Annotated in this window: 56 protein-coding genes and 1 pseudogene (2 of these 57 cut by a window edge); 33 read left to right on the top strand and 24 right to left on the bottom strand. The window is 53.7% G+C overall.

The annotated features are described in order from the left end of the window. The 7 genes from citF (ACE3MN_RS16955) to ACE3MN_RS16985 form a co-directional block, all read right to left on the bottom strand. Positions 1-1,003 carry the 5' portion of a citrate lyase subunit alpha gene (gene citF, locus ACE3MN_RS16955; protein ID WP_102650293.1) on the bottom strand. It extends 518 nt beyond the left edge of the window, so 1,003 of the gene's 1,521 nt are visible here — the first part of the coding sequence; the start codon lies at positions 1,001-1,003; its stop codon lies beyond the left edge, outside the window. A 33-nt stretch (positions 1,004-1,036) separates the two neighbouring features. Next, positions 1,037-1,912 (bottom strand): citrate (pro-3S)-lyase subunit beta, encoded by an 876-nt coding sequence (gene citE, locus ACE3MN_RS16960; RefSeq protein ID WP_024359623.1) that lies wholly within the window; start codon positions 1,910-1,912, stop codon positions 1,037-1,039. Then, positions 1,912-2,202, bottom strand: a complete 291-nt coding sequence (gene citD / locus ACE3MN_RS16965) for a citrate lyase acyl carrier protein (protein ID WP_004131130.1) — start codon at positions 2,200-2,202, stop codon at positions 1,912-1,914. Before citD (ACE3MN_RS16965) ends, citE (ACE3MN_RS16960) begins: the two co-directional genes overlap by 1 nt. 24 nt (positions 2,203-2,226) lie before the next feature. Then, a complete protein-coding gene (gene citC / locus ACE3MN_RS16970) occupies positions 2,227-3,300 on the bottom strand; it encodes a [citrate (pro-3S)-lyase] ligase (protein ID WP_098066734.1) in 1,074 nt (357 codons plus the stop codon). A gap of 63 nt (positions 3,301-3,363) precedes the next feature. After that, a complete protein-coding gene (locus tag ACE3MN_RS16975; RefSeq protein WP_049130201.1) occupies positions 3,364-4,227 on the bottom strand; it encodes a fumarylacetoacetate hydrolase family protein in 864 nt (287 codons plus the stop codon). Positions 4,228-4,306: 79 nt separating this feature from the next. Next, entirely contained in the window at positions 4,307-5,545 is a 1,239-nt protein-coding gene (locus ACE3MN_RS16980) for an MFS transporter (RefSeq protein WP_024359626.1), read from the bottom strand. Positions 5,546-5,639: 94 nt separating this feature from the next. Continuing rightward, positions 5,640-6,728 carry a 4-oxalomesaconate tautomerase gene (locus ACE3MN_RS16985; protein WP_098066730.1) on the bottom strand — a complete coding sequence of 363 codons (1,089 nt, stop codon included), beginning with the start codon at positions 6,726-6,728 and terminating at the stop codon, positions 5,640-5,642. Between the two features lie 158 nt (positions 6,729-6,886). Here ACE3MN_RS16985 and ACE3MN_RS16990 point away from each other — a divergent pair, with 158 nt between their 5' ends. Next, positions 6,887-7,813, top strand: coding sequence for a LysR family transcriptional regulator (locus tag ACE3MN_RS16990; RefSeq protein WP_004131117.1), 927 nt, complete (start codon positions 6,887-6,889; stop codon positions 7,811-7,813). A gap of 396 nt (positions 7,814-8,209) precedes the next feature. Next, a complete protein-coding gene (locus tag ACE3MN_RS16995) occupies positions 8,210-9,034 on the top strand; it encodes a transporter substrate-binding domain-containing protein (RefSeq protein ID WP_375364114.1) in 825 nt (274 codons plus the stop codon). Positions 9,035-9,038: 4 nt separating this feature from the next. On the opposite strand, the gene ACE3MN_RS17000 is transcribed toward ACE3MN_RS16995, so the two are convergent. Next, positions 9,039-10,448: an MmgE/PrpD family protein gene (locus tag ACE3MN_RS17000; protein WP_219676254.1), complete on the bottom strand. Its 1,410-nt coding sequence runs from the start codon at positions 10,446-10,448 to the stop codon at positions 9,039-9,041. Positions 10,449-10,590: 142 nt separating this feature from the next. Between ACE3MN_RS17000 and ACE3MN_RS17005 the strand changes: the two genes are divergently transcribed. The 5 genes from ACE3MN_RS17005 (at position 10,591) to ACE3MN_RS17025 (ending at position 14,731) form a co-directional block, all read left to right on the top strand. Next, the gene (locus ACE3MN_RS17005; RefSeq protein WP_219676253.1) at positions 10,591-11,262 is read left to right on the top strand and encodes an amino acid ABC transporter permease; all 672 of its coding nucleotides are present in this window, start codon (positions 10,591-10,593) and stop codon (positions 11,260-11,262) included. A 13-nt stretch (positions 11,263-11,275) separates the two neighbouring features. Beyond that, positions 11,276-11,941 carry an amino acid ABC transporter permease gene (locus ACE3MN_RS17010; RefSeq protein WP_004871476.1) on the top strand — a complete coding sequence of 222 codons (666 nt, stop codon included), beginning with the start codon at positions 11,276-11,278 and terminating at the stop codon, positions 11,939-11,941. A gap of 16 nt (positions 11,942-11,957) precedes the next feature. Continuing rightward, positions 11,958-12,737 carry an amino acid ABC transporter ATP-binding protein gene (locus ACE3MN_RS17015; protein ID WP_049130198.1) on the top strand — a complete coding sequence of 260 codons (780 nt, stop codon included), beginning with the start codon at positions 11,958-11,960 and terminating at the stop codon, positions 12,735-12,737. Between the two features lie 15 nt (positions 12,738-12,752). Then, the gene (locus tag ACE3MN_RS17020) at positions 12,753-13,718 is read left to right on the top strand and encodes an aminotransferase class IV (protein ID WP_004871480.1); all 966 of its coding nucleotides are present in this window, start codon (positions 12,753-12,755) and stop codon (positions 13,716-13,718) included. Positions 13,719-14,152: 434 nt separating this feature from the next. Further along, positions 14,153-14,731 (top strand): TetR/AcrR family transcriptional regulator, encoded by a 579-nt coding sequence (locus ACE3MN_RS17025; protein ID WP_004871483.1) that lies wholly within the window; start codon positions 14,153-14,155, stop codon positions 14,729-14,731. On the opposite strand, the gene ACE3MN_RS17030 is transcribed toward ACE3MN_RS17025, so the two are convergent. Then, entirely contained in the window at positions 14,711-15,802 is a 1,092-nt protein-coding gene (locus ACE3MN_RS17030) for an iron-containing redox enzyme family protein (protein ID WP_102650291.1), read from the bottom strand. The two genes, ACE3MN_RS17025 and ACE3MN_RS17030, sit on opposite strands and share 21 nt — an antisense overlap. A gap of 213 nt (positions 15,803-16,015) precedes the next feature. On the opposite strand from ACE3MN_RS17030, the gene ACE3MN_RS17035 reads away from it, so the two are divergent. From ACE3MN_RS17035 to ACE3MN_RS17045, 3 genes and pseudogenes are all read left to right on the top strand, one after another. Next, on the top strand, positions 16,016-16,915 hold the full coding sequence (locus tag ACE3MN_RS17035; protein ID WP_064342430.1) for a DMT family transporter: 900 nt from the start codon (positions 16,016-16,018) through the stop codon (positions 16,913-16,915). 166 nt (positions 16,916-17,081) lie between these two features. Further along, positions 17,082-17,735 carry a hypothetical protein gene (locus ACE3MN_RS17040; RefSeq protein ID WP_375364115.1) on the top strand — a complete coding sequence of 218 codons (654 nt, stop codon included), beginning with the start codon at positions 17,082-17,084 and terminating at the stop codon, positions 17,733-17,735. Further along, positions 17,708-18,026: pseudogene (locus tag ACE3MN_RS17045) on the top strand (aminotransferase); the annotation flags it as partial. The gene ACE3MN_RS17040 and the pseudogene ACE3MN_RS17045, both read left to right, overlap by 28 nt. 140 nt (positions 18,027-18,166) lie before the next feature. On the opposite strand, the gene ACE3MN_RS17050 reads toward ACE3MN_RS17045, so the two are convergent. Together ACE3MN_RS17050 and ACE3MN_RS17055 are read right to left on the bottom strand one after the other, a co-directional pair. Then, a complete protein-coding gene (locus ACE3MN_RS17050) occupies positions 18,167-18,781 on the bottom strand; it encodes a TetR/AcrR family transcriptional regulator (RefSeq protein ID WP_004871494.1) in 615 nt (204 codons plus the stop codon). A 186-nt stretch (positions 18,782-18,967) separates the two neighbouring features. Continuing rightward, a complete protein-coding gene (locus ACE3MN_RS17055; protein ID WP_024359635.1) occupies positions 18,968-19,807 on the bottom strand; it encodes an AraC family transcriptional regulator in 840 nt (279 codons plus the stop codon). A gap of 199 nt (positions 19,808-20,006) precedes the next feature. Here ACE3MN_RS17055 and ACE3MN_RS17060 point away from each other — a divergent pair, with 199 nt between their 5' ends. Beyond that, positions 20,007-21,314: an alpha-glucosidase/alpha-galactosidase gene (locus tag ACE3MN_RS17060; protein WP_024359636.1), complete on the top strand. Its 1,308-nt coding sequence runs from the start codon at positions 20,007-20,009 to the stop codon at positions 21,312-21,314. Between the two features lie 280 nt (positions 21,315-21,594). On the opposite strand, the gene ACE3MN_RS17065 is transcribed toward ACE3MN_RS17060, so the two are convergent. Then, complete coding sequence (locus tag ACE3MN_RS17065; protein WP_024359637.1) at positions 21,595-22,263, bottom strand: ATP-dependent Clp protease proteolytic subunit; 669 nt, start codon at positions 22,261-22,263, stop codon at positions 21,595-21,597. An 874-nt stretch (positions 22,264-23,137) separates the two neighbouring features. On the opposite strand from ACE3MN_RS17065, the gene ACE3MN_RS17070 reads away from it, so the two are divergent. After that, positions 23,138-23,590, top strand: coding sequence for a PACE efflux transporter (locus ACE3MN_RS17070; RefSeq protein ID WP_102650290.1), 453 nt, complete (start codon positions 23,138-23,140; stop codon positions 23,588-23,590). 53 nt (positions 23,591-23,643) lie between these two features. On the opposite strand, the gene citG is transcribed toward ACE3MN_RS17070, so the two are convergent. From citG to ACE3MN_RS17105, 7 genes are all read right to left on the bottom strand, one after another. Then, positions 23,644-24,450 (bottom strand): triphosphoribosyl-dephospho-CoA synthase CitG, encoded by an 807-nt coding sequence (gene citG / locus ACE3MN_RS17075; RefSeq protein ID WP_102650289.1) that lies wholly within the window; start codon positions 24,448-24,450, stop codon positions 23,644-23,646. Positions 24,451-24,531: 81 nt separating this feature from the next. Continuing rightward, complete coding sequence (gene citF / locus ACE3MN_RS17080; protein ID WP_024359641.1) at positions 24,532-26,055, bottom strand: citrate lyase subunit alpha; 1,524 nt, start codon at positions 26,053-26,055, stop codon at positions 24,532-24,534. A gap of 10 nt (positions 26,056-26,065) precedes the next feature. Beyond that, a complete protein-coding gene (gene citE, locus ACE3MN_RS17085) occupies positions 26,066-26,941 on the bottom strand; it encodes a citrate (pro-3S)-lyase subunit beta (RefSeq protein ID WP_024359642.1) in 876 nt (291 codons plus the stop codon). Next, positions 26,938-27,231, bottom strand: coding sequence for a citrate lyase acyl carrier protein (gene citD, locus ACE3MN_RS17090; protein ID WP_102650288.1), 294 nt, complete (start codon positions 27,229-27,231; stop codon positions 26,938-26,940). The genes citE (ACE3MN_RS17085) and citD (ACE3MN_RS17090) overlap by 4 nt, the downstream gene beginning before the upstream one ends. A 16-nt stretch (positions 27,232-27,247) precedes the next feature. Further along, entirely contained in the window at positions 27,248-28,273 is a 1,026-nt protein-coding gene (gene citC, locus ACE3MN_RS17095) for a [citrate (pro-3S)-lyase] ligase (RefSeq protein WP_102650287.1), read from the bottom strand. A gap of 2 nt (positions 28,274-28,275) precedes the next feature. Beyond that, entirely contained in the window at positions 28,276-29,148 is an 873-nt protein-coding gene (locus tag ACE3MN_RS17100; protein ID WP_102650286.1) for a fumarylacetoacetate hydrolase family protein, read from the bottom strand. A 17-nt stretch (positions 29,149-29,165) separates the two neighbouring features. Continuing rightward, complete coding sequence (locus tag ACE3MN_RS17105) at positions 29,166-30,527, bottom strand: 2-hydroxycarboxylate transporter family protein (RefSeq protein WP_024359646.1); 1,362 nt, start codon at positions 30,525-30,527, stop codon at positions 29,166-29,168. Between the two features lie 345 nt (positions 30,528-30,872). On the opposite strand from ACE3MN_RS17105, the gene ACE3MN_RS17110 reads away from it, so the two are divergent. Beyond that, positions 30,873-32,510 carry a sensor histidine kinase gene (locus ACE3MN_RS17110; protein ID WP_102650308.1) on the top strand — a complete coding sequence of 546 codons (1,638 nt, stop codon included), beginning with the start codon at positions 30,873-30,875 and terminating at the stop codon, positions 32,508-32,510. Further along, a complete protein-coding gene (locus ACE3MN_RS17115) occupies positions 32,500-33,192 on the top strand; it encodes a response regulator (RefSeq protein ID WP_049131186.1) in 693 nt (230 codons plus the stop codon). The genes ACE3MN_RS17110 and ACE3MN_RS17115 overlap by 11 nt, the downstream gene beginning before the upstream one ends. Positions 33,193-33,403: 211 nt before the next feature. On the opposite strand, the gene ACE3MN_RS17120 is transcribed toward ACE3MN_RS17115, so the two are convergent. Next, a complete protein-coding gene (locus tag ACE3MN_RS17120; protein ID WP_004871504.1) occupies positions 33,404-33,748 on the bottom strand; it encodes a RamA family antibiotic efflux transcriptional regulator in 345 nt (114 codons plus the stop codon). Positions 33,749-33,848: 100 nt separating this feature from the next. Continuing rightward, positions 33,849-34,445: a TetR/AcrR family transcriptional regulator C-terminal domain-containing protein gene (locus tag ACE3MN_RS17125; protein ID WP_098363047.1), complete on the bottom strand. Its 597-nt coding sequence runs from the start codon at positions 34,443-34,445 to the stop codon at positions 33,849-33,851. A gap of 167 nt (positions 34,446-34,612) precedes the next feature. Between ACE3MN_RS17125 and ACE3MN_RS17130 the strand changes: the two genes are divergently transcribed. Then, complete coding sequence (locus ACE3MN_RS17130) at positions 34,613-36,049, top strand: DHA2 family efflux MFS transporter permease subunit (RefSeq protein WP_049131200.1); 1,437 nt, start codon at positions 34,613-34,615, stop codon at positions 36,047-36,049. 164 nt (positions 36,050-36,213) lie between these two features. Here the strand turns inward: ACE3MN_RS17130 and ACE3MN_RS17135 are convergent, their stop codons facing one another. Then, a complete protein-coding gene (locus tag ACE3MN_RS17135; RefSeq protein ID WP_024359650.1) occupies positions 36,214-36,999 on the bottom strand; it encodes an SDR family oxidoreductase in 786 nt (261 codons plus the stop codon). Between the two features lie 51 nt (positions 37,000-37,050). Further along, entirely contained in the window at positions 37,051-37,947 is an 897-nt protein-coding gene (locus ACE3MN_RS17140; protein WP_024359651.1) for a GntR family transcriptional regulator, read from the bottom strand. A gap of 191 nt (positions 37,948-38,138) precedes the next feature. Between ACE3MN_RS17140 and ACE3MN_RS17145 the strand changes: the two genes are divergently transcribed. Genes ACE3MN_RS17145 through ACE3MN_RS17175 form a run of 7 tightly spaced genes read left to right on the top strand, consistent with a single transcriptional unit; the run spans position 38,139 to position 44,818 of the window. Next, positions 38,139-38,951, top strand: a complete 813-nt coding sequence (locus ACE3MN_RS17145; RefSeq protein WP_024359652.1) for an ABC transporter substrate-binding protein — start codon at positions 38,139-38,141, stop codon at positions 38,949-38,951. 28 nt (positions 38,952-38,979) lie between these two features. Then, positions 38,980-39,705 (top strand): amino acid ABC transporter permease, encoded by a 726-nt coding sequence (locus ACE3MN_RS17150; protein ID WP_004871517.1) that lies wholly within the window; start codon positions 38,980-38,982, stop codon positions 39,703-39,705. Continuing rightward, positions 39,702-40,442, top strand: a complete 741-nt coding sequence (locus ACE3MN_RS17155) for an amino acid ABC transporter ATP-binding protein (RefSeq protein ID WP_024359653.1) — start codon at positions 39,702-39,704, stop codon at positions 40,440-40,442. The genes ACE3MN_RS17150 and ACE3MN_RS17155 overlap by 4 nt, the downstream gene beginning before the upstream one ends. Positions 40,443-40,455: 13 nt before the next feature. Beyond that, positions 40,456-41,631, top strand: coding sequence for a M20 family metallopeptidase (locus ACE3MN_RS17160; protein WP_024359654.1), 1,176 nt, complete (start codon positions 40,456-40,458; stop codon positions 41,629-41,631). Then, entirely contained in the window at positions 41,628-42,728 is a 1,101-nt protein-coding gene (locus tag ACE3MN_RS17165; protein WP_098140559.1) for a mandelate racemase/muconate lactonizing enzyme family protein, read from the top strand. The genes ACE3MN_RS17160 and ACE3MN_RS17165 overlap by 4 nt, the downstream gene beginning before the upstream one ends. Continuing rightward, positions 42,715-43,884 (top strand): M24 family metallopeptidase, encoded by a 1,170-nt coding sequence (locus ACE3MN_RS17170; protein ID WP_375364116.1) that lies wholly within the window; start codon positions 42,715-42,717, stop codon positions 43,882-43,884. The genes ACE3MN_RS17165 and ACE3MN_RS17170 overlap by 14 nt, the downstream gene beginning before the upstream one ends. 10 nt (positions 43,885-43,894) lie before the next feature. After that, on the top strand, positions 43,895-44,818 hold the full coding sequence (locus ACE3MN_RS17175; RefSeq protein ID WP_098066712.1) for a dihydrodipicolinate synthase family protein: 924 nt from the start codon (positions 43,895-43,897) through the stop codon (positions 44,816-44,818). Here ACE3MN_RS17175 and ACE3MN_RS17180 read toward each other — a convergent pair. Further along, positions 44,802-45,899, bottom strand: coding sequence for a glutamine amidotransferase-related protein (locus ACE3MN_RS17180; protein ID WP_102650285.1), 1,098 nt, complete (start codon positions 45,897-45,899; stop codon positions 44,802-44,804). The two genes, ACE3MN_RS17175 and ACE3MN_RS17180, sit on opposite strands and share 17 nt — an antisense overlap. Before the next feature lie 68 nt (positions 45,900-45,967). Between ACE3MN_RS17180 and ACE3MN_RS17185 the strand changes: the two genes are divergently transcribed. From ACE3MN_RS17185 to ACE3MN_RS17235, 11 genes are all read left to right on the top strand, one after another. After that, entirely contained in the window at positions 45,968-47,176 is a 1,209-nt protein-coding gene (locus ACE3MN_RS17185) for a pyridoxal phosphate-dependent aminotransferase (protein WP_102650284.1), read from the top strand. Between the two features lie 324 nt (positions 47,177-47,500). After that, entirely contained in the window at positions 47,501-48,232 is a 732-nt protein-coding gene (locus tag ACE3MN_RS17190; RefSeq protein WP_024359659.1) for a GntR family transcriptional regulator, read from the top strand. After that, complete coding sequence (locus ACE3MN_RS17195) at positions 48,229-48,666, top strand: PTS sugar transporter subunit IIA (RefSeq protein WP_024359660.1); 438 nt, start codon at positions 48,229-48,231, stop codon at positions 48,664-48,666. Before ACE3MN_RS17190 ends, ACE3MN_RS17195 begins: the two co-directional genes overlap by 4 nt. 3 nt (positions 48,667-48,669) lie before the next feature. Continuing rightward, on the top strand, positions 48,670-49,452 hold the full coding sequence (locus tag ACE3MN_RS17200; protein ID WP_014228687.1) for a PTS mannose/fructose/sorbose/N-acetylgalactosamine transporter subunit IIC: 783 nt from the start codon (positions 48,670-48,672) through the stop codon (positions 49,450-49,452). Beyond that, positions 49,445-50,224 carry a PTS system mannose/fructose/sorbose family transporter subunit IID gene (locus tag ACE3MN_RS17205; RefSeq protein ID WP_024359661.1) on the top strand — a complete coding sequence of 260 codons (780 nt, stop codon included), beginning with the start codon at positions 49,445-49,447 and terminating at the stop codon, positions 50,222-50,224. The genes ACE3MN_RS17200 and ACE3MN_RS17205 overlap by 8 nt, the downstream gene beginning before the upstream one ends. 27 nt (positions 50,225-50,251) lie before the next feature. Continuing rightward, positions 50,252-50,743 carry a PTS sugar transporter subunit IIB gene (locus ACE3MN_RS17210; RefSeq protein WP_014837995.1) on the top strand — a complete coding sequence of 164 codons (492 nt, stop codon included), beginning with the start codon at positions 50,252-50,254 and terminating at the stop codon, positions 50,741-50,743. Between the two features lie 3 nt (positions 50,744-50,746). Beyond that, positions 50,747-51,451, top strand: coding sequence for a sugar isomerase domain-containing protein (locus tag ACE3MN_RS17215; RefSeq protein ID WP_024359662.1), 705 nt, complete (start codon positions 50,747-50,749; stop codon positions 51,449-51,451). Positions 51,452-51,460: 9 nt separating this feature from the next. After that, positions 51,461-52,627 carry a glycoside hydrolase family 88 protein gene (locus ACE3MN_RS17220; protein ID WP_024359663.1) on the top strand — a complete coding sequence of 389 codons (1,167 nt, stop codon included), beginning with the start codon at positions 51,461-51,463 and terminating at the stop codon, positions 52,625-52,627. A 2-nt stretch (positions 52,628-52,629) separates the two neighbouring features. Further along, positions 52,630-53,382 carry an SIS domain-containing protein gene (locus ACE3MN_RS17225; RefSeq protein WP_024359664.1) on the top strand — a complete coding sequence of 251 codons (753 nt, stop codon included), beginning with the start codon at positions 52,630-52,632 and terminating at the stop codon, positions 53,380-53,382. A gap of 49 nt (positions 53,383-53,431) precedes the next feature. Next, positions 53,432-54,844, top strand: coding sequence for an OprD family outer membrane porin (locus ACE3MN_RS17230; protein WP_024359665.1), 1,413 nt, complete (start codon positions 53,432-53,434; stop codon positions 54,842-54,844). Positions 54,845-55,287: 443 nt separating this feature from the next. Further along, on the top strand, positions 55,288-56,198 hold the 5' portion of the coding sequence (locus tag ACE3MN_RS17235; RefSeq protein ID WP_024359666.1) for a haloacid dehalogenase-like hydrolase. Its footprint extends 382 nt past the window's final position; the window shows 911 of its 1,293 coding nt (coding positions 1-911); it begins with the start codon at positions 55,288-55,290; its stop codon lies beyond the right edge, outside the window.

Raw genomic sequence — 56,198 nt, forward strand, 5'->3', positions numbered from 1 at the left:
TCGCCAGCGACTCTCCCGCCGCGCCATCAAAACTTTGTGTATCCAGCAGCTTAGTAATCAGCCCCTTTTCATGCAGATCGACAATGCTGCCGGTAATGCCGCCTAAGGCAAAGCTGGCGACGATATTGTGTTTCCTCATGCGGGATTCCAGGAATCGCGTACAGGCGGTGGACGCCGCGCCCGATCCCGTTTGCAGGGAAAAGCCATCGCAAAAATAACCGGAATGCTCAATGACGTCCGCAGCAGACCGCGCGATCATCAGCTCTCGCGGATTGCTGGTCACGCGCGCGGCGCCAACGCTGATTTTCGCCGGGTCGCCTACGCTGTCGATTTTGACAATATAATCAACCTGATCCTGAATAATGCTGGCCGGCATGTACGGAAACGGTTCAATGCTTTCCGTCAGCAAAACCACCTTTCGGGCATATTTTGCATCGACCATCGCGTAGCCAAGTGAGCCGCACCGGGATTTACCGCCGCTGCCGCTGGCATTGCCATATTCATCGCAGCAGGAGACCGCCAGGAATGCGACATCAATATTAATTTCACCCTTCTCAATCAGATTGACCCTGCCGCCGTGCGAGTGGATCTGTACCGGCTCCTCCATCAGACCGTGTGAAATCGCATCCGCTAATTCACCGCGCATCCCGGAGGTATAGATTTTGCTAATAACGCCGTGTTTAATATGCTCGATCAGCGGCGTGTTGCAGGTCATCAGGGAACTTGACGCCAGCGTCAGCCCTCGCAGGCCTTTTTCCGCCAGCCTGGCCATAACGTAGTTAATCACTTGATCACCCTCGCGGAAGGCGTGATGAAATGAAACGGTCATCCCATCGCGTAAATCGCAGCGCGATAAAACTTCATCCAGCGTGTCGAAAAGTTTGCGCTGATATTTTTGCCGGGTATCCGCGAGATAGGGCGTATGGGTATTTGCGCCGGAAAATACCTCATATTGGTGCTGGGCGCCGGATATATTATGAAGGGCTTCGGTTAATTGATTCATAGTTAAATCCTGTTGCTGGTGACTGAATGGAGATTATTGACGGATGCCGGAGGCATTTTTGCGTTCAATAACCACCCGGGCATGGTTGATGATCGGCGCGTCAATCATTTTGCCGTTCAGTGAAATCACCCCAAGTCCGCTACGCTCCCCTTCTTCGGCCGCGGCAATTACACGCTCGGCGTAATCAACCTCTTCCTGAGTGGGGGCATAGGCATTATGTAAGATCTCAATCTGCCGTGGATTAATAAGCGACTTACCGTTAAAGCCCATACGCTTAATCAAATCCACTTCTTTCAAAAAGCCGGCTTCGTCATTAATATCGGCATAGACCACGTCAAACGCATCAATGCCTGCCCCACGGGCCGCATGTAATACCGCGCAGCGCGCGTAAAACAACTCCGTACCGTCGCCGCGTTCCGTTTGCATATCCATGACGTAATCAAACGCCGCCAGCGCAATTCCCATCAGGCGTTGAGATGCCCTGGCGATAGCGACGGCATTAATGACGCCCACCGCCGATTCAATCGCCGCCATGAGCTGCGTAGAGCCCACCGGACGGCCGCAGCTCTCTTCAATACGCACAATTTCACGCTCAAGCTGATAAATATCTTCCGGCGTATCGGTTTTGGGTAAACGGATAACATCGACGCCGGCGCGCACCGCCGCTTCGAGGTCTTTTAAGCCAAACGGCGTATTCAGCGGGTTAATCCTGACAACGGTTTCAATATCTTTATACATAGGATGCTGTAACGCATGGAACACCAGCAGCCGCGCGCTGTCTTTCTCTTTCAACGAGACCGCATCTTCCAGGTCAAACATGATTGAATCGGGTTTATAAATAAAGGCGGTTGAAAGCATAGCGGCGCTTGAACCCGGTAAAAAAAGCATGCTGCGACGTAATTTTTTCATCATAATTTTTCCCACGCAATTTCGTTGCTGGCCGTTCCCCGTAAAATCGCCGCCTGCATTCTGGCGCGGATAACACAGTCCAGCGCGCCCTTATCCTCCACAATAATCTGGCCCTGCGTAACGTTTAATATGGAAAGTGTTTCATTGACCACTGCCGTAATCTGTTCACCAAATTGTTTGTACACTTCACTGTTGATAGTTATATCGAGCCCATCATCGTAGGGGCTGACTTTGACAACCAGGTCGCTGGATTCGAGCGTCCCGGCGATTGCCGCATGTAATATTTTCATATAAATATCCTGAACAATTATTTATTAAGCATCGACCATATCCAAATCGGGCTGCTTTGATTGATTCGTTGATAACCATTTATATAAATAAGGCATCGTAGTTGCAGGCACCATACATTTAACGGTGTGCATATCTTCGTGATTTAACAATTTCCTGACCGCAGAGGCGGAGATGGGAAGATTATTCATATCGGTCATCCGCTGAATCTCATTCACCTTGATACTGGCGGCAGGTATTGTCATCTCATCCTCCAGCCAGTGATGCATTGCGTCATTATATTGCGCGGTCACCTTACAGAAGGGTTCAGTACCAACAAAGCGCTGATTAATATTTAAAGCCGGTGCAATGTAACGGCGGAACATAAGCAAATCTATTGCGGCATACACCTCGTTAATAATTTGTTTTTCTTTGAGAAAGTAACCGGGGAATGTTCCTCGAGAAATAATATATTTTGAGCCAGGATGGACCGTAATATTAGGCAAATGCCGTGACCCCTCCTGAACCATGGCAAACCGTTGCCGAAAGGAAAACGTGGACAGATCTTCCTCAACGACAAAGACATGCAGCCAGTCGCAAGCTTTTGCAGCCTGCTCAATCAGATACTGGTGCCCTAACGTAAAGGGATTTGCATTCATCACAATCCCGCCGATATTTCCGGCCGTCACCAAATGCTGGCCCCGCAGTTGGCGGCAGTAGCGATGGATGCCAACCGGCGAATTCTCCATCAGCGTCGCCCTGTTATCGAGGGTGACCAAAGGATAAAATCCGCATCCCTGGAACGACCGAACATTATCCGGACACGTCAGGAGAAAAAGCTGATGTTCGCCGTTCTGAACAGCCAGCAGCTCCGCTTCATGAATGATTTTCAGGCCTAACGCCGTCCCGCGCCACTCTCTGGCAACCGCAATGCATTTTAACGTATTCCCCGCAAGCCCGGCGCAGGCAACCAGCTGCCGCTGGCAGCGCGCGACAACAAATTGCTCAATGTCGCCGTCGATACCTAATCCATTGTTCTTCAGAAAGAGAATAATTTCTTCTCTGAAGGTACCGTTGCTAGTTTCCACTCTCTCGAATTCTAGCGTTTGGTCGGTGTACATCTTGTTTCTCCTGCCCATACCTTAATGGGCGTCAAAAAATAATCTTGCCCGAGCCCGCGGAGACTACGACATCTGCATTTCGTGCTGCGGTTTTGATTCGACAATCGTATTCATGAGATGGCCAATATTTTCAATAACCACCTCGACCCGATCGCCTTGATGCATAAAGAGAGGGGGGGTTCTTTTTTTACCGACGCCGCCTGGGGAGCCGGTAATAATGACATCGCCGGCGCTGAGCGCAGTAAAAGTACTGATATAGCTAATCAGATCGGCGACTTTATGGATCATATTGCTCGTCGAATCATTCTGAACCATGATGCCGTTCAAATAGGTTTGAATAGACAAGCGGTGGGGGTCAGGTATTTCATCAACGGTTGTCAGGCAGGGACCAAATGCGCCGGTCTGCCGCCAGTTTTTCCCGGCGGTAAACCAGGCATGCTGCCAGTCGCGCACCGAACCATCCATATAGCAGCTATAGCCGGCAACATGGCTCAGGGCAGCGTCGGTATCGATATTCATACCCGGTTTGCCTATAATAACGGCTAGCTCGCCTTCATAATCAAATTCATTAGATAGCGCGGGTTTTAATATCGGCGTTGCATGACCGGTTTGCGAGTCAGGGAAACGAACGAAAAGGGTCGGCGCATCGTTCGTTTCAGAAAACTCTTTTCTTTTTTCCGCATAGTTCATACCGACGCAGAAAATTTTCCCAGGGCTTTCAATAACTGGTAAAAAAGTAATATCAGCCATCATAATATCGACCGGATAATTAACATATTGCCCGGCTATCTCAATGGCGCCCCACTGCAGTAAGTCCTTCAGCGTACGATATTGATGACCAATTTTGCTACCCAGGTCAATAATGCCTGTATCCGTCAAAATTCCATAACTCTTACGACCATGATGAACATAGCTTGCTAATTTCATGATGACACCTTACTAACATTGAATTTCTTTCCTCACGCCATTAGACATGACGTGAGTAATTTACTTCGCTACGAAGGATTTAAGACTCAACCGGAACCATGGCTTTTGTTTCGCTGGAAGACAAATACGTTGCGACCACCGCGCCAACGGCCAGTAGCGCAATAATGAATCCCGTCATCCCCTGCCAGCCCATAGAGTGGAAAACAAAACCGTTCACGAAACCAATCACTGAGCCGCCCATGTAGTAGAAGAACAGATACAGCGCGACGGCCTGGCCACGTGCATGCGTTGCATTTTTGCTTACCCAACTTAAACCAATGGAGTGACAACCAAAGAAACAGCCGGTAAAAATAACCGCGCCAATAATAAAGGTGACGACGTTAGAGGTTAAAGTCAGCAACATTCCTAGCGCCATCATCACAAACAGCGCACGCAGGACTCTCATACTGCCGTATTTTGCGGAAAGTCGTCCCGCCTGAGGGGCGGTGAAAAAGCTTAAGGCAAAGCTAAAGGAGAGCAGGCCCGCATTCGCCGGAGAAATATGAAACGGTTCGCCTTTCAGGAAGAAAGCCAGGTAGTTATAGAGAGAGGTAAATACCCCAAAAATGATAAAGCTAATCACAAAAGCTAACGCCAGTTTTTTATTTTTAAAGTGAGATGCTGCGCCTTTCACTACGCGAAGAACATTAAGGTTTTGCGTTGGCTTAAAGTTCTGAGACGACGGGAGTAAAAAGTTAACCAGCAAAGCAACCAAAATCAGGCTGATCGCAAAACCATAGAAAATGGTGTTTATTGAGATATGGTCGATCAGTTGGCTCGCCACAATACGCCCGGACATCCCTCCCATCGAGTTACCAAAGACGAAGTATCCAGTGACCACCCCAGCCACCACGGGCGCGACCTCCTCGCTGATATAGGCAGTTGCGGCAGCAGCGATACCGCTGAGCGCCAGACCAATAACCGCACGCAGAGCCACCAGCATCGCCCATGATTCGACCAGCGGACAGAGCATCGTCAGCAGTCCGCCAAGTAGTAGCGAAACGATAATTAATTTTTTTCTGCCGTAATGATCGGACAGCGTCCCGGTGAATAATAATCCTATAGCCAGAAGCGCCGTTTCTGCAGAGAGAATGATACTCACCTGACTAACCGGCACATCATATTCGACAGCCAGAACCGGTAACAAAGGTTGAATAAAAAACAGGGAGGCTAATTCTGCAAGGCCGGATAGCGCCAGGGCCAGGATGATCCGAATATAATTACTGACCTTGACGGGAGCAGAATTAAGCTGATTATCTTTCGTATGGGTTATAGCCATAAAATCCTCGACATTATTTTTTTAGGTACAGAGTTATGTAGCAACTACACGCTAGAGGACATCAGTATTTCACCGCATTAATGATATAAAATATTTATAATTCCTCCACTAAAACATATTCCGGGACGCAAACCGTACCTTCAAATAATTTACGGGAAGTTCTAATCACTGCGGCACGCGTTTTTTCAATATCATTTCCCTCTTTGAGTAAAGATACCGAAATTTTCCCGCTTGGATGTTCAATATTAATTATATTGGTATACGGCGTCCTGGGCTGAACGGCTACAATGTGATGGGCCACCGACCCTTCAATTATCGTGGCCGTTGCTATGCCGATAGACCCCGTAATAGCCAGAGATTTATGGCAGGTATGAGGCATAAAATAACGAACTCTGATGGTCCCGCCTGCGCCGGGTTCACTCAGCAGAACCGGTTTAGGGATCACTTTATCGGCAACATCGCCCAGCCCCATTTTCGCTCCCGCCTTACGCCGGATCGTTTCCAGCCTATTCATAAACGCGCGATCGGCATCGAGTTCGGCCGGTGATTCGTCCCCTCTTTTTCCCATCTGCTCAGCCCTAATCAGCACCATCGGCATCGCCATATCGATGCAGGTGACTTCCACATCATCAATCACATCGACGACGTTACCGGTTGGCAGCAGCTTTCCCGTCTTGCATCCGGCGGAGTTAAGGAAAGTCAGGCCAATCGGCGCGGCGCAGCCGGGAACGCCATCAATGTGCGTATCGCCTTCATAGTTGACATAAAAATTCGGCGTTTGTACTTCCGCATCAACCAGCGTACCGGTATTCAGGTTGCGAATTCGCACTGTCGTCACCGGACTTTGCGCCTTAACAAGGCCTTTTTCAATCGCAAAGGGCCCTACGGCACAGAGCATGTTTCCGCAGTTGGGCGTGGTATCGACGCGACGCTCGTTGACCATCACCTGAACAAATAAATAGTCGACATCAGCATCCGGACTGTCCGAGGGGCTAACAATAGCGACTTTACTAGTTTGGGGGCTGCCGCCGCCAATACCATCAATTTCAAGTTCGTGACCCGCGCCCATTAAGCCCAGCAGCACAGCATCGCGTTCTTCAATTTTTGTCGGCAAATCACTGGCCAGAAGCACCGGGCCTTTCGAAGTACCGCCACGCATCAGTACACAAGGAATCTTTAACATTATGTTTCTCGTTTCACGCATTAATAAGAGCAATGTCAGGATTCCACAGACGAATACATAATGCTAATGCCAATAAAACCAACCATTAATACGTTTTGCGTATAAATAGCGGTTAGGGTAGTGTGTTTGCATCGCGACAAAGTCTGGAGTGAAATCTCATGCTGCACGATCTTCAAGGTATACAAGCGTTTGTTAAAATTGCAGAAATTGGATGTTTCACAAGAGCATCACATTTTCTTCACACATCCCAACCGGCATTAACGCGGCGGATTAAAAAACTTGAAGAGCAGCTGGGAGCTACGCTATTTGAACGGACAACCAGAAACATTAAACTCACGGCTGTAGGCAGAGAGTTTTTACCTAAGGCAAAGAATTTAATAGATTTTTATGAGAGCTCGATCCTGAGTATTAAAGAAATGGCCACCCATCAAAGCGGTGTCGTCACCCTGTCCTGTCTCCCCACCGCAGCGTTCTATTTCCTCCCCTCCGTCATCAGGGACTATAACAACCACTATCCCAATATCCGTATCCGAATCCTCGAGCACAGCGCCAGCGATTGCCTTGAAGCCGTCTTAAACGGTGACGCAGATTTCGGCATAAACATGATAAACATCACACATCCCAATATCGATTTCTCGCCGCTGGTCAATGAGCCTTTCGTATTAGCCTGCCGACGGGATCACGAACTGGCGCAGAAATCACTGATCTTGTGGGAAGACCTGGCCAACTTCAGGCTTATTGGCGTAAGACGTTCAAGCGGTAACCGCTCGCTGATCGATCAAGCGCTGGAGAATATGGACTGGAAGCCCAACTGGTTCTATGAAGTCAGGCATCTGTCGACGTCGCTGGGTATGGTAGAGGCAGGGCTTGGCGTGGCAGTGGTTCCCAGTCTGGCCATGCCGACCGATGAGCATCATATTCTTGTCAGCCGTCCACTCGTTGAGCCGGTTATTCGCCGCACGCTCGGTCTCGTGCTGCGCAGAGAAACGGCGCTTAGCCCTGCAGCGGAAAAGTTCAGGGAGATGCTATTACAACTCTGGTCACAGGATACAAGCAGCCCGTGGATAGGGAAATTTACCCGGTAAAGGCGTTTTTATCTTCCGCACTCTATCGCCAGACGCTGCGCAAGGGACACGGCGATATCATTTCAGGCCGGGACGCTGGTCGGGCTAATATTGCCGCGCTTTTATGAGCCTGCCAGTCAGACGTGATATTTTTTAACGACCCCGCAAACTATGACTCCCACCAGGTCGAAATTTTTAAATTCGGCGACGGAAATAAAACACCTTAGAACAATAGCGCATTAAGTTATGAATAATATGTGCAACACGCCATGATTTAAGTAAACAGCTTAGGTATCAGTAAATAACATTCAGGCATGAGTTAAACCAAAAAATAATAATGCACTGATAACAAACTTCGTTATCGTGTTCGCGTAATACGTTGTTTTTCAGAAATGACTTTCTCATCAGGGTAAAAATATGCCAAGAAAAATTCATAGATTGCTATTGTCACTGGCGATCGCCGCCGCGCCTTTTTTCAGCCATGCCGAAGAGTCCACCTGGGATCATATTAAGCAATCGGGCGAACTGCGCATCGGAGTCGCGCAGGGGGAACCGTGGTATTTTAAAGATCCAGCCACCGGTCAGTGGAACGGCATTGGCTATAACGTAGGTAAAGTACTGGCAAAAGATTTAGGCGTAAAACTGGTGCCGGTGGAAACCACCTGGGGGAATGCGGTCGCCGCGCTGCAGGCCGGACAGATTGATACCATGCTGGTGCTGGACCCCACCGATGAACGCCGCAAAGCCGCCGACTTTTCCGACCAGCCCTTCCTCTGGTATGCGCAGGGGGTCCTGATCCGCGACGGCGTGAAGGCCGAGAGCTGGGAAGATCTTAATCGCCCGGATATTAAGATTGGCGTCACACTCGGCAGCAGCCCGGATCTGATGCTGACCAAAAAATTACCCAAAGTGCAGCTGGTGCGCTTTACCAATATGGATGAAGGCGTCGCAGCCTTCTACGCCGGACGCGTCGACGCCCTCTCGTACGTTCACCCGGCGCTGGCGCTGCAGCAGGCAAAAGTGCACAAAGGTAACCTGATTCTGCCAAAACCGATTATTGCCATCAGCACCGGCGGCGCGCTGCGCAAAGAGAGCGATCCCCGCTTCCGCAACTTCCTGAATGAAGAGTTTGCCAAAATTTACCAGTCGGGACAGAGCAAACAGTTTTATGAAGACGCCCTTAAGCTACGCGGTGTGGATATCAGCAAAGTGCCCTCGGTGATTAAAGAAGAGTGGAAATGAGCGATTAATCTCCTGGCGCGGGCAGAAGCGGCGCGATTGCCGCGCCAATGTCCGCGCAGCGTTCCATATCCAGCAGAGCGTCAATCAGCCGCGCTGCCCGCGGAGCGCTGAGGCGTGATGACAGGTTGGCCACGCATTTATCAACGATCCGCTGTTCCGGCAGCGGATTTTCTGCGCACCCCGGCGGGAAGTCGATACGCTCTCCGGCGATCGTCCTTCCCTTTAGCACAATTTCCACGCGCGCGGCGGGACGGCGATGCTGCAGCATCAGCTGTTCAAAGGTCTCATCGGCGATAATTTCAACCCGGTCAGCAAAGGCAAGGAGTGGCGCCGCGCCGCGCGTCCGATCGCTGCTCCACTGATGACGCGCGATTTTAAAAGCCAGGCAGGCTATCGCCAGCGGCAGACTGAACTGCGCATCGGTATTGCTGACGGGACGCGCGTCGGCGAAAAAACGCGCCAGGGTGAAACTCCCATAGACGCGTATCCGCTCAATCGACTCTGCCGACGGAATACGCTCCAGCAGATGCTCAAACGACGCCAGCGCCGTATGCATCCAACGGCATACCGGATAGTCTTTGAAACTGGTGTGCCTGAGCTGCCAGTGCGTCGCCAGATTCTCTGTCAGCCGTTCTGGCTGAAAGCGGTCGGAGCCTGACATCCGCCAGAACCCCTGTTCGCCATCGAGTATCGCGCGCGGCCCCACTATTCCCGCGAGGTGTAGCTCCACCGCGCGTACGCCGGCCTCTGCCGCCGGCGCATTGTAATCCTTAAACGAAACCAGTGGACGCGCCTGCCAGTTGTACTTATGCAACGTGGGCAAAGGGGTTAACGAGGCGGCCAGTCCCAGGCTATTTTCCAGCCCCGCGGCATCGCAGCCGCGCAGTAAACCATACGCCACCGCCGCCCCCAGCGATTCGTGCTGGCACACGCCATACACTTGTTGAAACCTTTCAGGACTCGGCTGCTGAGAGATAATCACGCGGCTGTTGATTTCCCAGGCCGCCACCAGAGAGGTCAGCAACGCCCCGCCGCTGACCGGCCCACCCTGGCCCACCGCGGCCAGCGCCCCGGCCACCAGCGTGGCGCCGGGATGCCCCATCCCCCGCCCGGCGACTTCAAAACCATCGTCATAATCCAGCGCGTTTATCGCAGCGGCGTTAAGGAACGCGGCGCCGCTGGCGGAGAGCGGAGTTCCACCGTCAAGCGCCACGCTTCTGCCCGTCGCGTACTGGCTCCGAATAACCCGCGCGCTTTTACGCAGCACGCTGTCTTCGCCGCCGGCAATGCCGCAGCCCAGGCTATCGATAAAATGCAGAGCGATCCTGGCTTTCACCGACGCCGGTATCGCAGCCGGAGTGAGTTCGCCGGCAAAACGCGCCAGCGTAGCGGTTAAGGAATCAAAGTTTGGCATTGCTTTCTCGCGTAAATATTTATAACCAAAAGAGATAATAGCAATGGTTTTTATTATTTAATTATCACATTTCGCTACTGCTAAGATGATGTCGTTCTAAAACCATCACCATCGTTTTGCGTTTTTCAGGGGTGCCAGAACTATGTCGTATCAATGGGATTTTGCCGCCATCTGGCCATATCGCATGCTGTTGCTGGAGGGGCTGTGGGGTACCATTCAGATCGGCGTCACCAGTATTTTATTCGGCATGCTGGCCGGCATTGCGCTGGCGTTGATGAAGGCCTCGCCGCTAACGCTCTTCCGTATTCCGGCGCTGATACTGATCGGCTTTTATCGTAATACTCCCGCGATCGTCCACTTCTTCTGGATCTACTACGCTCTGCCAATCGTCAGCCCGCTGACGCTCTCGCCGTTCGCTGCCGCTGTACTGGCGCTCACCGCCCAGTCGGCCGCGTTTTATGCCGAAGTTTACCGCGGCGGCATCCAGTCGATCGGCGCCGGACAATGGGAAGGGGCGAAGGCGTTGGGCATGTCGCGCGTCACCGCGCTCCGACGGGTTATTTTCCCTCAGGCGCTGCGCAGAATGATTCCTCCTTTCCTTGAGCGTTCTTTCGAACTGCTCAAATCCACCGCCCTTGCTTCGTCTCTGGCGTACAGCGAGCTGCTGTATCAGGCGATGCAAATCAACAGTCAGACTTACCGGCCCCTGGAAGTGTATTCGCTCATCGCGGTGATGTACTTCACCCTGCTGCTGATTATCAGCCAGGGCAGCCAGCTGCTTGAACGACGCCTTGCCGTCTCCGACACACGTTAACGAGAGAACAACCATGCATTATCAGTGGGACTTTTCCCTTGTCTGGCAAAACTTGCCGGTACTGCTGAAGGGACTGGGCGTTACGCTGGAGCTATGGCTGCTGGCGGGAATTGTCGGCACGCTGCTCGGACTTGCCGTTGGCGTCGTCCGTGCCCGCGGGCCGCGCTTTTTTTATCCCCTTACCAGCGCCTTTGTCGAGGTGTTCCGCAATACGCCGGTGCTTATCCAGCTCATCTGGTTCTACTATGCCTTTCCGGTGCTGGTGGGCATTCAGTTTTCCACTTTTGGCGCCGCCGCGCTGGCGTTAACCCTGTACACCGCCGCCTACAGCACCGAAATTTTTCGCGCCGGGCTACAGTCCATCGAACGCGGACAGTGGGAAGGGGCAAAAGCCTTAGGCATGCCGCCGGGCGTGATGCTACGGCGCATCATCCTGCCGCAGGTATTTCGCCGTATGCTGCCAGCCCTGACAAACCGCATGATTGAACTGGCGAAGGTGACCTCCCTGGCCTCGATTCTCACGGTTAATGAACTGATGTATCAGGGCAGGCTGCTAAGCAGTACCTGGTATCGCCCGGTGGAGATTTTCACCGTCGTCGCCCTGCTCTATTTTGTGCTGATCTGGCCCGGAAGTTACCTGGCGGCACGACTGGAGCGCCGCTACCGTCCACATCCTTAATTTGATGAGAAAGGCCATGTCAGAGAAAAAAGTCGTCATGCGGATACGCGCCCTGCACAAACGCTTTGGTGCGCAAAGCGTGTTACAGGGCATCGATTTAGATATCTATGCCGGTGAGAAAATCGCCATCATTGGCGGCAGCGGCTCGGGTAAGAGCACCCTGCTGCGCTGTCTGAACTTTATGGAAATACCCAGCGCTGGCACCGTAGAACTGGACGGCGTTACCCTCGGTAAAATCGACAGCCGCGGTCAGCGGCGCTATAGCGAAAAACAGCTGAGCGATGTTCGCCAGCGCGTGGGGATGGTGTTTCAGCAATTTAATCTCTTCCCGCATCTGACGGTACTGCAAAATGTCAGCGAAGCCCTGATATCGGTGAAAAAGATGCGTCGCGAAGAGGCGATGCGCATTGCCCGCGCGCAGCTGGAAAAAGTGGGGCTCGGCCATAAGCATCAGGCCTGGCCCGGCAGCCTGTCCGGCGGTCAACAGCAGCGCGTCGCGATTGCTCGCGCCCTGGCAATGGCGCCAGAGATAATATTGTTCGATGAGCCCACCTCGTCCCTCGACCCTGAACTCGTGGGGGAAGTCCTGCATACCATCCGTGAACTGGCAGATGAGGGACGGACGCTGCTGCTGGTCACTCATGAGCTGGGCTTTGCCTGGCATTTCGCCGATCGGGTGATTTTTATCGAAAACGGCGTGATTCATGAAATGGGCACCGCGGAAGAGGTGCTGCGCCAACCGCGCCAACCGCGCACCCAGGCCTTCCTTTCCCGTTTCGCTGAACGGGCATTTTAACCGCAAGGAAACATGATGAGTTTAGCTCTCTCCGGTCAAAGCAGTCAGGCGTACCTGCAGGATACGCGCAACGACAATGTGCAAGTGTACGTCAACGGCGAATTCGTTCATCGCGATCGCGCCACGGTTTCTGTTTTCGATTCCGGCTACGTCTGCGGCGACGGGGTCTGGGAGGGGCTGCGGCTGGTAAACGGCAAGCTGATCGCCCTTCAGGCGCATCTCGATCGCCTGTTTGCCGGGGCAGCCGCTATCCAGCTCAATATCGGCCATAGTCCTGAGGAGCTAACCGATATTATGTACAACACGCTGAAGATCAACGGCATGACGGACGGCGCCCATCTGCGGCTCATGATCACCCGCGGCAAAAAGCGCACGCCAAATCAGGACCCGCGCTTTATCCTCGGCGGCGCCACTATCGTCTGCGTGGCGGAATATAAGGTTGTTGATGAACAAGCCAAACGGCGCGGCCTTGCCCTGTTCACCTCGACCTATCGTACCAGCGCGCCGGATGTTTTCGATTTGCGTCTTAATTCCCACAGCCGCCTGAATTTGATTCAGGCGCTATTGCAGGCGCTGGATGCCGGCGCAGATGAAGCGCTGATGCTGGACCCTCATGGTTTTGTCGCCAGCTGCAATTCCACCAACTTTTTTATCATACGCCAGGGCGAGCTGTGGACCTCAAACGGCCTGTACTGCTTTAACGGTATTACCCGCCGCACGATCTTGTCACTGGCGCGCCAGCAGGGCCTCGGCGTACAGGAAAGATCCTTTACCCTTGCCGAAGCATTCACTGCGGACGAAGCTTTTGTCACCGGAACGCTGGCAGGTATTACCCCGGTAAGCAGGCTCGACGGCAGGCGCTTCGACCTCAACGAAAATCCCGTGACCCAACGCATCAGCGGCTGGTATCAGGACTATTTACAGCAGGAGGAGTCGCCGCCCGCCGACAATCGCTGGACGAAAAAAAACCCGCAGAGATAGCGCGGGTCGATTCAAGTGCAAATCCATTGACTGCAAATAACATCACAATAACCGAGCGTTATTTTATGACTTGCATCACAAAAACATCACCCCCTGTTCGGGGGGGATGCTAACTTCTCCCCGGTATCTCTTTATCCGTCCCGAGCGCAACGTGAAGGGCATAAGGGGCATGAAATAGCGACGCCTGCGCATTTCTGCTTCATGCTCAACTGAGATGGTCTGAGGATTTTTGCTTTTTTCGAGGCCGGATGTAAGAATCGACGAACGTTTTTGATGGGTCAACGCGTTCACTCATGCCGCCCACCGCAGGGGCATGGATATTGGCTATCGGGATAACATTGCGCCTGCATCGTTGCGATGCCCGCCCGCCATATCAAATGATGACTGCTATCTACCAGAGCCCCCCTGTATTACTGCATTCAACGGGAAACAGTATGAAGCCAAAACAAGCGGAAATTATCCGCCATTCTATGTCCCTGTTTAACAAAGAGGGGTATCAGTCGCCGAGTATTGACCGGATTTCGGAGAATGCGGGCATCTCCAAAATGACGTTCTACCGCTACTATCCGGATAAAGAGGCGCTCATTCTTGATATTTTACAGCAGAAAGAGTGTGATTTTATGCAGGCGCTGCAGGACATTACCGCGGATAAACCCACGGGGCGTGAAAAGCTGTTTGCCGTCTTTGAATACTACAATAACTGGTTCACCTGTGCGGATTTTCACGGCTGCATGTTCACCCGCGCCCTGTTTGAATACGGGACCTCGTCTCCCGCTATCCGGACGATATGTTCACAGTTTAAATCGCGCCTCTACCAGTTTTTCCGCGACATCCTCATCGGACTATTAAAACCAGAGCCTGCGGAACGGGTGGCGATGATGATGCTTATGCTGATTGATGGCGCGATTGCCGCCCAACAGGCCGAGTCATCGGAATGCCGGGAGATCCCTCCCGGTATAACGGCCTGGAGCGCGGCAAAAGCGCTTATTTATTCAGAGGGCGGTACTCTCTGATTCGCGGTCAGCGAGCGTGCGTAACGCCTCCAGCAGACAATCGTAATAATCGCAGCAAGTCTGAAGACGCAGCGCTGCGCCAGAGTAGACCTCTTCCAGCGCAGCCGGATTTTTATTGCCGATCGGCACGATAACGTTATTCAGCCATCCATCCGCGTGGCCGATATCAACCTCGATATGCTCTGAGTAATAATGGACGTCGCGATCCGATAGCCCAATACGGCGGCAACCTGTCACCAGCTTCTGATACTGCGGCGGATCCAACAGTTCCGTCATCGCCATGACGCCAAGCGATTTGTAGTAATGCTGACGGTTAACGCCGCCCAACATAAACGCATTGTAGCCAGCGAGTCCCTGCCAGTCGTACAGATGGGCGAAATGATTTTCAGGCAACGCAATATCCCTTCGCTTCAGTAAATCCTTATACAGATTAACGTGCGTGATCTCCTGGCTGCCCTGGCCTATTTCATCCCAGAGATTGTGGGCAATCTCTGCGCGCGTTTCCGGCAGAGAACCGACCAGCCCCATTGCCACCAGATCGAAAAACAGCAGATTCAGCGCGCTATCGCTTTTGAAGAAATAGTCGATTTGCGTAGCGGAAGCGGAAGAAGCGAGAAAATCAAACAGAGGATGGTGCGAGGCCGGGTGTTTCTGACAGAGGTCACGAAGTTCCTCAACGATATTGCCGGCGTTAAGCGCAGGTGCCGGGAAAGCGAACCGTTTTTTTTCCACCCGAAGCCATTCTGTCTCGATGTAGCTTCTGATCCCGCAGAGCAAGGGATGGAACTGGTTTTTTGCCGCCGCCGATAGCGGCTCCGCCAGCCAAGCCTGGTACAGTTTAAACAGCGCGCCGTGGGCACGCTTTTTCGCCTGCGGGTCGTTGGCGGTAAAAGCCTTGATGCAGGTGTTTTCAGTCAGGTACCAGACTCTGTCGGCCAGCAGCGGATTAGCCGTAAGTTTTAGTGAAAGCGCGTTGCTGTGGAGAAGCTGGTCAATCATGTCATCCAGAGAGAGCCTGGCCATTGCGGAATGCTGTTCGTTCCCGGTGAAACCATTTTCTGTCTTACGCATCGATTTATCCCTGTATAATGCATGGTATAGATACGTTATCGTACAGATATATATGCTGCAATCAGATTTTTTGCACATGCGTAATAAATTTTTAATTATTTGTTTTTAAAACAAAAAATAGCAAAAACCCAAAATAATAATAAAATTTAATTGATATATTAAAAAAAATAAAGTTACCATTTAGTACAGTTCGAAGCGATGCAAGGAATCAGCATGCCTTACCTGTTACTCACGCTGGCGGCCCTGTTTTGGGGAGGGAATTATGTCGTAGGGCATATTCTCGTTCAGGGCGCGGACCCGATCCTGATGACCGAAGCGAGATGGGCGTTGACCGCGATACTGTTGGTATTGCTCTATCAGCGGCAAATCCGCGACAGTCGGCTGCTGTTCCGCCAAAATGCGCCAACGCTGCTGATTTTAACGCTGTGCGGGCAGGTAAGTTTTCCCTTAACTCTCTATATTGGCCTGCAGTCGACTTCGGCGCTGAACGCAGCGATTTACATGTCTGCGACTCCCTGCATGGTGCTTATTATTAATCGGCTGATTTTCCGTGACCGGGTGTCGGCGCGTAACTGGTGGGGGGTGTTGTTTAGCACCGCAGGCGTCCTGCTGCTGCTTCTGCACGGCAACCTGACCAGTGCAGAGGGGCTAAAAGGCTTTAGCCAGGGCGATCTGTGGGCAATGGGATCCGCGCTGAGCTGGGCGGTATATTGCTCTCTGTTACGTAACAAAGATCGTCGTATCCCCGCCAACGCCTTTGTCGCCGTCAGTTCGCTTCTCGGCGCCCTTATTCTGCTTCCGGTGGTGATTTTCTGGCTGTGGCGGCATCCCGCTACCTCATTCGCTTCTTACCACGATATCTCTTTCCTGACCGGACTGGCGTACCTGGTTATTTTCCCCTCGTGGCTGGCTTACTTATTCTGGAATAAAGGCATCGCGGCCATTGGCGCCACTCGCGGGGAAATTTATACCCATATTATTCCGCTGTCTGGCGGCATATTAAGCATTCTGTTTTTACACACCCAGCCGCACCTCTATCACTTACTGAGCACGCTGCTCATTTTGACCGGGATCGCTATTTGTTCACTTGCTAAAAAAACAGCGCCACATTAATTAATAATAACACCACGTTTTAATCAATATTAACCGAAGAGTTTAACATGCTCAGGATATACTTATACCTTATTCTCGCCGCATCGGTTTCCGCGCTGGCAACAGATATGATCGTGCCGGCGCCGCGATCCTCGGCCATTCGAGCTGGAACCATATATTCCTCGTTATGGCCCTGTTTAGCGTCGTTACCCTTCTGCTGTCTCCGCACCGCCTGGGGCATCGCGATAGCGCTGCGGCGCCCTCTTCCTCCGGGTTTATCACGCCGGCATTTATCCAGGGAACGCTGCTGGTTTCGCTGATCCTGAGTTCGCTGTTTTGCTATATCTCGCTGTCGCCGGCCATTTTTATGCAGCAGCTTGGGCTGAGCACAATGCACTACTTGCTGCTGTTTTCCGCTTCCGTTTTATTTTTTATTATTGGCAATCAGTTCTCAAAATTTGAGCGTATAAATAATCCCTGGATTTTGTTAATCATGAATGCGCTGGCGGTCTCGCCATTTATTATCGATAGCCACTCACTCATATTATGCATCGCTGGATCGATGATTTTTAATTTCAGCCCTGGCGCCTATTACCCGACCGCCAACTTTATCGCACTGCAAATCAAAGGGACTAAAACCGGTATTGCGGCATCAGTCACCGATTTTATCCAAACAGTCTGCGCCGGCGCCATCAGCTATTTCGCGGTAAAACTCACGGATACCGGCCTGGGGTTTGACAGAACCCTCGGCACGAGCACGTTAACGCTGGCAATTTTATCTCTTCTGGTAGTCACGACAATGAAGGTAACGCAATGGAAAATTGGCAAAAAAGGAAAATAGATAGATCGCTAAAATATCAAGCCAGGTGTTCTCTGAACATATTAATGAACGGGTGGTAGCCAAAAGGGATGGCAAGGTCATTACCCTCGACGATGGCAGAAAAATGGTGGAATTTGTCTCATGTTCGTATCTCGGGCTGGAGACTCATCCGGCGCTGAAAAAAGCGGATATCGACGCGATTGAGCGTTTTGGCGTGCAGGTTTCCGTCGCCAGAACGCGTTCCCGCAGTTGGAAGCGCGACTGAACCAAATCATGCATGGGGCTCATACCCTGACGTTTATCGCGGTGACGGTAAAAATGCGGCAGCTGCGCCATCAACTCCCGGCACGGACCACCGGCGGAAGACAAACGGCAAAAAGCCTGAGCATGGGAAACCCTTAATCAGCTCCCGAATACTCAGACCCGTGACCAAAAAAAGGAGCGGTCATCATTCAGGGGGCCAGGCTTCTTAGAATCAACGAGGAGAGAATGACCGCCGCCGTCGGCGCCGTTTCGAGGTTAAACTGCAGCTGAACAGGGTTAATGAAGGGGCACATCACCATGTATATCGCATAGGTTGCCTCGTCAAGAGGGGTTTTCCTCTCAAACTCGCCGGCCTGCCTGCCTTCGACAACGATGCTTTCAATCAGCTTTAACAGGCGTTCCGCATACCTTTCCGTTGAAGGCCACTTATCCCGCGAGGCGACGGCGGCAATGTCGTAGAGCTTACGATCGTGGAAAAACAGTTCGCTTCCCGCTTCGGTGAGCGCGCGAAAGAGGCGGCGTAATTTTTCGCTGGCTGATGGCGCATCCGCCACCGCTGCAAGTACCGCCGTCATGATCGTCTCCAGGCGGTTAGCGCAAATAACTTCGCCGATAGCCTGTTTGGAATCGAAAAACTTATAGATGTAGGCCTTTGAAAAACCGATAGATTTAGCCAATTCCGCTACGGTGGTTTTTTCGTAGCCGTAATGCCCGAAATGCTCAAATGCGGCGTTGACGATTTGCTCCCGGACGCTGTGATCGAGTGGGCCACGTGCTGATGGTACGTTCATATTCTTAGTCATTCTGTTAGCTTAACGTGATGGTCTTTGATTGACAAATAGTGACCATTTTATCATTCAGCCACAATTTCGCTTGATGCAAGGTCGTGCAAAATTGTATCAGACAAAATCCTCTGCCAACAAAAGCATCGGCTCCCCCCGATACAACTTTATTTCAACCACACCACAGATTTGAATAAGCGGTAAACATCACCTCGCCGCCTGCTGTTCAGAAAGGTATTTTTGCCGCCATTTAGCCGGAGATACGCCGTGCATTTTCTTAAAAGCCTTAGAAAAATGCAGCTGATTTTCATAGCCTACGGAAATGCCCACCACTTTAATCGCCGTATTGCTGTTTTTGAGAAGGCTGAGGGCGATGCTCATCCGGAAATTGAGCAAATACGCCTTGGGACCTATACCGTAGGCGCTTTTGAACAATCGGCAAAGGTAGCTGCGGTTGATATTACAGTATGCGGCCAGGCTCTCAACGCTCAGAGGTTCGTGGTAGCGATTTTCAATTTTTTTGATCGCCTTTTGCAGGTGCCTGGTCTTGTCATCACGGAGAGGAGCTCTTTGATCATGCGTATTGCTGATTAAGGTCGAAAAGAAGAGATAGCACAGCCCCTGCACCTTCAGCCGGTGTTCATCGCCATGTTCGACAATTTGCCGCAGGTAGCCGAGGGCGCTGACGTTGTCTTTATTCAGGTTGGGCCGGTAAATCGGTGATTGCCGGCTCAGATGGCACTCCGCGAAAATTCTGGCGGCGATCAGCCCATCGACCTCAAGCCACATATAATGCCACGGATCCTTTTTATCCGCGCAGTAGGTGGTCACATCATGGGGGTGGATCAAAAACCCCTCCCCCGCGACGACAGGAAAAGCGCCGGATTCACTGTAAAAGGTGCCGGTTCCACTTATCACATAATGAAATAGGTAATGCTGGCGAACAGCGGGGCCATAACGGTGCCCCTTATGACAACTCTCCTCGCCGTACTGGTACAAGTTCAATTCGATATTGTCGGTATGATTGAGGGTAAAAGTCTTGTGCATCAGTAACTCGCGCTTTTTTCCCGTCACATTATCAGAGATACCGCCAGTAAAGTCCCCCGGTTCAGTTAGATTCAGAGCTGGCTCACACTTTCTTTGCGACATCATTTTTCGCCATAGCAATATCACATTTAGCCATATTTCCGGGTCACGCCGCAGCGTACATTCTGCCTGACCAAAACAGCAGGAACGGAGAAATACCATGATTAAAGTGACATTTATGGGCGCGGGCAGCACCATTTTCGCCAGAAACGTACTCGGGGACATTATGGCGACCCCGACGCTGAAAGAGGTGGAGATTGCGCTGTACGACATCGACGGCGCGCGTCTCAATGAATCTCTCGCCATGTTGAACAATATCAACAGCAATACCAATGCGGGCAGAGCGAAGATCGCCGCTTACCTTGGCGTTGAGAACCGCCGTGCGGCATTGAAAAACGCCCATTACGTGGTGAACGCCATCCAGGTCGGCGGCTACGACCCTTGCACCATTACCGACTTCACTATCGCGAGAAAATATGGTCTCCGGCAGACGATTGCCGATACCCTGGGGATTGGCGGTATCTTCCGCGCGCTGCGCACCATACCCGTAATGTTTGATTTCGCACGGGATATCGAAGCCGTCTGCCCGAATGCCTGGTTACTCAACTACACCAATCCTATGGCCACGATAACCGGCGCTATGCTGCGTCATACGGAGGTGAAAACGGTCGGACTTTGCCACAGCGTTCAGGTCTGCGCGGAAACGCTGTTGAAAAGCGTGGATATGCCAACCGACGACGTGCAATTTCATATCGCGGGTATTAATCACATGGCCTGGCTGCTGGACATTCGCCGCCACGGCGAGGATCTGTACCCGGAAATTAAGCGCCGGGCCAGCGCCCTGCAGGGCAAGCATGATGATATGGTGCGCCATGAAATCATGAAAATTTTCGGCTATTACGTTACCGAATCGTCAGAGCACAACGCCGAATACATGCCTTACTGGATCAAACGCAACTACCCGGAACTGATCGAGCGATTCAATATTCCGCTGGATGAATATCCGCGCCGATGTATTGAGCAGATTGAACAATGGCAGCAGCAGAAAGTGGCGCTGACCCATGACACCAGCCTGACCCACAGCCGTACCCATGAATACGCGTCTTATATCATCGAAGCGATGGAAACCGATCGGCCCTATAAAATTGGCGGTAATGTGCTCAACACCGGTTTGATCGCCAACTTACCTTCCGAGGCCTGCGTCGAAGTACCTTGTCTGGTGGATGGCCAGGGCGTCACGCCATGCTACGTCGGCAACTTGCCTGAGCAGCTGGCGGCGCTGAACCGTACCAACATCAATACCCAGCTGTTGACCGTCGAGGCGGCGGTTACGCGCAAGCGCGAAGCTATCTACCATGCTGCGCTGCTCGACCCGCACACTTCCGCCGAACTGTCGATCGATGACATCCGCAAGCTGTGCGATGAACTGATTGAAGCGCATAGCAACTGGCTTCCAGCCTACCATTAATCGCCCTAAGGCTCTGCAGCTTCCTGTACGCCCGCAAAGCGCGGAGGTTTCCGCGCCGTTACCAATCTGCAGAAGTTTTGCCGCATTTAGCCATCGGCATGCCTTATACGGCAGGACTTCAGCCCACTTCAACCGGCTGCGGCCATGAGTCTATCAATGAGACGCTGAGCGATCCGCTGGATTTGGCAAGAGGGGACGGTTGATTGTCGGTATTGATGAAGCGTCCCCGCAAACTCGTGGCTGCTAATCCAATGTCCTTATCCGCGAGCGTGATGTCATTTTATTTAGTGTCGTTCGTAATGTAATATGCAACGGACGTCGGGAGAATACCCGCAAGCGTGCCTTGTGATAATTTTATCTTTTCAGCCTCAGATGCCACCAAATATCGCGCACTGTCATTACTGTAAAGTATCTTTTTAATTTCCTCATCACTCAGAGTGGTACAACGTTTATAAACCGTCTTAAAGTACTTATTGCCATCTTCGACGTCTTTCCTTAGCAGTTCAATATCATTGGGGCGGATCCACTCAGTATTCATATTTGGCGATGCCGCCGGGTGCAACATAAATGAAGATTCAGCAAGCGTGAATCTCTTTTGCGCGCCACAATATAATAACGTCGCTGAAGAACCGGTCATCCCTGCATTAATAGTTTCAACGGGAATTTTCGACCCCTTAATAGCCTGCATTGCCAGGTATCCACTTTCCATACTTCCGCCAAAGCTAGAAATGAATATCTTTATTGAATCTGCCTGCGGATAATCATTATTTATCTCATCAAGAGCAGATATTAGCTCGGATACCTGACGAGGGGTTATTTCTCCGGAGTATATTATCTTCGCTGTTTTTACCTCCGCAGGTTTAATGTTTTCTGATTTCACCCAGTGCATTTCTGCAAATGAGCAATATGAAATAAATAGCGACAAGCCTATAAAAAACTTAATATTCATGTGAATTTTCCCGTGAGAAGTAATATTACCCTTGCGACTTCAGGTGGTGATGGTGCTTACCTGTCTTTGAGATCCTCATGCAAGAAACGCCTGCTAGCTGGTGCAATGCAGGGCAAAGTAATGAAATGATCACTAACGTTATTATGAGCACGCAGATACTCTTCATTTTAACTAAAAATAGACACTCAGCCGCTACGGTCAGGATATGGCGCACAATAAAGATCCGCCACACATGAATACGCGACGGTAAACCTATGCAGGTCGAGGTTGCTATAACTATTTTATTCATCATCTATCCATAGTGCGCAGAAATACGTTTTTTCCTGTTTCAATAATAATTTCAACCTAGATAAATATTGTCAACCGCGATCGATAGTTTCATTATCATAGGCAGCAGCTATCACAAATAGAAAAACGATCGTTAATGTCGATCATCGTTAAATGATTATTATTCTTAATAGCTTGTGTTTACAGAGGTTTAAAAAATATACAGCGAAACTATTTCCCTGCTAAGTTCCGACATGGTTCACCCTCCAGAACATTATTTTTCCTCATTCCGTTTATACAATATTTAGATTGATAACAAAACACATCCAATTAAAATACAATTTCATTACATCATTTATTTATTAGCCATCTCACCGTTTAAAATAAAGACTAAAGTGCGCCTCTAATCAGGGTGGCGTTGGTGTATAATATTGGCGTTTTCAATTTATTAAGAAATACCTCAGCTTGCTGAAGCATTTTGAACGTGGAAAAATGGTCACTATCCAGCCGATAGCGTAAAACAGCCGGCTGTTGGTAATGGGTTGATAGTAATAAAGCAGTCTACTGGCGGCGTAACGGCTCAGATCTGCTGGAGTTAAACAGACTGATGGAAATTGAACTTAATAAAAGCGCGCGCGAACGTATTTTTCATGCCGTACTTTTTGAACTGCTTGCAAATGTACTAATCGCGCTTTTTCTGGCGTGGTTTATGCAGATGTCTTTGCTCAATACAGGGGCGCTTTCGCTTATCTCAGCATTAACCGCAACGCTCTGGAACTATATCTTCAATAAACTCTTTGACGGACTGCAAAAATATCAAGGTTTCAAACGTACCGCGGTGATACGCGCGCTGCACGCCGTAGTCTTTGAGGTTGGTCTAATCGCCGCGCTTACGCCCATTGCAATGCTTTTGCTTGGTCTATCCTTTGTTGATGCACTTTACGTAGAAATGGGGCTGGTGCTGTTCTTTCTGCCTTACACTATGGCTTATAACTGGCTTTATGATTACATCCGCTGGCTCTTCATCGGGCGAAGGAAGCAGCCTGCCCCCCAGCAGTAGTGCCAGCGTATCGGCTGGCCTATCGCCCACAAAACGTTATCCCCTCCCCCTGTTCAGGCGGAGGGTAATTTTGCCAGCACCCATCCCACCGACAGTAAATCTGCGCTGCCCCCGGGGCTAAGATTGCGCCTAATCAGCGCTTTGTCCATCTCAAGCAGCGCCCGCCGATCCCAGCCGTTAGCCAGCAACTCTTTCGCATATCCCTGCACATAGCGCAATCCGTCGATGCCACCGCGTGAGACCAGGTTGCTGTCCTGATTGATGGCCATCAGGCGCAACAAAAGCTCATGAAGATCGCCGTTCCAGCGGGCTAATACCTCGCGGACGGTGGCAAAACCGCTCTCCGCCTCCCCTCGCGCACCGGTCAAACCATACTGCTGATACTGCCGCTCGCCCGCCGTCGCTCTGCCGCTACGCCCTGCTAACTCACGCGCCACCAGCCCGGCGCAGATGTTGCGCATCTCATCGCAGAGGCGGTCCGCCGTTAAATTTTTCACACGCCCGGCGGTAAAGCACAGCAGTCCGAGCGCGAAGATCCCCCCTTTATGGGTGTTCACGCCGTTGGTCGCGGCATACATGGCCTGTTCGCAGGCCATCCCTATCGGGCGAATAATCCGTAGCTGTTCAGCAGCGGGTTTATCCGCGTGGGCATCCCCCAGCTCAGTAAAGCGAACCAGCCACGGGGTAATAGCCGCGATACTGCGGGCAAACAGGGCGTGATCCATATCACGATGCGCGCCGTTGTTGAGTTTGTCTACCAGCCCCGGCTTCGGCGTCAGCTCCAGTTCCAGCCATAGCGCCTCTTCCGCCAGCGCGGGCGCATCAATCGGCCGCGCTTTAATCGCGAGCAAACCAGTCATCGCTCATCTTCTCCGCGCGGCGCTCTTTCGCCGCCAGCAGCATCGCCAGACTGACACCCGCTGATGCGGGTGTCGCAATGGTCATATTGACGCCTTTACCTGTCGAACGGTGTCGATCACGCTGCCGTCGCGGTAGCGGATCACCCCGACAATTTTGTCGGTAAATTCAATCGGTTTGGGGACGCCGGTAAGCGAAATTGCCCGCTCATACAGCGCATTGATATCCACAACGCTGAGACCAGCGGCAAGCAGACGCTCGCGGATTTCCGGGCGCGCCGGGTTAACCGCAATGCCATGATCGGTCACCAGCACGTCGATACTTTCTCCCGGTGTCAGGCGCGTGGTGGCCCGTTTTACCACTGTTGGGATACGGCTGCGCAGCAGCGGGGCAACGACAATGGTCAGGTTAGCCGCCGCGGCCACGTCACAGTGTCCGCCGGACGCACCGCGCATCACGCCGTCCGACCCGGTGATTACGTTGACGTTAAAATCGACGTCAATCTCCAGGGCGCTGAGGATCACCACGTCAAGCTGGTCGCAGCTCGTCGCTTTACTGCCGGGGTTGGCGTAAACGTTGGTGGAGATCTCAACGTGGTTCGGGTTACGCGCCAGAGAGGCCGCTGCCTGACCGTCAAAGCACTGGGTATCCAGCAGCTTTTCGATTAAGCCTTTCTCGTGGAGATCCACCAGGCTGCCGGTGATGCCCCCCAGGGCGAAGCGCGCCTTCACGCCGCTGCGCTCCATCTTCTCTTCCATAAAGCGAGTGCAGGCGGTCGCCGCCGCGCCAGAGCCGGTCTGCATCGAGAAGCCGGGCCTGAAATAACCGGAGTGCTCAATGACATCTGCCGCATGACGGGCAATCATCAGCTCGCGCGGGTTGCTGGTGACACGCGCCGCGCCAACGCTGATTTTGGCGGGATCGCCGACGCTCTCCACCTGCACGATGTAGTCCACCTGATCCTGCACCAGGCTGGCGGGCATATTAGGGAACGGCACCAGTTCTTCAGTCAGCAGCACCACCTTACGGGCGAAGTGCGCATCCACCATCGCATAGCCCAACGAGCCGCAGCTCGATTTGCCGTGGGTTCCGTTGGCATTGCCAAATTCATCGCTGCACGGTACGCCAAGAAACGCGACGTCGATATTCAGTTCGCCATCCTGCAGCAGCTTGACGCGCCCGCCGTGGGAGTGAATTTGTACCGGTTCGTCCATCAGCCCGTGAGAGATGGCATCCGCCAGCCTACCGCGCATGCCGGAGGTGTAGATACGGGCAATGACGCCGTTCTGGATATGCTCGATCAGCGCATCGTTACAGGTCATCAGCGAACTGGAAGCCAGCGTCAGGTTCCTGAATCCCATTCTCGCCAACAGAGAAACGACGTTATTGATCACCCGGTCGCCTTCACGGAACGCGTGGTGGAAGGAGATGGTCATTCCGTCCTGCAAACCGCTACGTAAAACGGCCTCTTCAACAGAAGCGCACAGCTTACGGTTCTTTTTCTCTTCAGGATTGTTGAGCCACGGCGTCGCGCTATGGGCGGTATCAAAAGGTTTTAAATCCCGCAGATGGGGAAAGTTCACATGGAGAAGCTCTGTCTGATTCATTGTGTAATCCTTAACGACGCACGCCGGAGGCCGCCGCACGTTCGAGAACCACCTGCGCGTGGTTGATGATTGGGGCATCGATCATTTTGCCGTTGAGCGACACCACACCGAGGCCATTACGCTCGCCTTCCTCTGCCGCTTCAATCACGCGCTGAGCGTGATCCACCTCTTCCTGCGTCGGGGCGTAAGCGTTATGCAGCAGGTCGATCTGGCGCGGGTTAATCAGCGATTTGCCGTTAAAGCCCATTTTGCGGATCAAATCGACCTCGCGCAGGAACCCGGCTTCGTCGTTAACGTCTGACCAGACGACGTCGAAGGCGTCTATGCCTGCGGCGCGGGCGGCATGAAGCACGGCGCACCGCGCATAGAACAGCTCGGTGCCGTCCCCGCGTTCAGTCTGCATGTCCATGACGTAGTCAAACGCCGCCAGCGCGATGCCGATAAGGCGCGGGGAACTGCGGGCAATCGCCACAGCGTTAATCACCCCGATTGCGGATTCAATCGCCGCCATGACGCGGGTCGACCCCACTTCGCGCCCGCACTCACGTTCGATACGCGCCAGGTGGCCTTCCAGCTCGTAGATGTCCTCCGGCGTGTCGGTTTTTGGCAGCCGTATTACATCCACGCCGCCATGAACGGCGGCCTCCAGATCTAACAGACCAAACGGCGTGCTGAGCGGGTTGATGCGCACCACGGTTTCGATATCCTGATACATCGGGTGCTGCAGCGCGTGGAACACCAGCAGGCGCGCGGTATCTTTCTCACGCAAGGCAACGGCGTCTTCAAGATCGAACATGATGGAATCAGGTCGGTAGATAAATGCGGTAGAGAGCATGGCGGCGTTCGCGCCGGGCAGAAACAGCATGCTGCGACGGAGTGTAGTCATTGCATTTTTCTCCAGTCAACGGTCTGCTCTTCCGCAGCGCGCAGGATCGCGCTCTGCAGGCGGGCGCGGATCACACAGTCCAGCGCGCCTTTATCCTCGACGATAATTAATCCCTGGCGCACGTCCAGCGCGCGCAGCGTCTCGTCGATCGTCTGGCGAATCTGCTCGCCAAACTGCTTGATCACTTCACTGTGAATGATAATCTCCAGACCGCCGTCGGCGGGGGCGATTTTCACCATCAGGTCGCTGGACTCCTGGGTTCCGGACAGCGACTCCCTAACAATTTTCATGATTAATTCCTGATAGTTATGCCACTTCCGCACGCGCGCTGTAGTGCGCTTTGAGGTGTGCAAACGTGGACTCCGGGACAATCTCCCGAATACGAGAAACCTGTTGTGTTCTGAGTAATCGGCGTACTTCCGATGCCGAAATGGCATTGCCTGTGGCCTTGATGCGCGGAATTTCCACCACCGAGATCTGCGGAGTCAGCAGTTGATGCAGCGTCTGATTGTACTGTCGTGTGATATCGCAAAACGGCTCGGAACCGATGAACCGATGGGTTATCCCTAACGCCGGCGCGATAAAATCGCGGAAAATCAGCACATCGATTTCACTCCACGCCTGCTGCACTTCTCCGCTCTCCTTCAGAAAATAGGCGGGGAAGGTAGCGCGCGAAATAATGTATTGCGATCCTTCATGCACGGAGACGTTCGACAGATGCGCGACGCCCGCCCGCACCATCTCCAGACGCTCGCGAAACGGGAAGAACGACGCATCTTCGCGCACCACGAACAGATGCAACCAGTCGCAGCACCTGGCCGCCTGCTCCACCAGATGACGGTGCCCGAGGGTAAACGGATTGGCGTTCATTACGATCGCGCCGATACGCTCCCCACACCTGCGCTGGCCAGCCAGCGAACGGCAGTAACGCTCAATGCCCAGGGGGGTGTTTTCCATAAGCACCGCGCTGTTGCCACTTTGGGCGATGGGCCAGAAGCCGCTGCGGGCAAAGCGCTCTTTGTTGCATGGACGGGTACACAGAAAGAGGTGAAAATGGCCGTGCGCGAGGGCGACGTTTTCCACTTCCGCCAGCAGGCGCGCGCTCAGATTCACCCCACGCATCTGCTCATCAACCACCACGCATTTGATAACGTTGGCCGCAAGACCCGCGCATCCCACCAGCTGCGAACCGGACAACGCCTCGACAAACAGAATGATATCGTTGTCCAGCCCCAGACCGCTGTCGGCCAGTAGCCCGCGAATCCGGCTGAGCCTTTCGGGATGTTCGGCCACTTCCGTGAGTCGAAAATCAATGGTGGGTTGCGTGTGCATACTCAGCTTTCCTGGCGCGCTGCGTTCAGCCGTTGCGCTGGCGCTTCGACGATCGTATTGCTCAGATGACCGATGTTTTCGATTTCCACCTCAATGCGGTCGCCCTCCTCAAGAAACAGCGGCGGATTACGTTTTTTACCCACGCCGCCCGGCGAGCCTGTGATAATCACATCGCCCGGACTCAGGCGGGTGAAGGTGCTAATGTATTCAATCAGCTCCGCGACCTTGTGGATCATGCTGCTGGTGTTGTCTTCCTGAACCATGCGGCCGTTCAGCCAGGTGCGGATCGCAAGTTGATGCGGGTCCGGGATCTCATCGGCAGTCGCCATCCACGGGCCAAACGCCCCGGTTTGACGCCAGTTTTTCCCCGCCGTAAACCAGGTATGCTGCCAGTCGCGGGCCGAACCGTCCATGTAACAGCTATAGCCCGCCACGTGGCGCAGCGCGTCCTCGCGGCGGATATTTTCGCCTCCTTTACCCATGATCACCGCCAGCTCGCCCTCATAGTCAAACTCGCTGGAGTGACGCGGTTTCAGTACCGGCGCATTGTGCCCGGTCTGGGAGTCCGGAAAGCGGATAAACAGCGTCGGAGCCGGATTATGCTGGTCAAACTCCTGGCGCTTGGCGGAGTAGTTCATGCCCACGCAGAGGATTTTTTCCGGCCGCTCAATCACCGGCAAAAAGGTGATGGCCTCCAGCGGCGCGTCGACGGCGTCATCGAGATAGCGCGTGGCCTCCGACATACCGTTACCCTGTAGCAGCGCCTTAAGGTCGCCGTAGCGGTCCCCCAAACGGCGACCTAAATTCACCACGCCGTCGGCCTTGACGATGCCGTAGCTGCGTTGACCTTTATAGATAAAGCTTGCGAGTTTCATAGTTCTTTCCTGAAGACTTAAACGAGGAAGTTGCCCAGAATCAGCAGAGAGATAGAGACGTTGATCGCGCCGCCGATACGAGTAGCAATCTGGGCGAACGGCATCAGGCTCATGCGATTGCCTGCGGTCAGGATTGCCACATCGCCGGTACCGCCCTGCCCGCTCTGACAGCATGAGACGATGGCGACATCAATCGGATGCATACCAATCTTCTTACCCACGAAAAATCCGGTCGCGACCAGCGAGGAGACGGTGCTAACAATGACCAGCAGGTTGCTTACGGTGAAGGCGTTGACCAGCTCCTGCCACGGGGTAATGGCTACGCCCACGGCGAACAGAATCGGATAGGTGACGGAGGTCTGGAAGAATTTATAAACAACCTGGGATCCTTCCAGCAGACGCGGAGATGCGCCGTTGCAAAGCTTAACCAGCACAGCTACAAACAGCATGCCAACCGGCGCAGGCAGGCCAATCAGCTTATGGCCAAGCATGCCCAGCATATAGAGCAGCACCGCCAGCAGCGCGCCGGAGGCAATCGTCGTCACGTCCGCTTTCCCGGAGAACGCTGGCTGGGAGGTGGCGGTGTCCGCATTAGCGCGGTTTGGCATCAGCTGACCTTCACCGGTCAGATGCGGATAGCGCTTGCCGAGCTGGTTCAGGCAACCGGAGATAATGATGGCGGTTAAGCCTCCGAGCATGACCATCGGCAGCACGCGACCGAGCGCCACGCCCTGATCCATGTGCAACAGCGCGGCATAGCCGATGGAGAGCGGGATTGCGCCTTCGCCCACGCCGCCCGCCATGATCGGTAGAATGATAAAAAAGAAGATCTGGAAAGGCTCAAGCCCGAGCGCCATGCCCACGCCCATCCCGACGATCATGCCGACAATTTCGCCGCAGAGCATCGGGAAGAAAATGCGCAGGAAGCCCTGAATCAGCACAGTGCGGTTCATACTCATGATGCTGCCGACAATGATGCAGCAGATATAGAGATAAAGAATGTTGGTGGATTTGTAGAACCTGGTGGTTGATTCGACCACCACGTCCGGCAGCAGGCCATAATAGACCATCGCGGAAGGAATGAAAGTAGCACAAATCGCCGCAGCGCCCAGCTTGCCAACAATCGGTAGCCGCTTGCCAAACTCGCCGCAGGCGAAGCCGAAGAACGCCAGCGTGGCGACCATCACCACGATGTCGCTCGGCAGCTTGCCGCCGAGGCAGTCGATCGCGATTAATGCTCCCGCCAGCACAAACAGCGGCAGCGGGATGATCCCCACCTTCCAGGTATCCATAATGTGCCACCAGCGCTCTTTGAGGGACGGCCGCTGAATATTAACCGGGTCGTGGGTTACAGATAAAGAATCGTCAGTAGTGCTCATAATAAAGCCTCTTGGTTATTTGTGCGTTAAGCGTAAAGTCGCCAGGGCTTAAATAATGTGAGGAATGGCATATTAAATCCGGAGTTTTAATGGCCGCTATGGTTTTAATGGTTTATTTTATTTAATGTGATTAGCGCCTTGTTTATTGGTGTGGTTTTTATGGTTTCTTTTCCTAATTGAACATATATATAACATTCATTAAAAGCGTATTAAGATAAACCTTAGTTTAATAATTTCACAGGTAAGTACACCGGTGCAAAAGATCACAAATTTTAAGTAAACTGCGGGTTTGCATCAAAAAAGATGATATATTGCCCATACCCGTTGATGCCGTGCGTGATGGTCATGAGAGTGTCATTTCAGATAAAACTGTTTATTTCACTGGTTGCCTTTTTCTCAGTGCTATTTGTCTTACTGGGAAGTTACTATTATGTCGATGTTGGCAGACAGCTATATCAGGAGATGAGCACCAGAGCTAAAATACAGTCGGAAGAAATTGCGCTTATTCCTAATTTGCGTAAAGAGGTAGAAGAAAAAGATATCAAAGCCATTCATCATTTTATGCAGCAAATAGCAGCGCACAGCGATGCGAGCTTTATTGTTATTGGTGATAATCAAGGTCAGCATCTGTTTCACTCCGTGTTCGCTGACCGGACGGGCACGACGCTCGTTGGCGGCGATAACGAAGAGGTGCTGCGCGGAAAAAGTATCACCACCATTCGTAATGGAGGTTTAGGCATTTCGCTGCGCAGCAAAACCCCCATTTTCAACGATGTCGGCCGGGTGGTGGGCATTGTCTCCGTGGGCTATCTCACCAGCTATCTGGATACCATCACCGTCAATAAGGTGGTCAACATCCTTATTGCCGCCCTGCTACTGCTTATCGCGCTGTTTATTTTTTCCTGGTTTTTCACCCGCAGCATAAAAAAGCAGATCTTCTCGCTTGAGCCGCGAGAGATTGGCCTGCTAGTTCGTCAGCAAAAGGCAATGATGGAGTCTATCTATGAAGGCGTGATCGCGGTCGATCGCGATCTGCGAATCGAGGTGATCAATCAGGCAGCGCGAACGCTGCTGGGCTTATCCCAGCCCGCGAGGGCGCTGCGTGGGCAGTTAATCAGCGAAGTCATCACGCCCGTGCCGTTCTTCACACCGCGCACCATGCTGCTCAAAGATACGCACGATGAGATTTGCCGTTTTAATGATTTGACGGTGATTGCCAGCCGCGTGCGTATCATGCTGGAAGATTCGCTCCAGGGCTGGGTCATTACCTTTCGCGATCGCAATGAAATCGACTCGCTCAGCGCCCAGCTTAGCCAGGTGAAACGCTATGTCGATAACCTGCGCATTATGCGTCACGAACAGTTAAACCGAATGGCTACCCTCTCCGGCCTGCTGCATATGGGACGCTATAAAGAGGCCATTGATTTTATTCAGGCGCAGTCGGAACACGCCCAGGAGCTGCTGGACTTTATCTCTTCACACTTTAGCTCGCCCACGCTGTGCGGGCTGCTGTTGGGTAAATCCGTGCGCGCCCGAGAAAAAGGGGTCGAGATTAATTTCGATCCCGCCTGCCGGATGGATAAAGCTTTCACCCCGCTTCTGGAAGCAGAATTAATTTCAATTATTGGCAACCTGCTGGACAACGCGATTGAAGCCACGCAGCGTGCGCCGCTCCCGCACGATCCGATCGAAGTGCTGATTAAGCTGAATGAGCGCGAGCTGATTATTGAAGTGGCCGATCGGGGCGTAGGAATTAAACCGGCGATCCGCGAAAGTATATTTGAACGCGGTATCACCACCAAAACGCGTGGCGATCATGGTATTGGCCTGTACCTGATCGAAAGTTACGTCACCCAGGCTGATGGCTACATTGAAGTTGCCGATAACACCCCGCGGGGCGCTATTTTCTCGCTCTTTATTCCCGCCACGGGAACCGCCCGCTGCCCTGCTCAAGAACTGGAAGATATTGACTATGCAACATGAATATATTGACATATTAATTGTTGAAGACGAGAACGAACTGGCGCAACTGCATGCGGAACTGGTTAGCAAACATCCTCGCCTGCGTCTGGTTGGCATCGCTTCCTCGCTGGCCGAGGCGCAGGCGAAACTTGCCAGCCTGCAACCGCAGCTTATTCTGCTGGATAACTATTTACCCGATGGGAAAGGCATCACGCTGATCAGCAATCCCCTGCTGGCTCACGCTAACTGCTCGGTGATTTTCATCACCGCCGCCAGCGATATGGATACCTGTAGCCTGGCGATCCGCAACGGCGCGTTTGATTACATTCTTAAACCCGTGTCGTGGAAACGGCTGAGCCAATCGCTTGAGCGCTTTGTTCAGTTCGCCGAGCAACAGCGGGAGTGGAAGATTGTCGACCAGCAGAACGTTGATTCGCTGTATCAGCTACAGGCCAAAAATTATCGTAAGGATAACGGCGGTAAGGGCATCGAAGAGAACACCCTGGCGAGGGTGCAAACCTTGTTCAACGCCAGAACGACACACTGCTTTTCTGTCGATGAAGTCGTCAGCGAGACGGGGTTAAGTAAAACAACCACACGCCGCTATCTGGAGCACTGCGTGGAGGCAGGATTTTTGCGCGTGGAGATGCTGTACGGGAAAATTGGCCATCCGCGAAGAATGTACAGGCGGGCAGATAGGTGATGGCGGGCGGGGATAGCTGACAGGCTTTTTCAGGGCGCTGCGCCTCTCGGTGAGAAGAGGGAAAGACCGCTGGCTTAGGTTTGGCGTGGTCGCGTTTTCAGAGAAAAATCGCTCTTCCCTATCCCACTAACGATCGTCTCTTGCTCATCAACTACGGCGCTTTTGAAGACCACAAGCGCCTCGGGGGCATACGCTCATTGATGAGACGCGTTCAGGACAAATACGCTGTTTTGTTTTTCTTGCGATATTCACCGGGGGGTAAATGGAAATGCCGGGTAAATAATCGTGTAAAGGTTTGCTGCGAGTCATAGCCGTAGCGCAAGCCAATACTGTAAATATTCTCATCGGTTTCGCGTAAATCGCGGGCAGCTGAATCCAGCTTTTTATGACGAATGTAGCGCCCCAGGCTCTCTCCTTTATATTGCAGGAACAAACGCTGCAGATACCATTTTGAATAACCTGAATAATGAGCTATTTGTTCTATACGCAGTGGTTTATGTAAGTTATCGTCGATCCAATCAATGATAACGGCGATCACGGATTCAGAAATAAACATGGGGTCTCCTCCTTATGCATTCTCCCGGTATTATCAAGGTGGTTCTGTGGTAATTTTTGCTAAAGCCTCTGATGCTACTCGTGTTGTAATAAGCACAATATTAAGCTGATGGCATTGATAATCCTTTAATTATCAAAGACAGACCATACTCAAAAGCGGTATCCGGATGTGGATTGACCAACGATTCGATATGGGCAATTTCTGCCGGTATTTTTGATAACATTTTATTATCATTACCGTACGTTCGCGACTGTTCCTCTAATACGCACCCCAAAGTGTATTCGCTAATCGCGAGTAATATCATTGCGGCTTCTGCCTCAGTGAAACCGACTCGAACAAGATAAACCAGTTTTGGATAAAAGGTTTCTCCTCCCACCCGGGTCGGCGATGTCCCTGCATGTAACAGAGCGCCGTCCCGATGGGCGAGCAGAGCGCGGCGGAAACTACGTGCGTTATCCGCCAGCCAGCTTGTCCATTCCGAAGTGTCTTCGGGCACAGCTAGCGCATGGTGTTTGGCTAAAACAGCTGAAGCCATTTCTTCCAGCAAATTGGCCTTGTTTTTGAAATGCCAGTACAACGTCGCGGATTCCACGCCCAGTTTTTGAGCCAGTTTACGGGTCGTCAACGCTTCCAGACCGACTTCATCTAAGAGAGCTAATGCTGCCTCAATCACCTGATCTCGTTGAATTTTCGCCATGATATTGATCCTGTTGTTAATCCATTTACCCGGGCCAGCGGCCTGTGAAGAGACATTTTGTCTGACCCCGGCGCCTGACGGAAACTTTAATGCAAATTACTCTATCAATGATAGATAAATTGATCAATGATAGATTTCTTCACTTATCGTCTGTTAGGGGGCTTTTTATGAATATCCATCAAGGCAAGCTGGTCAAGGAAACAACCCATCCGCGACCGACAAATGCCATACCGCCAGTGTTGTGGATGCAGGCAGCCATTATCACGCTGGGAGCTTTTTCCACCATGCTTTCATCAACGATGCTCAGCGCTGCGCTGCCCGCCATGGCCATCGGCCTGGGGGTACCGGACTCGGCAATACAATGGATAGCAACAGCGTATCTTATGGCCCTTGCAGCAGGCGTTCCGCTGAGCGCCTGGGCCGTCAGACGCTTTGGCGCTACGCAGCTTTGGCTCTATGGGCTGATTTTATTTGCGATCTTCTCGGCCGTTTGCGCCCTTTCCCCACGTTTCGAGGTGCTGCTTGCCGCAAGAATGTTGCAAGGTCTGGCAGGGGGATTACTCGTACCGGCGGGGCAAACTATTCTTGGCCTGGTCGTCGGACGCGAACGCCTGGGGCGAGTCATTGGCACGATTGGCGTCGCCATCGTCATTGCCCCCTTATTGGGGACATCGCTTGGCGCACTCCTGGTTGAAAGCTGCGGATGGCGAGGGTTATTTTGGATCACCGTGCCCTTCTGCCTGTGTGCATATCTTACCGGGTGGAAGTTGCTTCCCCGTCCGGCAATAAAAAATGACAGGCCCCTCTCGCTGGACTGGCTGGGACTGGCGCTGGTCTTTTGCAGCCTGCCGATGCTGATGGAAGGCATGAAAGCGCTCAGCCTGAATAACGGCAAATATGGCTGGAACGTCATCATGCTGAGCGTGGGCGCCCTGTTCACCTGCTTGTTTATTTATCGCTCTTTGCGCATCGAATCCCCCTTACTTCATCTCGGACTTTTCAAACATCGGGGCTTCACTTTATCTGCCGTATTGATGACTATCGGCGGCGCGGTGAATTTTGGCGGGCAGTTCCTGCTTCCTTTATATTTTCGCGACGTTTGCCATAAAACGCTGGCTGAAGTGGGCTTGCTGCTTACGCCTCAGTTAATCGGTTCGGCGATAGGATTTCCGGTGGCAGGCTACTTTTCTGATAAGCTGGGGCCACGCGCGGTGCTGATCGTTGGCGGCTTACTCGCGGCATTTGCCACCCTGCCGCTGGGGATGATTGATGCGCAAAGTCGCTATTCGCTTGTGGGTGGAGCAATCGCCGTCAGAGGGTTCGGTTTAGCCCTGGCGACGGTACCCGCTATGGCAGCGGGCATGGCGATGGCTGGCAGCCGTCATGTCGCTGATGCCGCGCCTATTCTTAACATCCTCCAGCGTATTGGCGCGATGGCGGGAACGGCATTGATTACCGCGAGCTACATTAGATTCGCTCCGACTAATGGGAGCTTAACCGCCTTTCACCACGCCGGATGGATACTTACCGCTGGGGCCGTACTGCTCGCGCTTTGCGCATTTTTTATGGTAAATCATTCCGTTTTAACAACGCAGGAAGAATAAAAGTTTAATCAGAAAATTTATCGCTTTCAGACCCGATCCCAAAGCCTGCCGATTAAATTTGCAGAAATGGACTTCGTTGCCTGCAAAATAAACCATTCGGAGCGACTGATAAGCCGTCATGCCGGTCCGCTGCGAAGCCGACCGACATGACGCATTCTCACTGACTAAATCGCGCCGATCAATCCGCCATCAACCCGAATCACCGCCCCGGTAATGTAGCTGGCAGGCTGGCTTGCCAGAAACGCCGCGGCGGCGCCGTACTCCTGCGGTTCACCGTAGCGTCCAACCGGAATGCTCAGACGACTCTTTTCGGCGACCGCTTCCGCACTGCTGTTTTCCCGTTGCGCCCTGAGTGCGTCCAGCTGCCCCACGCGGTCGGTGGCGATGCGCCCTGGCACCATCACATTCACCGTCACGCCGTCGCCAGCCACTTCACCAGCGAGGGTTTTCGACCAGCCGAGCAGGCTCATGCGCAGCGCATTCGAGAGGGCGAGGCCAGGAATGGGGGTAATTACGCCGGATGACGTGGTGGTAATAATGCGTCCCCAGCCGCGGCTGCGCATGGCGGGCAGGAGTTTATCGGTGAGCTGAATCAACGAGGCGACCATCACTGAAAACTGCTGTTGCCAGACTGCGCCATCTGTCCCCTGCGCCGATGCGGGCCGCGGGCCACCGGAGTTGTTGACCAGAATATCGATATCGCCCCACTGCTGGCGAATATCGGCAATCACCGAATCAAACCGTTCCGGGGCCGCCAGATCCAACGGCCAGGCGCGGGCAGTACCGCCCGTCCGGGTGATACGCTCCACCGTTTGCGCCAGTTTATCAGCATTGCGGCCGGTGACCGCCACCCTCACGCCCTCCTGCGCCAGCGAAAGGGCAATAGCCTGCCCAAGGCCGCTTCCGGCACCGCACACCAGCGCCACTCGTTGTTGTATCTGCAAATCCATAAATGCTCCTGATTGTATTTTCAGAAGCAATATGTGCAAGAGCGATGCCAGCTATGCGCGACCGTTTTTAACATTGACCTGGTCAAACGCGTATTGCAGGTGTTTTCTCATCAATTCCGCCGCCTGTTCCTGCTTGTTCTCTCGCAGGGCATCGATGATAGCAACGTGCTCTTCGCACCACTCTTTTACGCGGCGCTTATTGTGATAGCTGCCAAATTCCAGCAGCCGGCGCAGCCGGTTTTGTTGCTGGATAGCCTGTAACACAAACAGATTGCCGCTGGCTTCCGCCAGCAACTCATGAAATAAAGCGTCGGTTTCGAAAATCTCTTTTGCCGGAACCTGCGTAATGTCCGGGTGGGTGATGAGGCGCAGATGCTGGGCGCGCAGGCGTTTAAGCATCTGCCTGTCCACATGCAGGTTGGGTGTCAGCAGCGCCGTCGGTTCAATCATCAGGCGAAAACCGTAGCTGTTGCGCAGGGCGACATCGGAGTTGAGGGTTTGCAGAAAGCGCCAGCCGTGCCCCGCATTGCGCGCAATCAGGCCGTCCTCCGATAGCTTCACCAGCGTACGGGTCAGCACCCCGCGATCGACCTCATAGCGCTGACTGATTTCAGTCTGGGTAAACGATTCCGGCAGCGCGCCCGCAATACGGTCATGGACCAGCTGTTCGTAAAGCTTCTGGTCATTGCTCTTGGACTGCTCAATCTCCAGCAGCTCCAGCTCATTGCTGCGTTTAAGCAGGAAAAAACCCTGATTTGGACGCGCTTCAACCGCCCCCATTCGGGTCAACTCTTTTAACCCGGCGCGCACCGGCGTACGCGAAACCCCCAGCGCATCGGCAAGATGTTGCTCGCGTAAATGATGACCTGGATCGAATTTTGCTTCAGATATCAGGTCGAGTATTTGCCGGGCTATCCGGCGGCTGCTCGCAGTGGAGTCAGGCTGCATGGAGAACGCTTCCCTGGAATGCATTGTTGTGGTCGATATATACAATATCACGCACAACAAAACGCAGCAAAACAAAGCAAGGACTGCACGATTAACGTGCAATACGCACCAGAATGAGACGTTTTTTTCACACGTATAATTGTATTTATTGACACATTAAATTCAATTTAGACCTTAACCAGGAGACGACTATGTCCAGCAATTCTTTATTGTTTCGCCACGTGCGTACCTTGATGTTCGCGCTGATCGCCCTCCCGCTGGTGGGCCATGCTGCGGTGGAAACCATCGCCCCGGGCAAGCTGACCTACGGCACGGCGGCGACGTTTATGCCTTTTGAGTTCGTGAAAGAGGGCAAGCTCACCGGCTTCGATATCGACCTGATTAACGCGCTAAGCAAAGAGATCCGGCTGACGCCTGCGCCGATGCCGATGGAGTTCAAAGGGCTTATCCCAGCGCTGCAGGGGAAACGTCTCGATATCATCAACTCCGCCATGTACGTCAACCCGACCCGTGCCGCGCAGGTCGACTTCGTGCCTTACCTGAAGATCGGCAGCCGCGTGGTGGTGAGCAAAGGTAATCCGGCAAAAATCACCGGACGCGACCTGAGCCTCTGCGGCAAAAATATCGCCGTGACGCTCGGCGGGATCGAAGAGAGCCAGGCCCGGGCAGACAACCAGCGCTGCCTGGAGGCCAAAAAACCGGCCATTAACGTCATGACCTTCCCCGCCGCTACCGACTCCGCCGTTGCCGTCTCCCAGGGTCGCGCCGATGCCGAATTCCTCTCCACGCCGGGAACCGTCGCCCTGCTAACCGAAAAAGCGGGCATGTTCGAAGCGGTTGGCGATGAGTTCGAAGCAGATACCCACATCGCGTTTGCCGTGCGTAAAGGCGATAGCGAAACCCAGGCTCTGCTGGAAAAAGGTCTCCAGGGCCTCGTCAAAAATGGCACCTACAAGCAACTGATAAAGAAATGGAACTTCCCTGACTCCGTTGCCCTTTTCTAACCCGTCTCGCCATTAACCGGAGAACGCTATGTCGATCGAACTTATGTGGCAGTACTTCCTCTCACCCGAGTTTGTTCAGGGTGCCTGGATGACGCTACTGATTACTCTCTGCTCACTGTTGTGTGGCGTGGTGCTGGGCCTGGTGTTGGCGCTGTTGCAGGAAGCGCCGTTTCGCGCCGGGAAAGGGCTGGCCTTTTTCTACCTGTGGCTGTTTCGCGGGACGCCGGTGCTGTTCCAGATAATCTTTGTCTACAACGTGCTGCCAGGCTTCGGCTTACGCTTCTCCGCATTTACCTGCGCAGTGCTGGCGCTTTCGCTTAATGAAGGCGCCTACATGGCGGAAATTCTGCGCTCTGGCCTGCAGGCCGTAAAAAGCGGCCAGCGCACCGCCGGCATGGCGCTCGGTATGACCAGCGGGCAGATCATGCGAAAAATCGTGCTGCCTCAGGCCGCACGCATCGTTCTGCCGCCGATGGGTAACCAGATGATCAGCATGCTGAAATCGAGCGCGCTGGTCTCGGTTATCGCCGTTCAGGAACTGCTGCTGGTCGCCAACCAGACCGCCAGCGCCAGCTTCCGCTACTTCGAAGCGCTATGCGCCGCAGGCATCTATTACCTGCTGCTCACCAGCCTGTTTATGGTCTTCCAGTCGTGGCTGGAAAGCGTGCTGGATCCCAAACAGCGCCGCAGCAAAAGCCAGAAGCGGCTGAACCGCCTGTTTAAATTACCAAAACCCGCCCGGGAGGAACCATGAGCGAGAAACCGCTGCTGGAGATGATCGGTATTGATAAGACTTTTGGCCGCCAGACCGTGCTCAAGAACTGCTCTCTTGAGGTGCAGCGCGGGGAAACCGTGGTCCTGATTGGGCCATCGGGCTCGGGGAAATCCACCCTGCTGCGCTGCGTCAACATGCTCTCCCCTGCCGACAGCGGCGACGTGTTCTTCGCCAGCCGGCACATCAGCCGGGGCGAAGTGCCGGTGCACAAACTGCGGCAGCGTATTGGCATGGTGTTCCAGAACTACGAGCTGTTCTCGCACCTGACGGCGGCGGAAAACATCATGCTGGCCCCGATGACGGTGCTGGGGATGAACCGCACTGATGCCCGTACGCTGGCGGACAACCTGTTGGCGAAGGTGCGCATCAACGAACGCGCGGACCACTTTCCGGACGAGCTCTCCGGCGGCCAGCAGCAGCGCGTGGCGATTGCCCGAGCCCTGGCGATGAAGCCCGAGCTCATGCTCTACGACGAACCCACGTCAGCCCTCGACCCGGAGATGATCCGCGAGGTGCTGGAAGTGATGGCGGAGCTCAGCGCAGAAGGAATGACCAGCATGGTGGTGACCCACGAAATGGGCTTCGCCCGCCGGGCCGCTAACAACATTCTTTTTATGGAAGACGGCGAAATTATCGATCGCGCCAGCACCAGCGATTTCTTCGCCGGCAACGTCAGCGAGCGCGCGCAGCGCTTCCTGACGCAAATATTACATTAATCACGGAGTCCCTATGTTCAGTTATCAGGTTGACAGCGCGCGTATGAAAAAGGACTTAGCGACGCTGGTTGCCATCAATACGGAGAATCCGCCGGGCCATGAGCGTGAAGCCGCCGAATGTCTGGAAGGCTGGCTGCTGACCGCCGGATTCGATCTCTCCTTTAGCGAATACGCGCCGGGGCGGACCAACGTTATCGCCGTCCTGCACAATGGACCGGGGCCGTGCTTCGCCTTTAACACCCATATCGACACCGTTCCGGCGGGCAGCGGCTGGACCAGCGATCCCTTCACGCTCGCCGAGCGCGGCGGGCGCCTGTACGGGCGCGGCGCCTGCGATGCCAAAGGCCCGCTGGTGGCGATGGTTGAAGCCCTGCGTTTGCTGGCCGCCACTCGTCAGCGCTGGTCCGGCACGCTGATGGGCGTGTTCACCGCCGATGAAGAGGTCGCCAGCGAAGGGGCGAAATTCTACGTACGTGATAACCCACCGGCGATTGATTTCGCGGTGATTGGCGAGCCGACATCGAATGCGACCTTCTCCGCTCACAAAGGCAGCTTGCGTCCTCGCGTGCGGGTAAAAGGCGTCACCGCGCACTCCGGCACGCCGGAGCTGGGGGTTAACGCCATTTACCAGTCCGCGCGCCTTTTAGGGCTGATTGAAGAGGCCCACCACCAGCAGGTGCGTTGCCGCTGCCACGATCTGGTCGGTAACGCCAGCCTGACGGTGACCCGCATCCACGGCGGCCATGCGGACAACGTGGTGCCCGACAGCTGTGAGCTGCTGCTTGACCGCCGCATGGTCCCGGGTGAAGACGAAGCGGTCGTCAAGGCCGAACTGCAACAGCTGCTCGACCACGCGCACGCTCATGCGGGCGTGGAAGCCGAAATTATCGCCTGGCAGCCCACCACCGGTGGCGCGACGCAAACCGACAGCAGCGAAGCCATTGTCGAGCAAAGCCTTGCCGCCTGCCGCCGTCACGGACAGAGCGAGCCCGGCCCGTTTGGTTTTCAGGGCGGCTGCGACCTGGTGCATTTCCGTTCGCTGGGCGCAAAGGGCGTGGTCATTGGCCCCGGCTCGCTGGCCGTGGCGCACAAGCCCGATGAATTCGTCCCCGTCGATGAATTTATCGCCGCGGCATATATCTATCTCGATATTGCGCTCGCCATGCTGCCGCCGGAGCCCGGTTTATGAAAGCGCAGCTCTTTCGCGGAGAACTGCATTATGCCGGTGTGATGCTGCATACCGCCGCCTCCGGCCCGGTGACGGCGCTCGACACCCTCTGGCTGCGTCTGGAAGACCAGGGCGTGACGGGGATTGGCGAAGTGCGGCTCAATATTCGCTACCTGCATGGCTATAGCGAAGAGCAGGTGCTGAACAACCTGCTTCAAATCCTCAGCCGTTGGGACTGGCGCCGGCAGCCCGCGGCGCTACTTGCCGCGCTGCATGATGAGGACCCCACGCTGCTGCCGCCGTCACGCATGGTGCTGGATATGGCATTGCACGATCTGCTGGCGCGTCAGGAGGGGGTAAGCGTTGCCGCCTGGCTGGGGGCGCAAGCTGGCCTGCCCGCCTGGCGCACCAATCAAACCCTGTTCTGGAGCAGCGAGTCGCGGATGCTGGAGCAGGCGCAACGCTATGTCGATCGCGGTTTCACCGAGCTGAAGTTACGCACGGGCGTAGCGGATTTCGCCACCGACCTGGCCCGCCTGCAAAGGCTGCGTCAGCGGTTTGGCCAGCAGATTTCGCTGGCGATTGACGTGAACGGCCAGTGGTCGCTGGCGCAGGCTCACGCAGCGTTCCCCTCTCTGCGAGCGCTGAATCTCAGCTACATCGAACAGCCGTTAAGCCCGGTATACGACAGCCAGCTTGCCGAACTGTACGGCTACGGCATCCCGATCATGCTCGATGAAAGTCTCAATAGCGACGCAGCCATCACCCGGCTGATCGCCGCCAAAGGCGCGCTGTGGGGGCATCTCAAGCTGGTGAAATTGGGCGGCCTCGCTCCGACGCTTGCCGCCGCCCGCCGTCTGCGGCGCGCCGACGTGCCGTTCATGATTGGTCAGATGAATGAAGGTCATGCCGCCACCGCCGCCGCGCTCCAGCTTTGCCGGGTGGTGCAACCGGCATTTGCCGAACTGTATGGCGCCGATGGCTTAACGGATGATCCCGTCAGCGGGCTGGAATACCGCAATGGACGGGTCACCGTCAACGACTCTCCCGGTCTGGGCGTGCAGTTCAATGCCGCGCAGGCCAACTTACTCCAGGAGTTTAACGATGCAAGATGTTAACAATGTGATTCAGGGCAGTGAGTCCGCCTTTAGCGCTGACGAATATGCGCAACGCATTCGACGTACTCGCGAACGCTTAAGCAGCGCGGGCGTGGACGTCATGATTGTTACCGGGCCAGAAAACATTTTCTGGCTTACCGGTCAGCAAACGCCGGGATATTACACCTTTCAGGCGCTGCTGCTGCCGGTAGAAGGGGATCCGGTCTTTGTGATTCGTCAGCTCGAATACTTTAACTTTATCGCCAACACCTTTATTTCAGATGCCGCTATTTACCAGGATGGCGATAACCCGGTGGATTTTCTGGTGGCTATGCTGCAACAGCGCGGCTGGCTCAATAAGCGCATAGGACTGGATAAACGCGGCTGGTTCCTGCCGATTGCCGTGTATGAAGCCCTGCAGTCTAAGCTCGGCGCGATTGCCGATACGGCTGGCGTCATCGAACCGCTGCGCGCGGTGAAGTCGGCCGCGGAGGTGGAAAAAATCGCCGCCGCGGCCCGCTATGTCGATGCGGGTATGCGCGCCGGGATGGCGGCGATTCGCAGCGGCGCAGACGAAAACGCACTGGTCTCGGCGATGATGGGGGCCGCCATTGCCGCCGGTTCCGAGTATGTCGGTATGGAACCGCTGGTCTCAACCGGCCCGCGAAGCGGCGTGCCGCACGGCACATGGCGACGTCGGGTGATGCAGGATAACGACCCGGTTTTTCTGGAGATGTCTGCCGCCCACGATCGCTACCACGCCGCGATGATGCGCTCCGCCTGGCTGGGCCGCCCGCCCGCTATCACCATCGAAATGGAAAAAGTTTGTCAGGAAGCCCTGCAGGCCTCCCTCGACGCCATTCGTCCGGGCGCTACCTGCGAAGCGCCGCACCTGGCCTGCCAGAAGGTGATCGACCGCGCCGGTTTCACTGAAAATTTCAAAAAACGCACCGGTTACTCCATCGGCATCGCCTTTGCGCCGGACTGGGGCGAAGGCGGCATCCTTAGCCTTTACAGCGGCGTCACCACCGAGCTGCAGCCAGGAATGACTTTCCACATCCCACCGGCCCTGCGTATCTACGGTCAATTCACCGTCGGCGTCAGCGAAACCGTGGTGGTGACTGAAACCGGATATCGCCAGCTGGGTTCCCTGGCTCGCCCATTAACACTGCTGTAAGGAAAGAAAGATGAAAGATATCAATGAGTGTCGTGAACGCCTGCGCGGTATTTTCAACATCACCGTCACCCCGTTCGACGCCAGCGGCGCGATCGACTACCCGGCGTTGCGTGAAAACATCGAACGCGTGATTGGTCTGGGCTATGATGGCCTGCTGATTGGCGGCACCTACGGCGAGTTCCCGGTAATGACCGTCGAAGAGCGCCGCGAACTGTTTCATGAAGTGATGGCCTGCGTGGATGACCGCGTGGCGGTAATGCTGTGCAGCGCCAGTTCCGATCCGCGCGACGCCCGCGAGCTGACCGTTCTGGCAAGCGAGTTGGGCGGCCTGCCGATGGTCACCGCGCCCTTTGTTAGCGAAATCACTGACGAACAGATTGTCAGCTACTTCAATGAGATGGCACCGTTATCCAAAACCGGCATTCTGGTGTACAACGCGCCGGGCATCGGCATTACCCTCTCCCCGACGCTGCTGGAACGGCTGGCAGAGATCCCGAATGTGGTCGGCATCAAACAGGGCGATCTCAACCCCACCGCCATCGACCAGATTGCCAACCGCCTGCGCGGGCGTCTGCGCCTGTTCTGCGCCTCCGATCTGGCTTTCCTCGGACCGATGATGGCCGGGTTTGACGGCATCAGCACGACCAACAGCGGCGCGCTGCCGGAGCTGATCGTCAATACGTTCCGCGCCGTGGAACGGGGCGATGCCGCCACTGCCCGCGATTTGCATCAGCTGTGGTACGCGTATCGAGCCCTGGCGCGCAAATACGGGCAGCCGCAGCTGGTGAAAGCGGCGATGGCGCTGCGCGGCTTTAACGGCGGCACCGTACGCGCACCGTTAAAGCCGATCGGCGACGCGGCGCTGGCAGAGCTGACCCGCGTCATGCAGGCGCTTGCCAGCGACCATCGCAGCGGGGTTACGCTGGCGCGTTAAGCGCCGCCTGTAGAAACGCGATGAACAGCGGGTGGGGCGCATCCGGGCGGGACATCAGTTCCGGATGCCCCTGAACTCCGTGCCAGAACGGCAGCTCAGGCTGGGAAACGGCTTCCACGATACCGTCGCGTTGCGCGCTCACGCTGACCCCGCCGGAAGACAGCACCGACAATAAGTCGGTGTTAAAACAGTAGCGATGGTTGTAGTGCATTTCGCGGATATCGCCGGGGATAAGCCCCGAGGAAAAAGGAAATACGCCGCAGCGATGACGACCATCGGCAAAGGGAACAAAGCTGTGCAGAGCCTCATGTGGAGCGACTTCTGCGGGAATGGCCGATTCGAAACCCTGGCGACGGCGCACGGCTGCGGTCATCATGCTTTGCATTCCCAGGCACAGCCCCAGCGTTGGCTGCCCGCGGGTCAGGGTCTCTTCCGCCACGCGGATTTGTCCGTTGACCGCCGCCATCGAGGAACCGCCAGGCAGTACCACGCCCTGGAAGGCCTGAAGCTCGTGTAACCCAGCGGACAGACTGACCGGCGCGAAGAAATGGACATCAAGGTTCAGCCCCAGGGACGCCGCCGCATCGCCCAGCGAGCCGAGCGTGGCGGGATAGACCAGACGGTGGTCCGTCTCGCGGCCAATCAACGCGATGCGCAAGGACGCGCCGGAAGACGACGACACGCCGCTATCCCAGCGGCCATAGCGGTCGGCGGTGAGATCTAACAGCGTGTGTTGCCCGTCGCTGAGCGTCAGGCGGTGGTTGCTGTCATCGCTGTAAAGCCGCTGGCCCGGCAGGTCGGCAATAAGCGGCGCCTGCGAGGACGACAGCACAATAACGGCGTCTGATGGCGGCAGGCTGGCGATATCGCGCACCTCTTCACGCAGCGTATCGCTGCGCCAGAGACCGCTGGTCACGCAGTACCCTGCGCGAATGACGTGCTGATGACTATCGGGAACGTCCCCGGCGAAGTCGGGGCGAAGGCTCCAGAGGGGCAACCCAAGACGATTAGCCCACAGGCTGGCGGTGATACCGTAGCGGGCGGGGACGGAGCTGTTATCGAGAATAAAGATCGGTGACATGGCGAGTTTCCTGCTGATGTTGGGCACCCAATTGTATTAATTGAATCATTAGATACAAAAGAGGATTTATGAATAACAGTCAAATCGCCCGTCGTATGCTTTCCGTACGCCCTTCACCGACGGCGGCCATTTCTGACCGGGTACGGGCGCTGGAAGCCGCAGGCAAGCAGGTTATCAACCTGGGCGAAGGGGAACTGGATTTTGCTACCCCGGCCCATATTAGCTATGCGGGCATTGAAGCTATCGTGCTTCACCAGACTAAGTATACCGCCGTTTCCGGCACCGCAGCGTTGAAGTCGGCGATTGCCGCCAAGTTCGCGCGCGACAACCAGCTGCACTACCGCGCGGAGGAGATCATCGCCGGGAGCGGCGCCAAGCAGCTCATTTTCAATGCCTTTCTGGCAACCCTGGACGCCGGGCAGCAGGTGATTATTCCCGCCCCCTACTGGGTCTCCTACCCGGATATGGTCTCTCTGGCCGACGGTGAACCGGTGATTGTGCCCTGTGATGAACAACACGGCTGGAAGCTGACGCCGGAACAACTGGCCGCCGCCCTCACCTCGTCAACGCGCTGGCTGGTTCTCAACTCGCCGGGTAACCCGACCGGGGCGATATACAGCGAACGGGAACTGCGCGCGCTGGCAGAGGTCCTGGCGGATTACCCGCAGGTGCTGGTGATGGCCGACGACATTTACGAGCCGCTGCGCTACGACAATGTCCCGTTTATCACTTTTGCTCAGGCCGCGCCGCAGCTGGTTTCGCGCACCCTGACGGTGAACGGGGTCTCCAAAAGCCACGCCATGACCGGCTGGCGTCTGGGCTATGCGGGTGGGCCGCAGTGGCTGATTGCCGCCATGCAGATCCTGCAATCGCAAAGCACCTCCAATCCCAGCAGCATTTCACAGGCGGCGGCGATCGCGGCCCTTAACCATTCGGCGGATTTCTTCGACGGCTGGCTGCATAGGTTGGATAAACGTCGCCAGCAGGTGCTGGGGATGATTGCCGCCACCGAGGGCCTGAGCGCTGGCATCCCCCAGGGCGCATTCTATGTCTTTGCCAACTGCCAGCAGCTTATTGGGCGGGTGACCCCTGGCGGCGAAACCCTCCGCGACGACAGCGGGCTGGCTAACTGGCTGTTAGAACACACTCAGGTGGCCGTGTTACACGGTTCTGCGTTCGGCATGCCGGGGTATTTACGTATCGCCTACGCGGTAGAAGATGGGCTGCTGACGCAGGCCTGCCAGCGGATTGCCGAAGCCTGCGCGCAGCTGCGTTAGGGCACGCAAGCACCACGATGGCGCCCTATAAAAAGAAAACCCCGTGCGATGTACTGGCCGGGGTTGTTGAATGCGGGCGCTCCGTTTTCTCAGCTCGCCAGCGCAATAGCGCGGCAATCAGTTTGCGTTCACGCCCGGCCGGTGCGGCAAAAATTCCTCGCCCCTGCCCCCTCCGTCGGGGCGAAATTGCGAAATGCATCACAGTCCAGGAAATAACTTAACAGGTTAACCGGTTAAGTTGAGTTGAGAGGTTGATCGGACAATCAGGTACGGGTATCGTAAGCCTACGAAATAAAATAAATGTAAACAGAAACTGGCGAAACAATGAAAGCAACGGCACAGTCAACGAAATACCAGGTGATAAAGGCAGCACTGTTAGATGAAATAAGAAACGGTACTTTTAAACCCGGGGAAAAATTCTACAGTGAGTCGGAATTAAAAGAGCGTTACTCCGTCAGTTCCGCCACGGTTATTCGCGCTATTCACGAAATGGTGAATGAAGGCTACCTGATTCGTTATCAGGGTAAAGGTACTTTTGTTTCGAAAGCCAAACGAAATGAGAACATTGTTTTCTCAGAATCAGATAACGATTTAAAAGGCATGCAGTCGGTTAAAGTTATCGCCTGTGAACTGGAAAACGATCCGTGTATTAAAGAAAAACTCGGGTTAAATGATGATGAAAAATATTATCATATTGCGCGCTTAAAGTTTGATAATAACAAACCTTATGCATTACAGATTTCGCATATTCCGGCCCGCTACTTCGCCAGTCAATTGACGATTAAGAATTCGGCACTCAGCTCTATTTATGAGGCTTTTAAGGTTAACAATGGTCTTGATATGTACACCATGCCCTATCGGCAGACCATCTGTGCCCTGACCGATGCTGCGCCAGAAGTCCTGCAGCACCTTGAGCTCACGGCTCACCAGCCCGTTATCATGATGAAACGCTACACCCACGACGAGCAAGGTCAGGTGATTGAATATATTGAGACCTGGAAACGGTTAGAATCATTTTATATTGAAATAAGAACGCCAGATAAGGGGGCAGGATGAACCAATTATTATTAATCTCTCATGGGGGTTTCGCCAGCGGTGCCAGACAGGCCACAGAATTAATACTCGGAGCGCAGCCAAACCTTCATGTAGTTGAACTGGATGGTGAGAAAGGGATAGCAGTATTTAAACAGGAACTTCTCGATAAAATCACCATCCTTAGCGCAGCAGAATCCAAAATTATTATCCTCTCTGATTTAAAAAGTGGTTCGCCATATAACTCCGCAATGGAGATTATTGTCACTAACAACCTATGGAATAATATCACCCTGCTCTCTGGGATGAATTTAAACTTAATTCTGGAAATGGCGATGGCAATTGATGAAAGTCACTCGCCAGCCTCGCTGAATGAAATAATAACTACGGCGCGTGATGGTATTTACCATTTACAGCAGGCAGCGCTTGCCGCCCACACAGATGACGGAGACGAGTAAAAAATGGAGCACATTGCGGTCTGGCAGATAGCGTTACTGACGCTTTATTCAGGGCTGGCGATATACGACGGCAACAACACGACGCTTGGGTTAGTGAAACCGAGCATGGCGGGCTTCTTTGCCGGTCTCATTATGGGCGATATGACCACCGGGCTTATCGTCGGCGGCACCCTGAACCTGCTGGTACTGGGCGTGGGCAACTTCGGCGGCGCGTCGATCCCGGATTACATGACCGGTGCGGTGCTGGGTACCACTTTCGCGATTATCAGCGGCCAGGGCGCGGCGTTTGGCGCAACCATTGCGGTGCCGATTGGTCTCTTAATGGTACAGCTGGATATCCTCGCCCGCTTCAGCAACACCTTTATCCATCATAAGGCCGACAGGCTGATTGAAGAGGGTCAGGTGAAGGCGGCGGCCAGGATGAACCTGCTGGGCCAGGTGCCTATTTCGCTCTCGCGTATGCTGCCGGTGCTGTTGGCGCTGATCCTCGGGGCAACCTTCGTTAATGACGTCGTGACCTGGATCCCCGCGTCCATCATGAACGGTCTTAAAGTCGCCGGTGGCCTACTGCCTGCGCTGGGTATCTCCATCCTGCTGCGCTATTTACCGATTAAGAAGAACATCTCGTTTCTTATTCTGGGCTTTTTCCTGGCGGCCTATCTGAAAGTGCCGGTGCTGGGCGCCGCGCTGCTGGGCCTGGCAATTGCGCTTTACGTCTTCAACTCAGAAAAACAGGTAACGCAAACTACCGAATCCCCGGCAAATGGAGCAATGGGCGATGAATAAAGTACTAAAACGCGTGTTCTGGCGCTGGTTCCTGTTCGGTCAGTCTGGCTGGAACTACGAAAAAATGCAGGGTCTGGGCTATCTGTACAGCATCTATCCGTTCCTTGAGAAAAAGTACGCAAAACCCGAAGAGCTGAAGGATGCGGCGAAGGTACACAGCCAGTTCTTTAACACCAACAACACCATGGCGCCGGGGATCCTCGGGGTGAACATCGCCCTGGAAGAGCAGACCGGGCTTGCGGGCAAAGATGCGGTTGCCGGAATCAAAACCGGTCTGATGGGACCGCTGGCGGGCATCGGAGATACGCTGTTCTTTGTTATTCCGACCACCATTATCGGTTCTGTCGCTTCGTACCTCGCGCTGCAGGGCAACCCGGTGGGGCTTGTCCTCTGGCTACTGTTCGCCCTGGTTCGCATGCTGTTTATGCGCTTTAGCATCAGCACGGGGTATCAGGAAGGGGTCAACCTGCTGGGGTCTTTGACCAATAGCCTCAACAAAATTACCCGCGCAGCCAATATTCTCGGGCTGACGGTTATCGGGGCGCTTATCCCCTCGGTGGTGAAGGCGAATCTTAATTTCGAATTCAGCTACGGCGAAGTGTCGCTCAAGCTGCAGAGCATTGCCGACCAGATTATGCCCGGGCTTATTCCGCTGCTGGTTGTGGGGTTCACCTACTGGCTGCTGGGGCTCAAAAAGATGAACTCGACTCGCGTCATTTTTGTCCTGATTGCTTTAGGTATTATCGGCTACAACCTGAATATTCTCGGTTAAGTAACACATTGATTTAAGGAATTTATCATGAAAGGTATTGTGCATATTCGTGTCGATGACCGGCTGATCCACGGCCAGGTGGCCACCCGCTGGGTAAGCCACTTCAACGCCAACCGTATTATGGTGATTGACGACGCCGTAGCTGCAAACGATGTAGAGAAAATGCTGCTGCGCAGTGCAGCCCCGGAAGGCTGCAACACCTCTATTCTCTCTTTTGAGAAAGCCAGCGCCAATATCCTCGCCGGCAACTACGACGGTCAGCGCGTACTGATCCTGCTGAAGACCCCGGAGCTGGCGCTGAAGCTGATGAACGCCGGGATTGCCCTCCCCCAGCTCAATATCGGCAATATGTCCAACAAAGACGATCGCCGCCAGATCAAACGCTCGGTCAGCGTCAACGATGCTGAGATCGCGGCCATCAACGCGCTGCTGGAAAAAGGCGTGGCGGTGACGGCGCAGATGACGCCGGAAGAGCCGAACGCCTGTATCACCACGTTTTTAAAAGCCGATAAGGGATAAGGGATGTCACCACATCAGCAGCAGTATTATCAGCATGTTTTAGCAACGCTGAATCAGGTGTTTCTTACTCAGAGCGCTGAAGTTGAGCAGGCGGCGGCGCTGTTTGCCGAGTGCGTCAAAGCCAACGGCATTATTCACGGCTTTGGCTCCGGCCACTCGTTTGCCGCGGCGGTTGAGCTGGCCGGTCGTGCAGGCGGCCTGGTCAATACCAAAGCCATTGACCAGTTCTATGGACCAACCGGCTGGTTTGATTCGCTGAAAGGGATTGGCGACATCTTCTCCGGGCTGCTCGATCTGCGCGAGTCAGACTGCTTTGTGATTATCTCCAACTCCGGCACTAAACCGCTGCACGTTGAGCTGGCACGCAAGGTCAAAGAGAGGGGGCTGAAGCTGGTGGTTATCACCCGCTACGCCGGTGAGTCGACGCCAACGAGCGAGAGCATCCGCGACTATGCCGATGTCATTCTCGATAACGGCTGCCCGTCCGGTGACTGCACGCTAAGTATGGATAACGGCAACATCATGACCGGTCCGGTGTCCTCGCTGTCTGCGGCCTTCATCATCAATAACGTGGTGATCCGCTGCATCGAGATGCTGCTGGAACAAGGTATCGCGCCGCCGGTGATGCGCAGCATCAATCTGCCCGGCGGTAAAGAATACAACGACATGCTGATGAGTCAGTACAAAGAGCGCGTATTCACGCTGTAGGGAAAAATCATGAAAGAGAGTCTGTCGAATCGCCTCACACCGCTGCCCTTTCCTGCCCTCACGCCCGACGCCTGTCGGGATGAGCTGACGGCGTGCGCGCGGCGGATCGCACGTAACATGGGTCTGTACGGCGAGAAATTCCCCTCAGCCTGCACGCTCAATAATCGCTACGTTCTGAAAGAGAATAACGACTGGACCAACGGATTCTGGACCGGGATGCAGGCAATGGCCTGGGAGTTCAGCGGCGATCGCGCATACCTGGACGGCGTTGAACGCAACGTGGCGAGTTTTAAAGCCCGCCTGGCGGCGCACTACGTCCTCGATCACCACGATATCGGCTTCCTTTATAGCCTGTCGGCAGTCGCGTACTGGAAACTGACGGAGCGCGAAGCGCTAACCCCGCTTATTCTGGCGGCGGCCGATCTGCTGGTAAACCGTTTTCACCACAGCGCCGGTTTTATCCAGGCCTGGGGTATGCTTAACGACCCGCAGGAGTACCGGCTTATTATCGATTCATTGATTAACCTTCCCCTGCTCCACGTGGCAGCAAAGATCAGCGGTGAATCACGTTATCGGGAAGTGGCTGAACGCCACTATGCGGCGGTCATCAACAACATTTTTCGCGAAGACGGCTCCACTTTCCATACCTTCTATTTTGACCAGACAAGCGGTGCGCCTTCGCACGGGAAAACCTTTCAGGGCTACAGCGATAACTCCTGCTGGGCCCGCGGCCAGGCGTGGGCCATTCTCGGCATCCCGCTTCACTGGTCGGCCACCGGCGAAACCGACCACTACGAACGGTGGCAGCAGGCCTGCGAGTATTTCTTCCGCTACCTGCCGGAGGACGGCGTTCCCGCCTGGGATCTGCTGCTGGCTGCAGATCCCGACGCCCCGAAAGACAGCTCCGCGCTGGCGATTGCGGTCTGCGGCCTGCTGGAAGCGCATAAGCACTTTCCGGATGCCGGTTACCAGACACTGGCGCGTCAATGTCTGCTGGCATTAATGCGCGGCGCGTCTGCCCGCGAGGATGATGTCTGCGAAGGCTTACTTAAACACGGTGTTTACGCCTATGCCCTCGGTAAAGGCATCGATGAATGTAATCTCTGGGGAGATTACTTCTATATGGAAGCGTTATACCGAGTCTACCAACCACAATGGTCAGGATACTGGTTATGACAATGATTCAGAGCTATTTAGATATCGTCCAGAAAAAACTTAACGACATTACTCAACAGCAAAGCCATAAAATCACTTCCACCGCCGTGGAACTGGCAAAAATCATTAACCAGGGAGGTGTAATTTATATTTTCGGCTGCGGCCACTCACATATTTTCGCTGAAGATGTATTTTATCGTGCCGGAGGTATCGCCCCGGTTCGGCCAATATTTATCGAACCTTTAATGTTACATCAGGGGGCGGCGGCTTCATCATATTATGAAAAACAGAATGACTATATTGCTGAGCATCTGGAGAGATTCTCGATCACCAGTAAAGATGCGCTGATTGTTATCTCAACTTCCGGGATTAACCCCGCTCCGGTCGATGCAGCACTCTGGGCAAAACAGCACGGGGCATTTACCCTGGCGCTGACCAGCTTTCTGTATGCCGAGACCCAGCCGTCGAAGCACAAGGCTGGCCTTAAGCTGCGGGACTGCGTGGATGTCGCCATTGATAACCAGGTGCCAATCGGTGATGCGGTGCTTTCCCTTACAGAGCATGCAACGCCGTTCGCGCCGGTTTCCTCAATGACCGGACTGTTTATTATGCATACCCTGTTCGCGGAAATCATAGCGAACCTGGGGAGTGAAAATAAATCTCTGCCGGTATTTTTGAGCGGTAACATTGCGAATTCCGCAAAACATAATGAATATCTTCTCGAAAAATACGGTGCGCAAATCCCGGAGCTCATAAATAACACGAGTTTTAAATAAACAGTACATCCCTCGCCCTATAATACATGGTTTTATAAGGTATATAATAATGACAACTCATAGACTCAGAGTTTCTCTGTGTACACCGCTGTTTCTTTTTATTGCCGCAGATGCCTTTGCGGAAGAAGAAACGGATTATGAAGCGCCTTCTCAGTTTGAGAAAGCGTTTTATGATGAAGGCAAATTAAATCTCAATACCTCACTATATATTCGTCATCGTGCTGTAAAAGACTCCACGACCGGTAAATACGGACTGGGTCCTGCCGGGATCCAGAACCAGACCGGTAACGTGGCGATTAGCTATATTTCAGGCTATTACCAGGACGTTATTGGCTTTGATTTCTGGGGCAACGCCAACATTAAACTCGGGCATACCGTCGGTCAGTCGGAGATCCTTTACTACGACTACGATTGCGGCGAGCCGGGCAAGTTCAGCCCGTGCGAGAGGTCCTACATGAGCGTGTCGGTTGCCGCACTCAAGCTCAACCTTGGCGATGCAGGCACCAATTTCAAGCTGGCCGCGGGCTATACCCCCATTAACTCCGGTACCGTAAAAAGCAGTTGGGGCCTCAACCCTCACGCTTTTCGCGGGTTTGACAGTGCCCTGACCCTCGACAAACTGAGGCTGACCTACGCCTGGGCCGACCGCTTCAAGAACGACTGGAGCCGTGATTTTAAACCGATGACCACGGCCTGGCACCAGAACAACGCCGCCGGACTCGATGACAACGGCAAAACCATTAAAGCCGGTGCAATCATCGATTACATTCACACGGTGGGCGCAGTCTATAACTTTGGCAGTACCGTGCTTGACGTGGGCTATGGCGAAGGTAAAGGCTACCGTCGCAACTGGCAGGCACAGGTAGAGCGTCACGATACGTTGACAAAGGATGTCTCCCTGCAGAGTAAGCTCTTCTACCAGGGCGCGCGCTACATTGAAGATCTGTCGAAAATAAAAGATCCTGCAACGGAATATTATGTGGGGGTTGGTTTTAACCTGAGCCACGACAACACCGTGTGGTCCCTTGGTTATAGCCAGAACTACGCCCCGAACACCGGAGATTACAACTTCCGCTTAACCCCGTGGGCGAACTCCGATAAGCGTGATTATCAGCCGACGCTGTCGCAGCTGGAAGACTTTAACGTTTCCGGCGCCCGCGCGGTTCGTTTTGGCGTGAGTTATAACTTTGCCGATCTGAATCTACCGGAGTTAACCCTGGGCGGTGCCGGAACCTACGGCTGGCACGTGGTTAGCGATGTCAGTAAAACCGGTTCGGCGAGAAAGTACGACGGGAGCATGGTGTCGTTCGATCTTTCCGCTCGCTATCTGGTGGCGGACGGCATGGCGAAAGGCCTCTCCTTTACCCTGCTCCCGGCGCTCTTCCGGGCGACAGACAGCAACTATAAAACCGATCGTAACGACGTGAAGTTTATCGTCGGCTACAGCATCAATATCTTCTGAGTCCGCGCCCCCTCAACAGCGCATGAGGGGGGACTTTGCGAAGGGAACCGCACCTGTCAGCTTCAAACGGCCAGAGCGGGTTACTCAACCGAATGGCATACTGAATAGCGGCACATAAGAAAAAACCCCGAGCGATTAAATAGCTCGGGGTTTGTATGACAGGATTGCACGATGCCGAAGAAAGCAAAAGAACCATCAGGACTAGCCGTAGATAGATAAGTGACATTAAAATAACATTCGGAGATAGTTCGAACTGTTTTTGACCTGCTACCTTGTCATACTAAACATTTCTCTGTAGATAATTCTGGCTTACTCCCTCACCATTTTCATATATTCATAAAATATGATAACCATCACATTCATGATCAGGGTGCCAATTTTTGATATAGCTGGCTTTTACTTTTTGCTACAGATGGTAATGCACCCTAAAAAAGGAATTAATCATGAAAATGACAATAATATATGCACTACTATCCGTATTTTTTGGAGTATATGGAACAACGGCCAGTGCCAGTAACACAAATCAAGTGTCACAAAATTTAGAAACTGCAATTCCCCAACAAAAGCAAATAGTTATCGGCAATTGGGACGAGTTCAACTCAAGAAAAATTGACAGACTCATTCAAGAAGCAAAGCAGAAGCCAGCGCATTCTTTATATGCTGTTTTTGATTTTGACAACACAACAGCTTTTCTGGATATCGAAGAGGCAACGCTTATATATCAACTAGAAAACCTTAAATTTTCGATGAAACCTGAGAAATTGAAAGAGATAATTTATAAAGATATACCGCCTTCAGACTTTAACTCGGATTATAATAATAAAAATCATCAACCGGTTAATATAAACCTCATTGGTCAAGACATTATTGATAGCTACACATGGCTATACAATAATTATAGCGGATTTGCGGGTAATAAAACGCTTGATGAAATTAAGAAAGATTCTAATTATATGAATTTTATAGTGAAAATGAGATATTTATATGATGCAATAGGTGGGTCATTCGACCATGAGGTATCTTATCCATGGGTGACGTATCTTTTTTCTGGCATGTCCAAAAAAGAAGTAGCTGATTTAGTGCACGATACTATTGAGTGGCAAAATAACCAGCCTATCGAAAAGGTGACATGGGTAAGCCCAGCAGATATGGCTGGCCGAGCTGGTATCGTATCAGTAACATGGAAAAATGGATTTAGGCTGGTTCCAGAAATGCAGACATTATATAAAAACCTACAGCAGGCAGGAGTTGATGTTTATGTCATTTCCGCTTCTGCTTTAGATGTGATAAAAAGCATCGTTACTACAGAAAAATATGGTTTTTCTGTTCCTGAGTCTCATGTCTATGCAATGCA

Source organism: Klebsiella grimontii, assembly GCF_042137965.1.
GTDB classification, from domain to species: Bacteria; Pseudomonadota; Gammaproteobacteria; order Enterobacterales; family Enterobacteriaceae; genus Klebsiella; species Klebsiella grimontii.

Bases quoted from the DNA above. Each gene is read 5' to 3' on its own strand.
- citE (WP_024359623.1), bottom strand. From the start codon at position 1,912: ATGAAAAAATTACGTCGCAGCATGCTTTTTTTACCGGGTTCAAGCGCC.
- citD (WP_004131130.1), bottom strand. From the start codon at position 2,202: ATGAAAATATTACATGCGGCAATCGCCGGGACGCTCGAATCCAGCGAC.
- citC (WP_098066734.1), bottom strand. From the start codon at position 3,300: ATGTACACCGACCAAACGCTAGAATTCGAGAGAGTGGAAACTAGCAAC.
- ACE3MN_RS16975 (WP_049130201.1), bottom strand. From the start codon at position 4,227: ATGAAATTAGCAAGCTATGTTCATCATGGTCGTAAGAGTTATGGAATT.
- ACE3MN_RS16980 (WP_024359626.1), bottom strand. From the start codon at position 5,545: ATGGCTATAACCCATACGAAAGATAATCAGCTTAATTCTGCTCCCGTC.
- ACE3MN_RS16985 (WP_098066730.1), bottom strand. From the start codon at position 6,728: ATGTTAAAGATTCCTTGTGTACTGATGCGTGGCGGTACTTCGAAAGGC.
- ACE3MN_RS16990 (WP_004131117.1), top strand. From the start codon at position 6,887: ATGCTGCACGATCTTCAAGGTATACAAGCGTTTGTTAAAATTGCAGAA.
- ACE3MN_RS16995 (WP_375364114.1), top strand. From the start codon at position 8,210: ATGCCAAGAAAAATTCATAGATTGCTATTGTCACTGGCGATCGCCGCC.
- ACE3MN_RS17000 (WP_219676254.1), bottom strand. From the start codon at position 10,448: ATGCCAAACTTTGATTCCTTAACCGCTACGCTGGCGCGTTTTGCCGGC.
- ACE3MN_RS17005 (WP_219676253.1), top strand. From the start codon at position 10,591: ATGTCGTATCAATGGGATTTTGCCGCCATCTGGCCATATCGCATGCTG.
- ACE3MN_RS17010 (WP_004871476.1), top strand. From the start codon at position 11,276: ATGCATTATCAGTGGGACTTTTCCCTTGTCTGGCAAAACTTGCCGGTA.
- ACE3MN_RS17015 (WP_049130198.1), top strand. From the start codon at position 11,958: ATGTCAGAGAAAAAAGTCGTCATGCGGATACGCGCCCTGCACAAACGC.
- ACE3MN_RS17020 (WP_004871480.1), top strand. From the start codon at position 12,753: ATGAGTTTAGCTCTCTCCGGTCAAAGCAGTCAGGCGTACCTGCAGGAT.
- ACE3MN_RS17025 (WP_004871483.1), top strand. From the start codon at position 14,153: ATGAAGCCAAAACAAGCGGAAATTATCCGCCATTCTATGTCCCTGTTT.
- ACE3MN_RS17030 (WP_102650291.1), bottom strand. From the start codon at position 15,802: ATGCGTAAGACAGAAAATGGTTTCACCGGGAACGAACAGCATTCCGCA.
- ACE3MN_RS17035 (WP_064342430.1), top strand. From the start codon at position 16,016: ATGCCTTACCTGTTACTCACGCTGGCGGCCCTGTTTTGGGGAGGGAAT.
- ACE3MN_RS17040 (WP_375364115.1), top strand. From the start codon at position 17,082: ATGGCCCTGTTTAGCGTCGTTACCCTTCTGCTGTCTCCGCACCGCCTG.
- ACE3MN_RS17050 (WP_004871494.1), bottom strand. From the start codon at position 18,781: ATGACTAAGAATATGAACGTACCATCAGCACGTGGCCCACTCGATCAC.
- ACE3MN_RS17055 (WP_024359635.1), bottom strand. From the start codon at position 19,807: ATGCACAAGACTTTTACCCTCAATCATACCGACAATATCGAATTGAAC.
- ACE3MN_RS17060 (WP_024359636.1), top strand. From the start codon at position 20,007: ATGATTAAAGTGACATTTATGGGCGCGGGCAGCACCATTTTCGCCAGA.
- ACE3MN_RS17065 (WP_024359637.1), bottom strand. From the start codon at position 22,263: ATGAATATTAAGTTTTTTATAGGCTTGTCGCTATTTATTTCATATTGC.
- ACE3MN_RS17070 (WP_102650290.1), top strand. From the start codon at position 23,138: ATGGAAATTGAACTTAATAAAAGCGCGCGCGAACGTATTTTTCATGCC.
- citG (WP_102650289.1), bottom strand. From the start codon at position 24,450: ATGACTGGTTTGCTCGCGATTAAAGCGCGGCCGATTGATGCGCCCGCG.
- citF (WP_024359641.1), bottom strand. From the start codon at position 26,055: ATGAATCAGACAGAGCTTCTCCATGTGAACTTTCCCCATCTGCGGGAT.
- citE (WP_024359642.1), bottom strand. From the start codon at position 26,941: ATGACTACACTCCGTCGCAGCATGCTGTTTCTGCCCGGCGCGAACGCC.
- citD (WP_102650288.1), bottom strand. From the start codon at position 27,231: ATGAAAATTGTTAGGGAGTCGCTGTCCGGAACCCAGGAGTCCAGCGAC.
- citC (WP_102650287.1), bottom strand. From the start codon at position 28,273: ATGCACACGCAACCCACCATTGATTTTCGACTCACGGAAGTGGCCGAA.
- ACE3MN_RS17100 (WP_102650286.1), bottom strand. From the start codon at position 29,148: ATGAAACTCGCAAGCTTTATCTATAAAGGTCAACGCAGCTACGGCATC.
- ACE3MN_RS17105 (WP_024359646.1), bottom strand. From the start codon at position 30,527: ATGAGCACTACTGACGATTCTTTATCTGTAACCCACGACCCGGTTAAT.
- ACE3MN_RS17110 (WP_102650308.1), top strand. From the start codon at position 30,873: ATGAGAGTGTCATTTCAGATAAAACTGTTTATTTCACTGGTTGCCTTT.
- ACE3MN_RS17115 (WP_049131186.1), top strand. From the start codon at position 32,500: ATGCAACATGAATATATTGACATATTAATTGTTGAAGACGAGAACGAA.
- ACE3MN_RS17120 (WP_004871504.1), bottom strand. From the start codon at position 33,748: ATGTTTATTTCTGAATCCGTGATCGCCGTTATCATTGATTGGATCGAC.
- ACE3MN_RS17125 (WP_098363047.1), bottom strand. From the start codon at position 34,445: ATGGCGAAAATTCAACGAGATCAGGTGATTGAGGCAGCATTAGCTCTC.
- ACE3MN_RS17130 (WP_049131200.1), top strand. From the start codon at position 34,613: ATGAATATCCATCAAGGCAAGCTGGTCAAGGAAACAACCCATCCGCGA.
- ACE3MN_RS17135 (WP_024359650.1), bottom strand. From the start codon at position 36,999: ATGGATTTGCAGATACAACAACGAGTGGCGCTGGTGTGCGGTGCCGGA.
- ACE3MN_RS17140 (WP_024359651.1), bottom strand. From the start codon at position 37,947: ATGCAGCCTGACTCCACTGCGAGCAGCCGCCGGATAGCCCGGCAAATA.
- ACE3MN_RS17145 (WP_024359652.1), top strand. From the start codon at position 38,139: ATGTCCAGCAATTCTTTATTGTTTCGCCACGTGCGTACCTTGATGTTC.
- ACE3MN_RS17150 (WP_004871517.1), top strand. From the start codon at position 38,980: ATGTCGATCGAACTTATGTGGCAGTACTTCCTCTCACCCGAGTTTGTT.
- ACE3MN_RS17155 (WP_024359653.1), top strand. From the start codon at position 39,702: ATGAGCGAGAAACCGCTGCTGGAGATGATCGGTATTGATAAGACTTTT.
- ACE3MN_RS17160 (WP_024359654.1), top strand. From the start codon at position 40,456: ATGTTCAGTTATCAGGTTGACAGCGCGCGTATGAAAAAGGACTTAGCG.
- ACE3MN_RS17165 (WP_098140559.1), top strand. From the start codon at position 41,628: ATGAAAGCGCAGCTCTTTCGCGGAGAACTGCATTATGCCGGTGTGATG.
- ACE3MN_RS17170 (WP_375364116.1), top strand. From the start codon at position 42,715: ATGCAAGATGTTAACAATGTGATTCAGGGCAGTGAGTCCGCCTTTAGC.
- ACE3MN_RS17175 (WP_098066712.1), top strand. From the start codon at position 43,895: ATGAAAGATATCAATGAGTGTCGTGAACGCCTGCGCGGTATTTTCAAC.
- ACE3MN_RS17180 (WP_102650285.1), bottom strand. From the start codon at position 45,899: ATGTCACCGATCTTTATTCTCGATAACAGCTCCGTCCCCGCCCGCTAC.
- ACE3MN_RS17185 (WP_102650284.1), top strand. From the start codon at position 45,968: ATGAATAACAGTCAAATCGCCCGTCGTATGCTTTCCGTACGCCCTTCA.
- ACE3MN_RS17190 (WP_024359659.1), top strand. From the start codon at position 47,501: ATGAAAGCAACGGCACAGTCAACGAAATACCAGGTGATAAAGGCAGCA.
- ACE3MN_RS17195 (WP_024359660.1), top strand. From the start codon at position 48,229: ATGAACCAATTATTATTAATCTCTCATGGGGGTTTCGCCAGCGGTGCC.
- ACE3MN_RS17200 (WP_014228687.1), top strand. From the start codon at position 48,670: ATGGAGCACATTGCGGTCTGGCAGATAGCGTTACTGACGCTTTATTCA.
- ACE3MN_RS17205 (WP_024359661.1), top strand. From the start codon at position 49,445: ATGAATAAAGTACTAAAACGCGTGTTCTGGCGCTGGTTCCTGTTCGGT.
- ACE3MN_RS17210 (WP_014837995.1), top strand. From the start codon at position 50,252: ATGAAAGGTATTGTGCATATTCGTGTCGATGACCGGCTGATCCACGGC.
- ACE3MN_RS17215 (WP_024359662.1), top strand. From the start codon at position 50,747: ATGTCACCACATCAGCAGCAGTATTATCAGCATGTTTTAGCAACGCTG.
- ACE3MN_RS17220 (WP_024359663.1), top strand. From the start codon at position 51,461: ATGAAAGAGAGTCTGTCGAATCGCCTCACACCGCTGCCCTTTCCTGCC.
- ACE3MN_RS17225 (WP_024359664.1), top strand. From the start codon at position 52,630: ATGATTCAGAGCTATTTAGATATCGTCCAGAAAAAACTTAACGACATT.
- ACE3MN_RS17230 (WP_024359665.1), top strand. From the start codon at position 53,432: ATGACAACTCATAGACTCAGAGTTTCTCTGTGTACACCGCTGTTTCTT.